Here is a 56,615-nt window from a genome sequence, read left to right as displayed (position 1 = left end):
CGAGATCCGCCCGACGATTTGGGAACCGATCATCAAGCTGATCCCGTTGGAAGCGAACAATACGGAGAACATCGTCGGAGACACTCCGTAAATATTTTGATAAACGAAAGGCGTAGCTGCCACGTAGGCGAACACCCCTCCCGTCAGGATGCCCTGCGCCAACATGTAACCCACGAACTTCCGATCGCGCAGCATCACGCCGTAATTAAGCAGCTGGGATTTGAAATTCGGCGAGACGCGTCGTTCGGGAGGATGGCTTTCCTTGAGACGAAACTGCGTCATCAAATACAGGAAAACGCCCAGAATCGACAAGGACACGAAGACGCCCGGCCATGTCGTAAAGTTCAGCACTCCGCTTCCGGCAATCGGAGCGACCAACGGTCCGAGATTGCCTACAAGCAGCAGCAGAGAGAAAAATTTGGTCAGTTTATGACCGCTGTACAGATCGCGGGCAATCGCGCGCGATATGACGATTCCGGCGGAAGCCGCGAACCCTTGCGCAAACCGGAGCACGATCAACATGCCGATATTCGGGGAATACGCGCAGGCCAACGATATAATGACGTACGCAATGATGCCGATCAACAAAGGCCGGCGTCTGCCGTAAGCATCGCTCAAAGGCCCGACGACCAACTGTCCGATGCCGAGTCCGAGCAAACAAGCGGTCAAGCTGAATTGTACCAAAGAAGCGGTCGTACCAAAGTCTTTTGCGATTTCGGGAAACGCGGGCAAATACATGTCGATCGTAAACGGTCCCAACGTCGAAAATACACCCAGCAATAAAGCGAGCCCGATCACGCTCCATCGACTGCTGCTGTTCTTATTCATCATGTTCCGATTCTCCGTCCTTCTTCTTCCAGTCTGATTCCAGATTATACAGTACGCCAGTTACTAAGTGAACCTTATTTATTTTAAATTTCATGCTTTATTTTTTTCGAAAAAAATCCCCGCCAAGTAGGCCCTTGGCGGGGATTGCAAACCGAAACGTTATCCGTTCCCGTACTTCGTATGCCGGTTAACGCCTATTCCCACTCGATCGTGGAAGGCGGTTTGGACGTCACGTCGTACACGATGCGATTGACGTTGTCCACTTCGTTAACGATGCGGACCGAAATTTTCTCCAGAATGTCCCACGGAATACGCGCCCAGTCGGCGGTCATGCCGTCGATCGAAGTGACCGCGCGGATGCCGACGGTGTACGAATACGTGCGCGCGTCGCCCATGACGCCGACGCTCTTCATGTTCGGCAGCGCCGTGAAATACTGCCAGATCTCGCTTTCGAGACCCGCTTTGGCGATCTCTTCGCGCAGGATCAGGTCCGAATCGCGCACGATCGTCAGCTTCTCTTCCGTCACTTCGCCCAACACGCGGATCGCGAGACCCGGGCCCGGGAAAGGCTGGCGCCAGACGATCGCATGCGGCATGCCGAGCTCTTCGCCGACTTTGCGCACTTCGTCCTTGAACAGCGTGTTCAGCGGTTCGATCAGGCTGAACTTCATGTCCGCCGGCAGGCCGCCGACGTTATGGTGCGACTTGATCGTCTGCGCCGTCGCTGTTCCGCTCTCCACGATGTCCGTGTACAGCGTACCCTGCGCCAGGAAGTCGAAATCGCCGAGCTTGGCCGATTCTTCGTCGAAGCAGTAGATGAATTCGTTGCCGATAATTTTACGCTTCTGCTCCGGGTCTTCGACGCCTGCGAGCTTGCTCAGGAAACGTTCCTGCGCGTCGATCTTGACCACGTGGATATCGAATTTGCCGACGAACGTCTCCATGACGCTTTCCGCTTCGCCTTTGCGCAGCAGGCCGTGGTCGATAAACATGCACGTCAGCTGATCGCCGATCGCGCGGTGGATCAGCATCGCCACGACGGACGAATCGACGCCGCCGCTCAGCGCGCACAGCACTTTGCGGTCGCCGACTTTGTTGCGGATATCCTGAATCGCGTCTTCGATAAACGATTCCATCGTCCATTCGCCGCTGCATTTGCACACTTCGTACAGGAAGTTCTTGATCATCTCGTTGCCGTAGACGGAGTGGCGCACTTCCGGGTGGAACTGCACCGCGTGCAGGTTGCGTTCCTTGTGGCTCATCGCCGCGATCGGCGCGGATTCGGTGCCCGCTTCCAGCACGAAGCCTTCCGGCAGCGTCACGACGTGGTCGCCGTGGCTCATCCAGACGGTCTGCTTGGCATCAAGGCCCTGGGTCAGGACGCTGTTATGCAAAAACTCGACGTCGGCTTTGCCGTATTCGCGTTTGCCCGCGCGTTCGACTTTGCCGCCGAGCTGCTGCGCCATGAGCTGCATGCCGTAGCAGATGCCGAAGATCGGCAGGCCGAGCTCGTAAATGGCCGGATCGACGTGAGGCGCTCCTTCTTCGTATACGCTGAGCGGGCCTCCGGAGAAGACGATCCCCGCCGGATTCAGTTCACGCAGGCGTTCAACCGGGGTATTGTACGGCATTAGCTCGCTAAATACGCCCAAATCACGAATTCTTCTGGCAATCAGTTGGTTATATTGTCCCCCAAAGTCCAATACGACAATGAGTTCGTTCGGTTTATTCATGTCACGCCTCCCTTAATTACTGTCGCTAATTATACCGATGCCCCTGAAATACCGCAAGAAAAAAAGGGCATCGCCCGGGCCGAATGTCCAACTTGGGAAGACAGGCGAAGCGAAGATGGATTTTCCGGGCCCATCTGGCGTAAAATCAAAGGAAACATCCGCCGCATTCATTCTCCAAAGGAGCCCGAAGACATATGGAACTATTCAAACTGGTCCAGCAGCTGTTCGAACATTACGGATACCTGGTCATGTTTCTGGGGTTGTTCCTGGAATTCATCGCCCTCCCGTTTCCCGGCGAAACGACGATGGCCTATGCCGGGTACTTGTCGTATACGGGATCGCTGCGATTCGACCTGCTGCTGCTCGTCGCTTTTCTCGGCACCACGATCGGTATGAGCATCACGTACGTAATCGGCAAAAAAGCGGGATTGCCTGCCCTGCTGCGCTTCGGCGGCTGGTTTTTCAAAGAAAGCAAGCTAATCAAAACGCAGAAGTTTTTCTCGAAATACGGTCCGGCGCTTATCTTTTTCGGCTATTTCATCCCCGGCGTGCGCCATTTTACGGGCTACTTTGCCGGCATCATGAACATTCCGTTCAAAAAGTTCGCCCTGTACGCTTACACCGGCGCGCTATTCTGGACGCTGCTGTTTCTCGGCCTCGGCAAAATCTTCGGGCCGCAGTGGTCGGTCGCGTTCAAGCTGGCCGAACAGTATGTCGTCTGGATCGCGGCCGTTGCCGCCCTGCTGCTCGGCGTCTTCCTGATTTTCAAATACCGGGCGCTGGCCGCTTCGATCGCAGCCGCGCTGCCCCGTTACCTGTCGGGGAAGAAGCGGCCCGCCCGCGCCAAACCTGCGCGGCCGCAGCCGGCTTCCGGCGAGATCGCGCTTCTTCGCCGGCGCCTGAAGCGCGCCCATATCGTCAAGCTTGCGCCGGGACGCTTCCCGTCGAAGATCGTGCTGAAATCGCGCATCAAGCCGTGAAGCCGGAACCCACCAAAAACCCCCCGGGCCCGCAGGCCCGGGGGGTTATGTCGTGCTGTGTCGGCGGCGCATTCAATCCGTATGTTCACCGCAGACAGGCTGAGCTTAGATGCCGGCTCTTGCCGTTCTGGAACCGGATTCCGGCGGTTCGACCGAAGCGGATTCCGGCTCCGGCACTTCGATGCCCCGGATCTCCAAATCTTCGCGCAGATCCATGTAAAGACGCTTGGCTTGTTCGCAGGCTGCCGTGATGTCGTTATCTTTTACGTTTTTGTAGATCCCCCGAAGTTTTGCATTGTATGAATTGTGGTCCACTTTTACCCAAGACGGAATGATTTGCATAATCCACTTTCCTCTCCCCTGAAAATCATCAAGTACCCCCCGCAGACCCGACCGACGGCCGGAACTGCCCAAGACAACCGTATCCGAAAGCGCGAGACCCCTTGCCCCGCGATCCGGCATACGCCGGAAACTTGTTAGGTTCCCTGTTTGCGAACGGCTTTCCGCTTTTTGTGTAAAATCGGTTCCCCCACCGTTCGACGCCTGTATGAATTCCCCCCTGTTCTGCGCCAAATCCCATTAGTCAATGAGACTTCATTTTCATTACCTCACATAAATCTAAACGTTTTCTCGTTTTTTCTCAAACAATTTTTGTCGTTTTTCACCAAATAGCCTTGAAACAAGGCGAATATCGTTAAACGGGTTAAATCTCGTCGATCGACCGCAGCACTTCGTCCACATGTCCTTCGACTTTGACTTTGCGCCATTCCCGAACGAGGCGTCCTTCTTCGTCGATCAGGAACGTCGAACGCACGATGCCTTCGTATTCTTTGCCGAAGTTTTTCTTGAGCTGCCACACGCCGAAGCGCTCGCTGACCACGTGATCCGTATCCGCCAGCAGCGGGAACGGCAGGTCGTATTTGGCGCCGAACTTCTCGTGCGATTGGACGTCGTCGGCGCTGATGCCGATCACGGCCGCATTTTTCGTCGCGAAAAAGCTCTCCGAATCGCGGAAATCGCAAGCCTGCTGCGTGCAGCCGGGCGTCATGTCTTTGGGGTAAAAGTAAATCACGAGTTTCTTGCCCTTGTAATCGCCAAGCTTGATTTCTTCGCCTCCGACGGCGGGCAGGCTGAACTCCGGTACGGGTTGTCCGACTTCTAACATAACTGAATCGCTCCTTTGGCGTTCGGAATTTGGGTTCGCGATCGTGCTCGGTTTCGCTCATCTCCATTTTAACAGCAATCTCCCCGCGCAAGAAAGGAACCGGAGTCCCCCTCCGGCTGCTCCGATCGAGAAAATGCTTGCGGTCCGGACAAGCTAACGAATCCTGAGCACGCTATTCCTTCTATTTTCCCGGTTTCCCGATTCTAACGAATCGTCAGCTCCTTATTGGTCCCGATTGGCCTTTTTGAAGCCTTTTCGACCCTTATAGCGTGACGACGATTCGTTAATGTTCCAAAAAAGCCGAATACGAGCCATTAGCGATACACCGATTCGTTACGCGCCAAAGAACCCCGATCCTCCGTTCGGAGAGCCGGGATTCCCGGAAGCGGCCTCCCGGCCGCTCCCCAATCTGATTTTGACCTGCCCTTCGACGTCCAGGGCGCGTTCTCGCCCGCCGACGTCGCAGCTCTTACGCTTTTATGCTCTTAGGCTCTTAGGCTCTTAGGCTCTTAGGCTCTTAGGCTCTTAGGCTCTTACGCCCTTAGGCTTGTACGCTCTTTTCCCTTCCCCCTCCACCGCCGGGCAGGACGCAGCGGAGGGGGAAGGGGAGCCTGAAGAAGCGGAGCGTTCGCCTTTGAGGTTTGATTTCACCCCTATAAAATACAATCGAAGAAATCAAACCGAAACAGCGATCGTAAGGCCCCCTTCCCCCGAAGCGCCCCCTCCTGCCGAGCGCCTCCCGTCTACGATCCTGCCCCGCGATACTTCTTCACGCCGAGATTCCAGCTCGTCAGCCCGATCGTCAGGAAAATCGCCGCCATGACCGGCGTCAACCACGCCATATGCGTCATCTCCGTCCGGCCGAGAAACAGCGAAGCCGGATAGATCCCGACGAACGCGAACGGCAAAATCCAGGTCAACAGAAACTGGATCGCGCGGTTGTAGATCGTGACCGGATAGCGGCCGTAGTTCTGGATATTGTACAGCAGCGGAATGATACCCGTCGGCGAGTCGGAATAGAACGACAGCGACGTCAGCGTAATATAGATGCCGGTGTAGATAAGCGTCGCGCTGAGCGCGAACAGCAGCAGCACCGGAATATGCCACCAGAGCAGTTCCAGACCAAGCTGGCCGCCGCTGATCACCATGATGACCAGGCCGATCACCGAACCGATCAGGCCCGGCGGATCGATATTTTCCAGGAAAATCTGAAACAGGTTGTAGGCGGGACGGGTCAGGATGCGGTCCATCTCGCCTTTGACGATGTAGCGGTCGCTGAAATTCCACAGGTTGACGAAGCAGCTGAACAGCCCGAACGGCACCATGAAGAATCCGTACACGAACACGACTTCCGCTTCGCTCCAGCCGCCCAGCGTATCGGTATGGCCGAAGACGACGAAGATAAAGATCAGATTGCTCACCTGAAGCAGCAGATCCGAGATCACCTCGACCCAGAAATCCGCGCGGTACGTCAGCCTTGTTTTCATATAATTTTTGAGATATTCGATGACCAATCCGATATAGTACATGCGCTCAACCCCCCTGTACGAACAGCCGCTTGCGCGCCGCCCGCCACATGAAAAAGATCGGGATCAGCAGAGCGAAGAACCAGATCAGCTGGATGCCGAATACTTCGAGAATGCCCGTCCCTTTCGTGCGTCCCGTGAAGACCGAACCCGGCAGGTACGTGATCGCCTGAAAAGGCAGCCATTGCATGGTCGCGCTGAGCCACCCGGGGAACAGGCTGATCGGAATGACGAGGCCGGAGAACAGGTCGACGACGACCCGTTTCATGCGCATGATGCCTTCGTTATTTTCCACAAAAAACGCCATCAGCCCGGTCAGGATGTTCAGCTGCGAGTTGATCAGGAAGCTGAAGAACAGCATGACCAGGAAGCCGATCCACGCCAGCGGGTCCGTCGGCAGTCTCACCGGGAACAGCAGCAGCGCCAGCAGCATGCCGGGAATCATGAACAGCGTGAAGCGGAACAATCCTTCGCCGAAGCCCTGCATCATTTTGACGAACAAATAATTGTAGGGACGAATAAACTGGATGGCGATGGAACCGTCCCGGATATCGGTCGCGATCTCGCGGTCCAGATTGTTGAAGTAGAACGCGCGCGCCATCCACGATACGGCGATATACGTCGTCATCTGCGAAGCGGTAAAACCGCCGATCTCGCCTTTGTCCCCGTAGATAGCCTGCCACGTGAAGTAGTAGACGCCGATGTTCAGCATGTAGATCAGGATGCCGGAATAATAATTGACGCGGTACGCCAGCATCGTCAGAAAACGGATGCGGATAAAATCGGTATAGACGCTAAGCATGGGAGTTGTGCCCGCCTTCCGCGACCGGGGCCGCCGGCGCGGTCGCCGAACCGGTCCGGTAAATCTGGCGCACAATCTCGTCGGTTGTCGTCTCGGTGATCTTGATGTCCGTGATCGCGATGTCCGCATGGCCGACGACGCGGGCCAGCACGTCGGACACGCTCATCTCGCCCGGCACGAGCACTTCGGCGTGCAGATCGTTGTCCGCGGTCCAGCTCACGTCGAGCTCGGACGTCAATCCCCGCAGCCTCGGCAGCGGACACGGCGCTCCGAATTGGAACGTAACGCGCGTCCCTTGTCCCCAGCGCGACTTCAGTGTATCGAGGCCGCCGTCGTAGATGATGCGACCTTCGTCGAGCATGATGACCCGCGAGCAGAGCGCTTCGATATCCTGCAGATCGTGCGTCGTCAGCAGGATGGTCGTGCCGTGCTGGCGGTTCATGTCTTTGAGGAATTCGCGAATCTCCGTCTTGACGATGATGTCGAGACCAATCGTCGGCTCGTCCAGGAAGACGATCGACGGGTTGTGCAGCAGCGCGGCCACCAGCTCGCAGCGCATGCGCTGGCCGAGGCTCAGCTTGCGCACGGGGCGGCTGAGCAGCTCGCCCAGATCGAGGCGCTGGACGAGTTCGTCCAGCCGCTTTTTGTAATCGTTCTCGCCCACGCCGTACACTTTGCGCAGCAGGCCGAACGATTCGATGACGCCGATGTCCCACCAGAGCTGGCTGCGCTGGCCGAACACGACGCCGATATTGCGGACGAACTTCTCGCGCTCCTCGTGCGGCACGTAGCCGCCGACGTTGAGCTTGCCGGAAGTCGGGACGAGAATGCCGGTCAGCATCTTGATCGTCGTCGACTTGCCCGCTCCGTTCTCGCCGATATATCCGCAGATCTCGCCGGCGGGAATAGAGAAGGAGATGTCGTTGACCGCCGCGACTTCGTTGTATTGACGGGAAAATAAATCCTGCAGCGCGCCTTTGAGGCCGCCGCGGTTCTTCTGGACTTTGAACGTTTTGTTCAAGTGCTCGACTTCGATGGCGTTCATAGATGTTCCTCTCTTCGCATCCGGCTCGGGCCGGAGTGCCTGTATGCGTTCTTGATTCGGGTCTTGATTCCGATCGGGATGACAACGGTCATTCGGGTTGCGGCGGGTCGCTGCGGACGGTTACGCCCCCGCCGTTCGCCGGACCGCGCGGTGAATTGCCTGCCGCTCCGAAAAAAATTATAATGGAGGGATGCCGCAATGGCAAACGCCGAATCGATCTCTCCTATTTTGCAACAAGGAAAGGAAGAAAGCGAATGACAAAAAAAAGCAGGCTGACAATCGTCTGGGTGCTCGCCCTGGTCTTGGCTTCCGCCGCGGGTTACTCGATTTATTATTTTTCCAATCTGTACAATCAAGTGTCCAACCTGCAAAAAGTCGGGGAGTCTTCCCCGTTTCGCAATCTGCCCGTGACCGAGAAGACGGCCGCGCAGGAACCGCCCAAATGGGAAGGCCGCGAACCGGTTAACGTTCTGCTCATGGGCGTCGACGGCCGCGACTCGCTCGCCGGCGATATTCCCCGTTCGGACACGATGCTGGTCGCTTCGCTCGATCCCGTCCGCAAAACGATCCACATGTTCTCCATCATGCGCGACACGTACACCGATATTCCCGGATTCGGCAAGCAGCGTATCAATACCGCCATTACGCACGGACCGAATACGGCCATGGAAGCGGTCGGCGGCCTGCTGGGCATTCCGATCCAGTATTACGTCTATACGGACTTTCAGGGCTTTATCGCGCTGGTCGATTCCGTGGGCGGGGTAGACTTCAATGTTGAAAAAGATATGAAGTACCTCAGCGCGGCCGACGGACCGGAATACGATATCGATCTCAAGGCAGGCATGCAGCACCTCGACGGCCGGACCGCTCTCCAGTACGTGCGTTTCCGGCATGACCGCCTGTCCGACTTCAGCCGTACCGGCAGGCAGCGCGAGTTCCTCAAAGCGGTCGCGGACAAGTTGAAGTCGAATACTTCGATCATGAAGCTGCCCGACATTCTGGAGCAGGTCAATCCGTACATCGACACCAACCTGAGCGTCGGCGACATGTGGAAGCTCGCAAGCGTCGCCTACGACAGCCAAATCGGCGGCAGCGAACAGATTCCGCCGAATCCGCTGCTGCGCGAAGAGACGATCAAAGGCGCGGCCGTTCTCACCGTCAGCAGCCAGGAGAAGCTGGAAAGCTTCGTTCAGGATACGCTGAACGCTCCGGCTAAACCGGACGAAGCACAGAATGCGCTTGACGCTCCGGTAAAACCGGACGAAGCGACGCAGAAGCTTGACGCTCCGGTAAAACCGGACGAAGCCGCGCAGAAGCTTGACGCTCCGGTAAAACCGGACGAAGCCGCGCAGAAGCTTGACGCTCCGGTAAAACCGGACGAAGCCCCGCAGACGCCGGCCGTGCCCGCTCCTTCGGGCCGGAAGAACGAAGCGCTCGGCGAAGGCAGCGGGGAACTTCAATAAATCGCTGGGCCAGGCCGGCGAAAGCCGCGCAACGACGCAGCGCTGCCCAAGCTGTAACCAAATCGTCCCTGTACGCGGAATACAAAATTCGTTACGCTTAAAGGGCGCCTTGAACCAAGGCGTCCTTTGACTTGATCCGGCATCGCTTTGCGCATGCCGCAGCCCCTATATCGAAAGGATCGTGTACCATGAATCGTCCAAATTCCGAAAGACTTTACGCCGAAGCGCTCGAACATATCGTCGGAGGCGTCAACAGCCCTTCCCGCTCGTTCAAAGCGGTCGGCGGAGGCGCACCCGTGTTTATGCAGCAGGGCCAGGGTTCCCGTTTCCGGGACGTCGACGGCAACGAATACATCGACTACCTGGCCGCTTACGGGCCGATCATTACGGGCCACGCCCACCCGCACATCACCGAAGCGATCGTGCGCGCCGCGCAGAACGGCATCCTCTACGGCACGCCGACCGAGCTTGAGATCAAGCTTGCCAAGATGCTCAAAGACGCTATCCCGTCCATGGACAAAGTCCGCTTTGTCAACTCCGGCACGGAAGCGGTCATGTCGACGATCCGGGTCGCCCGCGCGTACACGAACCGCTCGAAGATCATCAAATTTGCCGGCTGTTATCACGGCCATTCGGATCTGGTGCTCGTCGCGGCCGGTTCCGGCCCGTCCACGCTGGGCATTCCGGACAGCGCCGGCGTACCGGCCAGCATCGCGCAGGAAGTCATTACCGTGCCGTTCAACGATCTGCCGAGCCTCGAAGAAGCGCTCCACCGTTGGGAAGGACAGATCGCGGCCGTCATGGTCGAGCCGATCGTCGGGAACTTCGGCATGGTCATGCCGGCTCCGGGCTTCCTCGAAGGACTGTGCAAGCTGACGCACGACCACGGCGCGCTCGTCATCTACGACGAAGTCATCACGGCGTTCCGCTTTCATTACGGCTCCGCGCAGACGTTCGCGGAACTGGACAATCACGACGCCATCATGCCGGATCTCACCGCGCTCGGCAAAATTCTCGGCGGCGGGCTGCCGATCGGCGCCTACGGCGGCCGCAAGCACGTTATGGACCAGGTCGCTCCGCTCGGTCCGGCTTACCAGGCCGGCACGATGGCCGGCAACCCGGCGTCCGTCTCGGCCGGCATCGCCTGCCTGGAAGTGCTGCAGGGCGAAGGCGTCTACGAGGAGATGAACCGCCTGGCGATCCGCCTGACGGACGGCATCGCCGAATCGGCGCGGCGCCGCGGCGTGCCGCTGACGATCAACCGCATTCGCGGCTCGTTCTCCACGCATTTCTGCGACCATCCGGTCACCAACTACGACCAGGCGCAGGATACCGACGGCGAAGCATTCGCCGCTTTCTTCCGCGGCATGCTGGACCGCGGCATCTGCCTCGCTCCGTCCAAGTACGAAGCGTGGTTTCTGACGACCGCGCACACGGACGCGGATATTGACGCCACGCTCGCCGCGGCGGACGAGACGTTCAAAAGCATGCGCTGAAGCGGCTTTCCCGCTTTGCACGCCCATTCCTGAGCCAGACCCTTGCAATCACCTTCGGCTCCGCTTAATCCGCGGGCCCGAAGGTGATTTTGGCATAGGCCCATTCCCATAGATGGGTTATGATAGTAACAAACCTGCAAGCGAGAGGAGATCCCATGGACGACGATAAAGAGCAGCGCCGCAAAAATCTCAAAGTGATCCAATTCGACAAAAACGCGGAGGATCTCGTCGAGATCGAGAAACCGCCCGTGACTTTCGCCGACGTCGGCGGATTGGAAGAGGTCAAGAAGAAGATTCGCATGAACTTTATCCTCCCGCTCCAGCAGCCCGAGCTGTTCGCGGCCTACGGCCGGGAAGCGGGCGGTTCCCTGCTGCTGTACGGACCTCCCGGCTGCGGCAAAACGTTTCTGGCCCGCGCGATCGCCGGCGAGATCGATGCGAGCTTTTTGCATCTGGAACTTCAGGCGATCCTGTCCATGTACATCGGGGGCAGCGAACACAATCTGCATGCCATTTTCGAAAAAGCACGCGCCGAAGCGCCCTGCGTCCTGTTCATCGACGAGTTGGACGCGCTCGGCGGCAGCCGCCACGGCATGCGCCAGCATCACGACCGCATGCTCGTGAACCAGCTGCTGGTCGAGTTGGACGGACTCGCGAGCTTCAACGAGAACGTCTTTATCGTCGGCGCGACCAATACGCCGTGGTATCTCGACTCCGCCCTGCGGCGCCCGGGACGCTTCAACAATCTGCTGTTCGTCACGCCGCCGGAAGAAGAAGAACGCGGCACGATTCTCAAGCTCAAGCTGCACGGCAAGCCGGCCGACGGAATCAACGTGCGCAAGCTGGCCGAGAGCACACCCCTGTTCTCCGGCGCGGATCTCGACCAGCTGGTGCGGGACGCGACCGAACTTGCGCTGGAGCGGGCGATGGAGACGGGCGAGATCCAACCGCTCGCGGAGACCGATTTCCGCCGCGTCCTGAAGACCCGGCAGGCGTCCACGCTCGACTGGTTCGCCACCGCGCGCAACTATGCCACGTTCAGCGACACGAACGGCGAATACGCGCAGGTGCTGGAATTTATCAAAAGGCACAAAATCCGCTAAAATCCCGGAGGTGGCGCGATGAGCGAAGAGATCAACGGCCCGGTCCCGCCGGGCGTGCGCGCCGAACGGTTCCAACGGCTGCTCGGCTGGGGCAAGCATAAGGAAGCGCTGGCCGAAGCCGGCGAATGGCTGCGCGAGGAGCCGGAGACGGCGGGGCCGTACAACGCGCTGGCGCTCGCCTATATCAATACGGACGAGTTCGACCGGGCGCTGGAATGCACGAACCAGTCGCTGCGTATCGATCCCGACGACGATGACGGCTGGTTCTTCCGCGCGGTTATCCATTACGCGACCAACGAGTGGAAATTGATGCGTGAAGCGGCCGAAGAAGCGCTGCGCATCAATCCGTATCGGGCGCATCTGTATTATTTGCTGGCCAATATGCACAACAAGCAGGGCAAGTTCGAACAGGCCCGCGTCAGTATCGAACAGGCGCTCGAAATCGACGCGGAGAACGGGTTGTACCATGCGCTGCACAGCTATGTGCTCGCCAACTGTCTGCGCTTCGACGATTCGATCGAATCGGCCGAGACGGCGCTGCGCGAAGACGTCGAACGCGCCCAGACGTTTCTGTATCTGGGCTGGGCGGCGGATCGGCGGGGCGACGCCAAAGGCGCCAAGACCATGATGGAACAGGCAATCCGGCTCGATCCCGACGACGAGCAGATCCGGACCGAATACATGCAGTCGCTGCAAAAAAACTTCTGGTTCTACCGGATCTTCACCCTGCCGGTGTTCTTCCGGCGCTTCAAGCCGTGGAAGCTGGTGCTGATCTGGATCATCGCGTCGATCGTGTTCCGGCCGCTGGTCATCCTACTTGTCATTTTGTACATGCTCAGCTTCATGCTGAGCAAAGCTTTCGTGCACGTCCAGGTGTACGGCTGGCGGCGCGCGCCGAAAAGGCGGGAGAAATAATCTCCCGCCTCAGGCTGTCGAGAAAGTCCTATACGTAGGAGAAGCTTGTCGACTGCGGGAGAAATTCGTTCCGGTCGCGTGTTGAAATCAGGAAAAAGGATCAAATTTGAATGGGATTTTCCTGATTTCAAAGGCGAACGCTGGCGCTCCTACACTGAATTTCTCCCTCCGCCTCCTCACTTTGTTCAGAATCAGACTTTCTCGACACGTTGAGGCGGGAGAAATAATCTCCCGCCTTTTTTTACGTTTGCGGATGCCGCCGCTGCCGCAAAAACTCCCGCCGGCGTCCGTCCCGGTCAAGCAGCACGCGCCGGATCTCCGGTTCCGAGATCGGCTTGAACACGTAGTCCTGCATGCCGCTCGCGAGGCATTCTTCCGCGAAGCCCGGCCGCACGAAAGCGGTCACCGCCACGATATACGGCACCGATTGTTCCGGCAGCATCTGGCGGATCAGCCTTGCCGCCGTCATTCCGTCCATCTGCGGCATCTGCACGTCCATGAACACAAGATCGTAGCGCTTTTTGGCCGCGGCCGCAAAAGCTTCGATGCCGTTCTCGACGATGTCCGCCCGGCAGCCGGACTTGAGCAGCAGCTCGCTGAGCAGCCGGCGGTTGACCGGATGGTCCTCCGCGATCAGGATGCTCAGGTTCTCCGGCTTCTCCGCTTCTTCGGCAAAGCCCGTGCCGCGCTCCGCGCCGCCATGTTCGTTCGAAGCCGCTCCGTCTGCGGCGAAGAGATCGGGCAGCGGTCTCTGGCCCGAGACGCTGCAGGGCAGCGTGAAGCGGAAGACCGATCCGACATGCTCCCGGCTCTCGACCCGGATCGTTCCGCCCATCAATTCGACCAGCCGTTTGGAGATCGACAAGCCGAGGCCGGTGCCTCCGTATTTGCGGTTCAGCCCGGGATGTAGCTGCGAAAACGACTGGAACAGGCGGTTCTGCTTGTTTTGGGCAATGCCCACGCCGGTATCTTCCACCCGGAAATCAAGCACCGGTTCGCGTTCGTCGGCGCCTTCGGCTACCGCTACCGAGACCGTGACCGAGCCGCTGTCCGTGAATTTGACGGCGTTGCCGATCAGGTTGGCCAGCACCTGCCGAAGCCGATCGGGATCGACGACGATTTCTTCCGGAACGTTCGGAGCGGCTTCCCAGCGCAGCGAGATGCCTTTGGCTTCGGCCTGGGCCGCGAACAATTCGGCGGCGCTCGCGATCAGAGGCGTCAGCAGCACGTTCTCGAATTCCAGGTTCAGCCCTCCGGCGTCGATCTTGCTGAAGTCCAGCACGTCGTTCAGAATGCGCATCAGCGAACGGCCGCTGTCTTGAATGATCTCCGCATATTCCCGCTGTCCCGGCATCAGCTCGGTCTCCAGCAGCAGGTCGGTCATGCCGAGCACCCCGTTCATCGGAGTCCGGATCTCGTGGCTCATCATGGCGAGGAATTCCGATTTGGCCGACGCGGTCTGCTCGGCCAATTCTTTCTGCCGCAGCACTTCCCGCTCGTTCGTCAGGTCCCGGAACACGACGACGGCGCCTTGAATGCGGCCTTTGTCCACGATCGGATTGACGTTGTATTCGATCAGGCAGCTCGACCCGTCTTTTTTCCAGATGACGCCTTCCTGAACGAGTCTCGGCAGGCCGTCGTTCAGCGTGCGGCAGATCGGACACTCCTCCACCGTATACGGAACGCCGTCCGTGCCGGAGTGCAGCAGCAGACTGTGGTTATCGTGCCCGATAAACTCTTCCTGCCCGTACCCGAGCAGATTGAGCGCAGCCGGATTGGCAAACATCGTCCGGCCGTCGTTGCCGATCCCGAAAATGCCTTCGGACACGGAATTCAAGATCAGCGTATACTCGTACCCGAGTTTTTCGATCTGCCGGATATACTGTTTGCGCTCGGTAATGTCGCTGGCGATGCCGTAGATGCCCACCACTTCGCCGTCTACGAAAATCGGGATATTGATAATATTCAGGTCGACTTTTTCGCCGCTCGCCCGCACGATGGAAGCTTCATAATTTTGCGGAATACCGCGGCAGGCCGCTTCGAAATACCGGTTCGTCCGGTCGAGGTTCTCGTCTTCGATCGCGGTGCGGTAAGACTGGCCGACCAGATCTTCCGTGCCGCAGCCGAGCAGAATCGCCATGCTCTGGTTGCAGGACGTGTAGACCCCTTCGAGACTGAGCGAATAGACGCCCGAAGGGTTGTACTCGAACAGCGACTTATACCGTTCTTCGCTTTCTTGAAGCTGCCGCTGCGCAAGCTTGCGCTCCGTGACGTCCCGCGATACGGCGATAATCTCGCGCGGCTCGCCCGTATGCTCGTCGTACGTGAAGCTTGCCGCGCTCTCCAGCCAAACGTAGTCCCCGCTGCGGGTCCGCACCCGGAATTCGATCGTGCTCGACGTGCCTTCTTCTCTCACTTTGCCCAAATACGCGGCCACTTTGTCCCGATCTTCGGGATGGAAAATATCGAACGAGCTTCGACCGACCAGTTCCTGCGACTTGTAGCCGAGAATATGGTCGGACGCCGGAGACAGGTACAGAAAAATCGAATCCGCGCTCTGCCGGGTAAACAAGTCCAGCGAATGTTCGGAAATCAATTGGAATTCCAGCTGGTTCTGGCGAATCTGCCATTCCAGCCGGGTCTGCTCCGTAATGTCCTGAATGCTGCCGACCAGGTGCATATCGCCGATACTTTTGCCCTGCGAACGTACCGTTCTGCGCTCCCCGCTGTCCGTCAGCAGGCTGTAGGTAATATCGTACGCCTCGCCGTCCCCGCAGCCGATCACCTGGTTTTTGACCTGCGTCCGGTCTTCGGTCACGATTCGCTTCAGCAGGTCCCGGGCTCCGCTCACCGACCCGCGGTCTTCGATGCCGAAGATGTCGTACATCAGGTCCGAGAACTGCAGGTCGTCGTTTTTCAGATCCCAATCCCAAAAAACGATTCTGGCCAGCTCTTCGGCCTGCTTGTGCCGTTCCGACGCATCCGCCAGTTTGCGTTCGGAGAGCTTGGCGGAAGTGATGTCCCGGCATACGATGTAGACGCCGAGCCGTTCGGACTCGTGCTCCAGCGGGACGAAATCAAGCTGCGCCTCGATCGGTCCGCCTTCTTTGCGCCGCATCGTAAAATCGACGGAAGCCGTTTTGCCTTTGACCGCTTCCGCAAAGAGCGACCGAAGCTCCAGCAAAGAAGCCCCGGAATCGGTCCGGAGTTCGTCCGCGATCTCCTCCAACTCCCGGGCCGTGAATCCGGTCATATTCAAAATAGCCGGATTGGCGTAGACGATCTCCCCGCGGCCGTCCAACATCACAATTCCGTCAGGGTGGTTCATTAACAACGAATGGTACAAGCCGCCTGCCGACACCAGCTCTTTGAGTCTCTCTGTCCGATTCTGCTTCAAAACGCGATATCCCCTTAATCGAAAAATGATGAGTTTTGTCCGTATCCTGCTCGTTTGTTTGGTACTCATTACCCTGACCTGCCGCAAAAAAAACGGACTCTCCGCATTCGCCCCCGATCCGGCAGACGCAGACGCTTCGGCCCCCGACGATCTTTTTCGATAAAAAAATCCGAAAGCGGTTAAGGCCGCTTTCGGATCAGAATGCTTTTTTCCGGCGAATCGCTGTTACCGATTGACGAATACGGTGCGCAGGCGAGGCGTATACTGCACTTCGAACCCGAGACCGTCCGCCAGAACGGCGAGCGGCACATACGTTTTCGACTGTCCGTTCACCTTTTCGGTGAAAGCCGGAATCTGGATCGCGGTCTTCTGGCCGTTGACCGTGATCGTCTTCTGGCCGACCGGGATGCCGACGCTGCGGCCGTCGAAGTCGATGCTGGCGGTGGACGTTTTGTTGTTCCATTTCAGCTCGGCGCCCAATCCGTCCGTAATGTCGCGCAGGACGACGAACGTCGTGCCGTTCTTGAGAATCGGCTTAAAGGCCGTGTTCAGCTCTTTGCCGGCCACGACGACCGCGACGGTCGTCGCGGGAACCGTCTTGCCGAGCGTCCGGTATTCTTGCCAGATCTGTTCGGCAAACGCTTTGGCCAGCGTCTCGTAGCCGACCTGGTTCGGGTGAATATCCTGACGGGCGATATGCGTCAGCTGCATTTCGCGTCCGATGAACAGCGGAGCGACCGAGACGGACTCCACGTGTCCGCCCGCCGCGTTCTGAGCGGCCACGACCGTGTTCAGCGTCGTCGCGTAAGCGGCGGACGCTTGATTCAGCGTCGCGTACAGCTCTTTGGCGGCAACGGCCGGAATCGGTTGATACTGATCGGCGATGACGATCCGGGCGTTCGGATTGATCTCGCGCAGGTCGCTCAGCACCTGATCCAGATTGACGGCATACGCCTGAAGCAGCGCCGCGACCTGCGGCGTCAGTTCGGCCGCGGTCGGCAGCTTGCCGCTCGTCAGCAGGGGCAGCAGATCGTTGCCGCCGATCGTGATCGTGATGACGTCGGCTTCCGCCACGTCCGTGCGGGCGGCCGTCACGCCGGCCGCGAAGACCGCGGCGTTCGGGTCGCGCAGGCCCGGCTGGATATCGTCGGCCGTCGTGTTCGCGTTGGCGCGCAGCGCTTCGACGTAGCGTTCCAGACCGGCGGAATTGAGGCCGGAAATGCCGTAATTATCGACTTCGGTCCGGCCGTGGAAGCGGGATTGCTCTTCCAGGCGCGGCACGAAGCCGTAGTATTCGGCAGCGGTCTTCTGCGGTTCGTACCCCGTCGTCAGCGAATCGCCGAACGATACGATTTTGTACGTGTCTTCCGCCGCAAACGTGTGCGAAGCGCCTGCGAGCCCGAATGCCGGAAGTACGAGCGCCGTGCAGATCAGCGCTTTCCAGCCTTTTTTGCTTAGGATATTCATGATTGTTCCCTTCCGGTCTATGGCGACCGCTCGAATTTGATCTGATAAAGCTCTGGGATGTATGAGGCAAGCCCTGCTTCAGTCCGCGCTGCCGTCCGGGTTCTTCGGAGTACGGGGCTGGGCTTTTTGCATGTAGTCGTCGTAACGGTCGTCGATCTCTTCGGCCATCTCCCGGTACAGGCGGGTCTCTTCCACGATCGGGTCCAGCTGCGTCTGCGTCCGGATCTCGTAGCGCGGCGAGATCAGCTCGCGCTCTTTGCGTTCGCGGTCGTCGTCCTTCATCTCGCCTGCCGTCAGCAGCTCGCTGAGTTCTTCTTCCAGTCGTTCCTGTCCGGGTCTGCGCCCTGCCGCATCGCTCATACTTATTCCTCCTCTAATGAATTCGACCGATAGTGCCAAGCCGGTGTCAAGCCGTTCCCTTTGCCAAAAAACAACCGTTCGGACAGGTCCCGGCCTAGACGCCGGTAGCGTCCGCTTCTTTCAATACGGTCAGCAGCTCGGCATGCAGATCGCCGTTCGTCGCGACGATATTGCGCACGCCGAGATGGTAGGCATGCCCGAGCGTATCGCTCACTTTGCCGCCGGATTCGGCGACGAGCAGCGCGCCCGCCGCGATATCCCACGCGTTGAGGCCGGCTTCCCAGTATCCGCTCAGGCGGCCGGCCGCCACGTGGGCGAGATGCAGCGCGGCGGAACCGCCCGCACGCAGGCTGCGCACGCGCGGCGCCAGCGCCCCGATACCGCGCAGATTGATCGGCAGCTTGACGACCGGATCGGCCGGAAAGCCTACCGCGATCAGCCCTTGGGCGAGGCGTTCTTCCCCGGATACGCCCATGCGCGCGCCGTGTACGTAGGCGCCTTTGCCTTTCTCCGCGACGAACATCTCGTCGCGCGACGGATCGTAGATGACGCCGATGATGACTTCGCCTTTATGCGCCAGAGCGATCGACACGGAGTAGAACGGGAATCCGTGCACGAAGTTGGTCGTTCCGTCGATCGGGTCGATGATCCAGAGATATTCTTCGCCTTCCGTTTCGGCCAGTGCGCGGATCGAAGCTTCTTCGCCCGGCTCCACGCTTTCTTCGCCGAGAATCGCATGATCCGGAAAATGGGTCAGGATGAGGCGGCGAATCATCTGTTCCGCGCCTTTGTCGATCTCCGTGACCAGATCCTGGGCCGACGTCTTCGTGGACAGCTGTCCGTGCGTGCCGACCCTGCTTTTGATCCATTCGCCTGCTTTGGCCGCCGCGTTGATAGCGACGGCGGTATAACTTTTGCCGGTTAGGACATAAGGGACTTTCTCGTTCGATTCCACAGGATTACCGCCTTTCTGGGGGATTTGGAAAAGAAAAAAATTAAGAGATTAATACATTAAAAGATTAAGAGATTAAGAGATTAAGAGATTAAGAGATTGAAAACTTAAAAGATTAAGAGAATCGCTTAGCGCGGGACCGCAAATCGCCTGGCCCGGAGGGGTCGGCGATTTTTGGTCCTAACCCATTACGTGATATCCGTTGTCAACGTAGAGCACTTCTCCCGTAATCCCGCGGGACAAGCCGCTCAACAAAAACATAGCGGCGTCGCCGACTTCGGCGGTCTCGGTCGTGCGCCGAAGAGGCGCTTTTTCTTCGACGATTTTGAGGATCGAGTTGAAATCGCTGATCCCTTTGGCCGCCAGGGTACGGATCGGGCCGGCGGAGATGGCGTTCACGCGAATGCCGGTCGGGCCGAGGTCGGCCGCCAAATAGCGGACGGACGCTTCGAGAGCGGCTTTGGCGACGCCCATCACGTTGTAGTTGCGCATCACGCGCTCGGCGCCCATATAAGTCAGGGTCACGATGCCGCCGCCTTCGGTCATCAGGGGATGCAGCTTCTGCGCGGCGGCGACCAGCGAATAAGAGCTGATGTCATGGGCCAAAGCGAATCCGTCGCGCGACGTGTCAACAAATTGTCCCGACAAGTCTTCCGCTTTGGCAAAAGCGATACAGTGCGCGATGCCGTGCAGCACGCCGAACTCTTCGCTCAGGCGGCCGGCCAGCGCTTCGATCTCCCCGTCGTCCGCCACGTTGCAGGGCAGTACGACGGAATTCGGCAGCGTGTCGGCCAACTTGCGAACCCGGCCTTCGACGCGCTCGCTCTCATACGTAAAAGCCAGTCTCGCCCCTTGGGCGGACAAGCTTTGCGCGATACCCCAAGCGATGCTGCGATCGTTCGCCACACCCATGACCAACATATTTTTACCCGCGAGCAGTTCTCCCATAACCTTTTCCTCCCCGGTTGTCCGTTCGTTATTCCTTGTCGCCGAAAAACATCTCGTGCGCCAGAGCCGTCAATACCCGCGATTCTTCGTCCGTCAGCTTGCGCACCAGATCCAGCTCGACCTGCGTGATTTCCTTGTCCTGAAAATTGATTTCCGCAATGGAAGCCGTGACGAGCACGATCGCGACCGCCCGGTTATCGGGGGTATACGCAATCACTTTTTGCCCTGTCGGAAATACGCGAAAACCGTCTTTGCGCATCTTGCCCCGTCCGTATTCGAGCAGTTCGTAAAGTTCCTGCTCGCTTTTGAATTTGCATACCGAATTGAATTCCGTTTCGAATCCCATGGATAAGCGCTCCTTTCGATTGGGTGATCTGCGGGTGAGTGGGATGAGAGTGAAAGAGATCAGTGAGTGAGATTAGTGAAAGAGATTAGTGAATGAGATTAGTGAATGAGTTGCGTGAACGGATTGAGTGAATGAGTTGTTTGGTGGGACTGGGGAATGCTTTTGGGAAAAGACTTATTAAAGATTATTGAAGATTATTAAAGATTAAAGACTATTAAAGATTAAAGACTTATTAAGGGATCTTTGAAAAGAGTATTTTGAAAAGATTTTAAAGAGTTAAGAGATTCTCTCAAGAACTCTTCCTATATAGAAAGAGTTCTTGAAGAGATTTAGGGAATCGCTTAGCGCGGGAACTGCAATCGCTTGGCCCGGAGGGATTAGCGATTCTCGTTCCTAAATCGCTTAGCGCGGGAACTACGAATCGCTTGGCCCGGAGGGGTTAGCGATTCTTGTTCCTAAATCGCTTAGCGCGGGAACTACGAATCGCTTGGCCCGGAGGGATTAGCGATTCTCGTTCCTAAATCGCTTAGCGCGGGAACTGCGAATCGCTTGGCCCGGAGGGATTAGCGATTCTTGTTCCTATCGGCCGTACTGAAGGTTGGTACGGGCTTCATGGCGTTCCAAAGCCAGCCCGATCAGGCGATCCAGAAGCGCCTGGTAAGACATGCCGGTCTCGCGCCACAGAAGAGGATACATGCTAAAAGGCGTGAAGCCGGGCATGGTGTTCACTTCGTTGATCAGGATCTTGTTGTCGGAGCGGCGGACGAAGAAGTCGGCGCGGCAGAGGCCGCTGCCTTCGACGGCTTTGAACGCGCGCACGGCAAGTTCGCGCAGCGAATCGGCCAGATCGGCATCGACGGGAGCCGGGATCATCATCTCGGATTTGCCGTCGATATATTTGGCGTTGTAATCGTAGTAATCGCCGGAAGATACGATCTCGCCCGGCACGGAAGCTTGCGGTTCGTCGTTGCCAAGCACGCCGACTTCCAGTTCGCGTCCGTCGATGAACGATTCGATCAGCACTTTGCGGTCGTACCGCAGCGCCAGGTCGACCGCGTCGATCAGCGCTTCCTGATCGCCCGCTTTGGAGATGCCGACGCTCGAGCCGAGGTTGGCCGGCTTGACGAAGCACGGATAGCCGAGCTTGGACTCCGCTTCCTGCAGCAGATCGTGCCGGCTAACCTGCCAGTCGCGTTCGCCGAAAGCGATGTAAGCGCCCTGTTCCAGTCCGGCGGCCGCGAACAGCTTCTTCATGACGTCCTTGTCCATGCCCGCCGAAGACGAGAGCACGCCCGCGCCGACGTACGGCAGTCCGGCCATTTCGAACAAGCCCTGTACCGTTCCGTCTTCGCCGAACGTGCCGTGCAGCAGCGGGAACATCACGTCGATGCCGCTTTCCCGGCCGCTCAGCGAAGCGAACATGGCGCCCGCCGCTTCGGCCGTTCCGCCCGCGGCGGATTCCAGTTTCATATCGTCCACGGCCTTCATCGGCGCGTCCAGCTTTCCGCCCATGCGCCATTCGCCGCGCAGGGTAATATAAAAAGGAACGATGTCATATTTCGTATAATCGAATGCATTCATTACCGCAAAACCGGTCTGCAAAGACACCTCGTGCTCGCCCGATTTTCCGCCGTATACCAGTCCTACCGTTACTTTGTTTGCTGTCATGTCTAAGCCCCCGTCAATTCGTTGAAATCTCTCTTCCCAGTATAGAGGATAGGCCGCCCGCCTGCAAAGAAAACCCGCATACCGCGAGCATGCCGAATTCGGAATTCCGCGGTCGTTTGAAGGCAAAAAGGACTTTACGCGCCGGATTGTAAACGTTATAATTAAAACAGAGATTTTTGAAATTTGGTTTCACTGAATGAAACTTTTGCTGAAATAGTCCCGCTTTTTCACGAACGGATGCGCTTGCACGACCGATTTGGGCGCTCCGTCCATCCCTGAATTCACGGACGGCTCCGGAATTTTTCCGAATGCCGCGCCGCTTCACCCCATTTCCCGAGGAGGTACACTCATGGCTTTGTCCGATCAATTCTCCGCCGCACGCACGCTCGAATCCGGCGGCAAGTCTTACCGTTATTACAGCCTGAAGGCACTCGAAGAACAAGGTCACGCGGGCATCTCCAAGCTCCCGTTTTCGATCCGCGTTCTGCTTGAAGCGGCCGTCCGCCAATTCGACGGACGCGCGATTACCGAAGAACACGTCAACCAAATCGCACGCTGGGCCGAAGAACGCGATGCCAACAAGGAAATCCCGTTTATCCCGGCCCGGATCGTCCTGCAGGATTTCACCGGCGTTCCGGTTGTCGTCGATCTCGCAGCGATGCGCGATACGGTCAAACTGAGCGGCGGAGATCCGAAGCAGATCAACCCGCTCGTACCGGTTGACCTCGTTATCGACCACTCCGTTATGGTTGACGCGTTCGGCACGTCCGACGCGCTCGACTTCAATATCAACCTGGAATTCGAACGCAACGAAGAACGTTACCGTTTCCTGCGCTGGGCGCAAACGGCATTCGATAACTTCCGCGCCGTTCCGCCGTCCACGGGCATCGTGCACCAGGTCAACCTGGAGTACCTCGCTTCCGTCGCGGCAACGAAGGTGATCGACGGCGAGACTTACGTCTTCCCGGATTCCCTCGTCGGCACGGACTCCCACACGACGATGATCAACGGTCTGGGCGTTGTGGGCTGGGGCGTCGGCGGTATCGAAGCCGAAGCCGGCATGCTCGGCCAACCGCTGTACTTCGTCACGCCTGACGTCGTCGGCTTCAAACTGACGGGCAGCCTGTCCGAAGGCGCGACGGCGACCGACCTGGCGCTGACCGTTACCGAAATTTTGCGCAAAAAAGGCGTAGTCGGCAAATTCGTCGAGTTCTTCGGTCCCGGTCTGAGCAATATCGGTCTGGCCGACCGCGCGACGGTTGCCAACATGGCACCGGAATACGGCGCGACCGTCGGCTTCTTCCCGGTCGATGCCGAGACGCTGACTTACCTGCGCAACACCGGACGCGAAGACGAGCAGATCGAACTGGTCGAGAACTACTACCGCGCCCAAGGCATGTTCCGTACGGACGACATGGCCGATCCGGAATTCAGCGACATCGTCGAACTGGACCTCGGTTCCGTCGTGCCGAGCCTTGCCGGACCTAAGCGTCCGCAGGACCGCATCGAGCTGACGAACATGAAGGGCAACTTCGAAGACATCGTGCGCACGCCGGTCGACAAAGGCGGCTACGGACTCAGCGACGAGAAGATCGCCGAGAAAGTCACGGTCAACCACAAGAACGGCAAGACGAGTGAAATGGGCGCCGGTGCCGTCGTTATCGCGGCGATCACGAGCTGTACGAACACTTCGAACCCTAGCGTTATGCTGGGTGCGGGCCTTCTGGCCAAAAAAGCCGTCGAACGCGGCCTGACGCGCCCGGAATACGTGAAGACCAGCTTGACGCCGGGCTCCCTGATCGTAACGGACTACCTGTTCAAGGCAGGACTGCTCGATCCGCTCGAGAAACTGGGCTTCTACGTGGCCGGTTACGGCTGCGCGACCTGCATCGGCAACTCCGGCCCGCTGCCGGACGAAGTCGCTCAAGTCGTTGCCGATAACGATCTGACCGTTGCGGGCGTCCTGTCCGGCAACCGGAACTTCGAAGGCCGCGTCCACGCGCAGGTCAAAATGAACTATCTGGCTTCCCCGCCGCTCGTCGTCGCTTACGCGCTGGCCGGCACGGTGAACATCGATATGGCGACCGAGCCGCTCGGCTACGACCAACAAGGCGAACCGGTCTTCCTGCGCGATATCTGGCCGACTTCCCAGGAGATCCGCGATGCGGTCGCCATGGCGATCACGCCGGAAATGTTCCGCCTGAAGTACGCGAACGTCTTTACCGCCAACGAACGCTGGAACGCGATCGAAGTGCCGGAAGGCGAACTGTACGAGTGGGATTCCAACTCGACGTATATCCAGAACCCTCCGTTCTTCCGCTACCTGAACGACGGAATGAAGGATATTGCCGATATCAAGCAATCCCGCGTACTGGCCCTGCTGGGCGATTCGGTCACGACCGACCATATCTCGCCTGCGGGCAACATCGCGCCGAAGAGTCCGGCCGGCCTGTACCTGGCCGAGCACGGCGTCGAACGCAAAGACTTCAACTCCTACGGCTCGCGCCGCGGTAACCACGAAGTCATGATGCGCGGCACGTTCGCCAACATCCGGATTCGCAACATGGTGGCTCCGGGCACCGAAGGCGGCGTAACGAAGTACCTGCCGACCGACGAAGTGATGTCGATCTACGACGCTTCGATGAAATATCAAGACGAAGGCCAGAACCTGATCGTGCTCGCCGGCAAAGAGTACGGCACAGGCAGCTCCCGCGACTGGGCGGCCAAAGGCACGATGCTGCTGGGCGTCAAAGCCGTCATCGCGGAAAGCTTCGAACGGATTCACCGCAGCAACCTCGTCGGCATGGGCGTACTTCCGCTCCAGTTCGAAGAAGGCAGCACGTGGAAATCCCTCGGCCTCGACGGCCGCGAGACGTTCGACATCTCCGGCTTGAGCAACGACGTGAAACCGGGCCAGAAATTGACGGTATCCGTCACGCGCGAAGACGGAACGACATTCGACTTCAACGCGATCGCTCGTCTGGACAGCATGGTCGACGTGGATTACTACTATAACGGAGGCATCCTGCAAACGGTACTTCGCCAAATGATGAAAGTCGCAAATGGCGAAAAGCCTTTGAAAATGCAAGAATAACCCGGACACAGGATTCGATTTCATGAATCCTGTGTCTCGGAGACCCGGAAACAGGATTCGATTTTATGAATCCTGTTTCTCGGAAACCCGGAAACAGGATTTGATTTTATGAATCCTGTTTCTCGGAAACCCGGGCAGCCAAAACGGGAATCCCGTAAGCTTCCCAAGCAAAAAGCTCCACTCGCGAGTTGGCGAGTGGAGCTTTTTTTATGCAATCCGATGGCCCGATGACCTTTGGATACTTTGCTTTTGATTCCGTCACGGCCTGTCAGCTTCCATCCCGATCCCCAGGAGGTTTTCCATGGAAAAACAACCGCTCGTTATCCGCTCGCTCGCCGCAGACGAACTTCCCCCGACAGACCTGCTGCTGCTCGCCGATCCTTCGCTTCCGATCGTGGAAGATTACCTGCGCCGAGGCACCTGCTTCGTCGGCACCGTTCAAGAGAAAACGGTCGGCGCGTTTGTCCTGCTGCCGACCCGGCCGGAAACGGTCGAGATCGCGAACGTGGCGGTCGACGAACGGCTGCACGGTCAGGGCTTCGGCCGGCAGCTCGTACTGCACGCGATCCGAGCCGCCCGGCAAGCGCGCTACAAGACGATCGAGATCGGAACCGGCAACTCCAGCATCGGCCAACTCGCATTGTACCAGAAATGCGGCTTTCGCATCGTCGGCGTCGACCCGGACTTTTTCATCCGCCATTACGAGAAAGAGATTTACGAGAACGGCCTGTTATGCCGTGACATGATCCGCTTATCGCTGAATCTATAAGGCCACGTCATCCAGCCGTGACATGATCCGCTTATCGCTGAATCTATAAGGCCACGTCATCCAGCCGTGACATGATCCGCTTATCGCTGAATCTATAAGGCCACGTCATCCAGCCGTGACATGATCCGCTTATCGCTGGATCTATAAGCAAATCCCGCCTTCTTCATTGCAGAGGCGGGATTTCTTTTTCCATCACATAATCGTCCATAATGAATCCGTTACCGATATCGGCGGCTTGTTCACGCACGGTGCGGAAGCCTTTTTTGGTATAGACCGCGATGCTGGAGGCGTTGTCCCGGTTGACCGTCAGCCAGATCGCGGTCAGCCCCCGTTCGCGGCACAGGCGCTCCAAATACTCGTCGGCCCGGCTGGCATATCCGCGGCCGCGGTAAGGCTTGGCAATGTAGAATTTGCTGAGGAACAGCTTCCCGTCCGCTTCCCGCACCGCCATATAACCGACGTCGGCGTCTTCGCCGCGAATCAGGTAATACACGTAGCCGCCGCGTTCTATCTGCTCCGTGATCGCGGGAACCGACTGAAACTTCTCAAGCATGTAATCGATCTGCTCGCGGGTGATCAGGGACACGTAATGTTCGCGCCAGATCTCCGCCGCCAGCTTGGCTGCTGCCGCAATCTCTTCTTCCTGCTCGATTCGAATAAAAGTAACTTCCTTGTTCATACGGCATGCTCTCCTTATCTCTTGTTCTGACAGACCGCCGAGTGTCAGCGAATCATCAAGCCCATCTGGCGCGCACGTTCCATCAGCAGCGGCGCGTACCCTTCCAGCTTCTCCACCGGCAGGCGCGCAAGCGGCCCGGAGACGGACAGCGCGGCGGCCAGATTGCCTTTGAGATCGAAGATCGGAGCGGCGACCGACGTCGCGCCCTGCTCCCGTTCTTCGACGCTGATCGCGTACCCGGCGGCGCGGATACTTTTGAGTTGGTCGCGGAATGCCGAGCGTGCGACCGAATCCGGCCAGATCGGGTCGCTCAAAATATATTCCTGCTCCCGTTCGCTCGCGAAAGCGACCAGAATCTTGCTCGACGCGCCGACGTACAGCGGCAGCCGGGCTCCGACCGGCGCGACGCGGCGAATCGCCTGGTTGCTCTGCACGGCCTGGATGCGCAGCCGTTCGCGGCCGTCCCGCACGTAGAGACTCACCGTCTCTTCCAGCTCGTCGCGCAGCTTCTCCATCGTCGGCAGCAGCAGCAGCGCCGGATCGTCGGTATTCGACAGATGCGCGGACAGCTCCCAGATCTTGATACCGAGCCGGTACTTCTCGGTGGAAGCGTCGCGGCTGACGAAGCCTTTGTCCTCAAGCGTGGTCATCAGGCGGTGCACGGTGCTTTTGTGCAGGCCCGCTTCTCCGGCGATCTCTGTCAGGCTGAGACTTCCGCTGCGGGTAAAACACATCAATATATCGAGCGCACGCTCTACGGCGCGAACCGTTAATTTGCCGTCTTCCATACAGGTCTACCTTCTCTCTGCGCATTTCGATCGGAAATTTGGGTTTCAATCCGGCACCGGCACGTTTGATACTAAAGATACGGCTGGACCGGCCTTTGTTTATTTATAAATATAGCATATTTTTGTTTCATTGGATGAAACAAAAATAATTTTTATGAAACTGCGTTTCCCCGAAAAGCGCTGGTTGCCCTGCGTGCCGTGCACCTTTTCGACGTCCGCGCGAGACGGACATCCCAAAAAGATTGCACAGAACGCCGCCCCGATCCGATAAAAGGATTAGGTTTGACTTCCGCTTCGCCGACGCATACGATAAATACACAGAACCGCTCCCAATTTTCTACACAATTCGAGTCGGCAGAGTAAGCAGGACCAAAATCTTACACAAGGAGAGACCGCGATGAATCCCGCTTCCGGAAGCGTCGCTCCGCCTGCGCGCCACAACGCCGCGCAGGCGGACGACAACGTCAAGGAAATCTCGCCGGGCCCTCGCCGGTTGCGTAACATAGCAGTGGCTCTATTTTTATCGATTCTTTTCTTTCTGATCTTTTGTTTTGTCGCGCTGCACGCCTATATCGCCTGGGTCTTGTCCAACCCGACCGTCGCTCCGCTTTATTCCAACCCCAAGCAGGCGGCGGGCATGGCCTACGAAGATATTACGTTTCCCGCAGTCGACGGAAGCCGCATCATGCAGGGCTGGTATATCCCGGCCGAAGGTACGGATTCGAAGAAAACGATCGTGCTCAGCCACGGCTATGGAGCCAATCGCGAAGAGACCTGGGTTCCGATGTATGATCTGGCGCATTACGCGCACCGTCTGAATTTTAACGTTATCATGTTCGATTACGGCTTTGCTTCGCAGGGCAGCAAGGAAGTCGCGACCGGCGGCAAAAAAGAAACGCAGCAGCTGCTCGGAGCCGTCCAGTACGCCAAGCAAAAAGGCGCCGAACAAGTCGTCGTCTGGGGCTTCTCGATGGGCGGAGGCACCGCGCTGCAGGCCGCCCTGATCAGCGACGATATCGACGCCATGATTCTGGACAGCGCCTTCCTGCTGCAGCCGGACACGCTCTACCACAATATTCGGCAGAATATCGCGCTTCCGCGCCATCCGTCGCTCGAAATCTTGCAGTTCCTGTTCCCGATCCTCAACGGAACGAGCCTCAACCAGATTCCGTACCAGAAAGTCGAACAGGAAGATTACCCGATTCCGATCTTTTTTATCCACGGCACGGAAGACACGAAAGCGCCGTACGAGATCGCCGAGCAGCTCGCCGCGAACCAGACCAACCCGAATTCGCGCTCTTGGATCGTCAAAGACTCGCATCACGAACTGATCTTCCGCGAACATCCGCGCGAGTATTTGCGCCGCGTGTCCAACTTCCTCGGCGATATCCGCCTTGCGGAGCAGGACGAGATCGAAAAAGGCGAGATCGGCGGCTCTTAGAGTCGTAAGCTTTGTCAGCCGACCCGCAGATGCAGCGCTGCAAGGGGGCGCCGCATACAACCAAAAAGCCGTTCCGCAAACCGCCTGCACGGTTTCGGAACGGCTTTTCTTTGGGTTGACGCTTTTTGGGTTGACGCTTTTTTGCGTCCCCCTTCACCCTTTATCGTAACGCGCCCGCAGCTGCTCCGACAACCGGTCCAGCTCGTCCATCGGCAGCTCCGGCGCTTGTTCGAGAATCGTCGCTCCGGCGCGTTCGATCATCCAGTCTTCGAGCGAAGAAATGTAGGCTTCCGCCGACGGGACGCCCGCAAGCTCGTCCAGACTGCCCATCGAACCTTCCCGCACTTCCGGGTACGCGTCTCCCGGCGCCAGCGTTCCGGACGCCTCGTCGTAAAATTCGCGGGCCAGACGCCGGCGGTCTTCGCCGCTGCCGTCCACGATCACGAACGCGCTCAGAATGTACGCTTTCGTCTGCCTGCGCTGCGCGATGCCGCAGAACTTGCGCCCGTTCACGCTAACGTCGTAATCGCCCGGGCAGAACGCTCCGGCGATCTCGCCGGCTCTGGACTCGTTCGTCCACGGCGAAGCCGCTCCCGAGATCAGCGAGACCATGTGCCCGAAGTCTTCGTGCAGCGCAATCTTGCGATCGGGGTTCGGCAGGATGATCGACACGTTCACGACGCCTTCGTCGAGCGGCACCGCCGCTCCGCCCGATATCCGGACAGCGACCGAACAGCCTTCGCCTCTCAGCTTCTCCATGGCCTGAGGGGCGCGGGGCAGCCGGCGGTCGCGCATGCCGATCGTCAGCGCGTACGGATGCCGCCAGATGTGCATGATCGGCGCTTCGCCTTCGCCGACCCGGCGGCACATCATCTCTTCCCAGGCGATCTGATACATGATGTCTTCCGGCATGTTCTCAAGCGGCGGAGCCCAGATACGTATGCCTTCGGGCCAGATCGAATCGCCTCTGGACGACGTTCCTTCCGCCGCTTCCGTTGTTCCTTGTATCGCCGAATCGCCGCCGTGCGCCGATTCCCGTTCGTTTTCCGGCCGTTCCGTGTGCATCCGCGATCGCTCCCCTGTCCGATTTTTAGAAACCGTTTAACCGCCTTCGACGAACCTCAAGCTTTTGGCCATTTCGGTCAACAGCGGCAGCGCTTTGGCCGGGTCGAGATAGGTGAACGAGACGACATACGTCTGTCCGTCATGCTCCACCTGGAAAAAGTCCGCCACGCGGCCGTCGTTGATCGAGCCTTTGTACTCTTCGTACCCCATCAGCTCTTCCGTGCGATCGCGCATCAGCGAAGCGTCGATCAACGAATTTTGCGTCACGGTCATGAAGATCTGCTGGCTTTGGAAGCCCCAGGCCGTATCGTTTCCCATCTTGAACGCTGTCGCGCCTTCCGGCAGGTAGACGCCGACCGGCAGCTTCGGATGACGCTCGAACGTGCCCGCCGCCGTCTGCCCGTCCCAGTTCAACTGCACCTGCTCGTTCGGATCATACGCCTTGAAGTCGAACAGCTGCTCCGTGCCTTCGAGCGGCTCCGACTCCTGATGCCCGACCCAGGCCGGCTTGCCGCATGCGGTCAGGACGAGCAGCAGCATGAGCGCCAGTCCGATTGCCGTTTTTCTCATTTCTTCCCACTCCTTTCGTCGTTCACCGGAAATCCGCGTTCTCTCTTCCCGGGCTGAAAAAAGAACCCCCCGGCTCAGGGCCGGGCAGGTTCCTCTTGCTTGCGCGCATCCGGGGCGGCTTCGTCAGCCGCTTGCGAACGCGCACCATAGCCTTTAATTCTTGATCAGCGTGAGACATTCGGCACGCTGGGCCGCGTCGTTGCGAAGAACGCCGCGAACGGCGGTCGTGACCGTCTGGCTGCCCGGCTTCTTGACGCCGCGCGCACACATGCACAAATGCTCGCCTTCCACGACGACCATCACGCCTTTGGGTTGAAGCACCTCGACCAAAAGGTCGGCGATCTGCGTCGTGATGCGCTCCTGCACCTGCAGGCGGCGCGTGACCGCTTCGGCCAGACGGGCAAACTTGCTCAGCCCGGCGATCCGGCCGTTCGGGATGTATCCGATATGGATTTTGCCGAAGAACGGAGCCATATGGTGCTCGCATTGGCTGTAATAAACGATGTCTTTGACGATCACCAGCTCTTCGTGGTGCTCGTCAAACGTGACGCCCAGCGCTTCGCGCGGATCGACGTCGTACCCGGCAAAAATCTCTTCGTACATCCGGGTCACGCGCGCCGGAGTATCCAGCAGCCCTTCCCGCTGCGGGTCCTCGCCGATCAGTTCCAGAATTTTGGCGATATGGTGCTCGATCTGTTCCCGGTTGTCGCCAACCTTCTTGTTCGTGTAATCGTTCACGCCGGCCATGCTTCGCTCCTCCTTGCCTGATGCAGGGATCGGGTTCGAATCGACGAACCTGTCAGACGATCCTTGCATGCGCCGGAACCTTCATGAGGGTTCCGGCTCGTGCGTTTATTTTCTCCGCTTGTTGCCCGGAGGAAACGCGTTGCCTTTCGGCGCTTTGCCGCCGGGCATTCCGCCAGGCATTCCGCCCGGCATGCTGCCGCCGTTTTTCTTCATCATCTGCTGCGCCTGCTGCATCTGTTTGCCGTTCAGATTGTATCCCATCTGCTTGGCCATTTTTTGCAGCATTTGCGGGTCATTCTGCATGCTGGTAAGCTGGCGGCGCAAGTAGTACACGCCGATAAAGAATCCGCCGACCAAACCGACGATCAATGTGACGATCGGTATCACGTAATTCCACCACATCGTTGATGTCACCCCACGTTTTTATGCGACTTATGCGCCCTCGGGCGCACGAGTTAAGTTTATCACGAGGCGGCATTTGCCGCAATTTATAATTGCCGCCGGCAGCTCGGCTTTCGCTGCCGGACCGCATGCCGGACCACATATCGGAACGCATACCGGAGCGCGTATGAGGTCCCTTATCGGTCCCGGGTATCCGGGCCGATGCCCGGGATGCCCGGCCCGGCTTCCGCCTCCGCTTCGGGCCGCGGCGCCCGCGCAGGGTCGCCCTTCGCCGGGCGCGGCCTGCGGCCTTCGCGCGCTTCGCTCAGCGCAAGACCGATCCGCCGCAGCACTTCCTCCTCCGGCTCCAGCGCCTGCGCGGCCAGCAGCGCCTCTTCCGCGGCGCTGCCGCCGATCCGGCCGATCGCCCAGGCGGCCGTGCCGCGCAGAACCGGACGCGGATCTTCGCGCAGCACTTCGGCGAGCTTCGGCATCGCCGCCTCGTCCTTGAAGTTCCCGAGCGCGATCACGGCGTTGCGCTGGATCGGTCCCCGGCCGCGCCAGGCCGCCGCCGTCTCGCCGAACTGCTCCTTGAACTGCCGGTTGCTCAGATCGAGCAGAGGCAGCAGCAGCGGCTTCGCCTTCTCGGGGTCCGGCTGCAGCTGCGCGTGATGCGGCCAGTGCTTGCCCTTGTTCTTGGGGCAGACGATCTGGCAGGTGTCGCAGCCGTACAGCCGGTTGCCGATCTTCATCATGAATTCTTCGCTCAGCAGTCCCTTCGTCTGCGTCAGAAACGACACGCAGCGCTGGGCGTTCAGCTCGCCGGGTCCGACAAGCGCCCCGGTCGGGCAGGCGTCGATGCAGCGCGTGCAGTCGCCGCAGTCTTCCTGCACTTCTTCGTCCGCGGAGAACGGAATGTTCGTGATCAGCTCGCCGAGATAGATCCAGGAGCCGTATTTGGGCGAGATGATCATGCAGTTTTTGCCCTGAAAACCGATGCCGGCCCGGTGCGCCACCGCGCGGTCCGACAGCACGCCGGTATCGACCATGCTGACGACGTTGGCCCACGGCACCTTTTCCTTGATAAAAGCGACCAGCCGGTCCATCGCTTCGCGCAGCACGTGATGATAATCGCGGCCCCACGCCGAGCGCGCCATCATGCCCCGGGTGCGGCCCGGTTCCGATTTGGGCGCGTTCTCAAGCTTCGACGGATATGCGACGGCGATCGCGATCAGCGACTGCGGATCTTCGTGGCTGAGCGCCGGATAGGTACGCTTGTCGAGATCGGGCTCTTCGAAGCCGGATTCGTAGCCTTTGGCCCGGTGCACTTCGAGCCGTGTTCGCAGCGACATAAAAGGTTCGGCCGAAGCGAATCCGATGTCGTCGATGCCAAGCGAAGGCGCGGCCGCGATAATCTCGCGCTTCAGCGTCTCCCATGAAGCGCCGTTCGCCGCGGCCGCGCCGAGCGTTGCCCGTTCGTCCATGCCGATGCCTCCTTTTCGTTGGGGATTGTTTTATTCGCAAAAAAAGACGCTTGATCCGGATCGCGTAAGCCTGCCGGAAGCGTTCTTCGGTTGATGTGCCAAAACTGCATGACGAGAAGCGCCTTATCGGCGCTTCTTCCATTTTACCTCTATTCGAAGCGCAAATCTATTCAACCCGCAAATTCTGTTCAACCCGCAAATCGGGCGGCAAAATAAAAAGCATCCCCGCACTCTCCAGCGTCCGCAGCGGCAGGCAAGCCGTGCGGACGCCCGAGGAAACGGGCATGCTTATCAAGTTCAAGCGGTTCCTTTCCGGGGAACCGGCGTGTTTGTCTGGTGTCCGGCTGACGCGACGCCTACCCGATACTCCCCGTATCCGGATGACGCGCGCTTAGGCGCCGAGGTTTACACGGCCAGAATGCTAAGCTTCTGGAACGCGTTCAAGATGCGGTTCGCTCCGTAGCCCATCGCTTCGTACAGCGGGAATGCAGGCGAGTTGTGCTCGTCTCCCGACACGAAGATGCTGCTGACTTTACGCTGCTGGAAACGGCCTTCAAGCTTGGCGACCATCGCTTTGCCGATCCCCTGACGACGGTAATCCGGATGCACGGCGATCCGATAATAACAGCCCATTTCACGTTCGATCGTGCCGATCAGCACGCCGACGAGCTCGTCGCCGTCTTCCGCGACAAGGATCAGTTCCGAATCCCACGACAGCTGCCGGGAAAAAGGACCGATCGTCTTTTCATAACATTCTTCGGATAAAGCCACCTGCAAAAGTTCCGTTACACGGCTAGAATCACTTAACTGAAAAGAGCGAACGTTCATGCTTGAATCTCCTTCTTCTATAGAAAATGGCAGCATATGCGAAAAAGCAGACCTTGCACCTTATTTTCGCAAACGCTTACTTGAATCAGATTTTTACAGAAAAAAAGAAGTCTGTTTACAAAAAAGGCGGAAAAAATGCGTGGTTTCCAGCGGGTTTACTTGGCTCACACGATTATTAAACCATAACTGACACGAAAAAACATTACTTTTCTTTTGGAAGCGCTACATTTCGAGTTTTTCGCTTCTTTCTCGACACTTTCTTTGCGCAGAACCCGAACGACCCCCGATTTATAATAAATCAAGCGCTTTTTACACCGTTATGACGTTTTTAACAATTCATGCTCCGCTTTTTGTATCCCGGTAAAAAGTCACGGAGAAAAAATGACCTATTGATTTAAAGAAAGCGTTCCTGTTTAATAAAGAGGTATTGACGTTCCTATGTACAGCGTGTGAAATCTCATCATTTTAACGCGGGACACGTCTTAAAATCCCACTTAAGCAGGAGGTAATCTTATCATGGCTTTTGAATTGCCAGCATTGCCGTACTCGAACGACGCGCTTGAGCCTCATATCGACGCACAGACGATGGAAATCCACCACGATCGCCATCACAACACATACGTAACAAACCTGAACGCCGCTCTGGAGAGCGCTCCCGAGCTGCAAAGCAAGAGCCTGGAAGAGCTGATCGGCGACCTCGACAGCGTACCGGAAAGCATCCGCACAGCCGTTCGCAACAACGGCGGCGGCCACCACAACCACAGCCTGTTCTGGACCGTTATCGGCCCGAACGGCGGCGGCGCTCCATCCGGCGCACTGGCCGAAGCGATCGACAGCGATCTCGGCGGTTTCGATAAATTCAAGGAAGACTTCGCCAAAGCGGCTACAACCCGTTTCGGCAGCGGTTGGGCCTGGCTGGTCGTAGGCAAAGACGGCAAACTGGCCGTAACGAGCACGCCGAACCAGGACAGCCCGCTGTTCGAAGGTCTGACGCCGATTCTCGGCCTGGACGTTTGGGAGCATGCTTACTACCTGAAATTCCAGAACAAACGTCCGGATTACATCTCCACGTTCTGGAACGTTGTGAACTGGGACGAAGTATCCAAGCGTTTCGAAGCTGCAAAATAATTCGAATCGCCGCGGCGCCGCAGTCTCCGGACTGCCGCAGCCGCAAGCAAAACGCCGATCCTCCGGGATCGGCGTTTTTTGCTGCGTTTTATGAAGCCTCATCTCTGAATGCCTATCGCTCCGGGATCGCGCCAGTGGGATCGGTTTCTCTTCCCCTAGCTCTGCTTGGCTTCGCCGAAATAGCGGTTCAGGATGTTCAGGAACAGGTTCGGGAACGCGATCTCCCGCATGTCTGCCTCCGCGATCCAGCGCCATTCGACTTCGGCACCGGTGCCGGCTTCGTCCGCTTCAAGCGCTTCCGCCGCCGCTTCGGGCACGGCGACTTCGTACGGCACGCCGCTCTCCGCCGCCAGCTGCGCCAGCACTTCCGGCTGTTCGCGGGCCGTGAGCACCCGCATCGTCCAGTGGATATGGCTGAACGTATGCTCCGCCGTCATGTACGGCGACATCGGCGACCACGACAGGCCGAGGTCTTCCAGCAGTTCTTCGAGCTGTCCGACTTCAAGGCCGAGGTCCTGCGCTTCCGGCGCGCTGTCCGCCGCGATATGCGGCAGTTCCCACATGCCGGCAAGCAGCCCCGTGCGCGGCCGGCGGCGCACCAGGACGCGTCCTTCGCGTTCGCCGGCGCCTTCCAGCAGCACGGCGAGCCGCTGCTCCGGCCGCGGCTTCTTGGCCTTCGTCTTGACCGGCAGATCGCGTTCCATGCCTTCGATCCGGCCCCGGCAGTGTTCCATGACGGGGCAGATCAGGCAGTGCGGAGACTTGGGCGTGCAGATCAGCGCGCCCAGCTCCATCAGCGCCTGATTGAAGTCCGACGCGCGGCCTTCCGGAATCAGGCCCGGAATGATCTTCTCCATGCCGATACGCGTCTTCGGCTTGGCGATATCGTCCTCGATCAGGAAATAGCGCGACAGCACGCGCATGACGTTGCCGTCGACCGCCGGCTCCGGCCGGTTGAAGGCGATGCTCAGAATGGCGCCGGCCGTGTACGGGCCGACTCCCTTGAGCGCGAAGACGTGTTCGCGCTCCGAAGGCATCTGCCCGTCGTGCAGCTCCACGATCTGCTGCGCCGCCGCCTGAAGATTGCGGGCGCGGGAGTAATAGCCCAGCCCTTCCCACATCTTCACCACGTCTTCCTGCGGAGCTTCCGCAAGTTCCCGAATCGTCGGGAACCGTTCGATAAACCGGTGGAAATACGGGATCACCGTATCGACCCGGGTCTGCTGGAGCATGATCTCCGACACCCAGATGAAATACGGGTCCCGGTGTCTGCGCCACGGCAGGTCGCGCTTGCTGCGATCGTACCAGATCAGCAGCTCGCGGCTGAAATACGCCTTGCTCTCGTCCGTCTCGATCGCGTCGATCCGTTCCCAGGCCGTCCGCTCCCGTCCGATCGCTTCGTCTGTCTCGTTTGCTTCTTTTCCGTGCGCTTTTATGGGGTCTGTCATCATGTCGTCCTCTCCACTACGGCGAAAGCCGAAGCCATCGCCGGCTGATGCGTAATGCTCAAATGTATGGCGTATCCGTTCCCGCCCGGCAGGCCGAGCCGGCTCCAGGCCGCGTCCGACAGCCGCACGCCGGGCTTGCCCAGCGCGCCGGGAACGATCTCGATGTCTTCGAATCCGACGATCCGGCCGATGCCGCACCCGAGCGCCTTGACGATCGCTTCCTTGGCCGCGAAGCGTCCCGACACGAACTCCGCAAGCTTAGGCCCGCGCGCCCGCGCGATCTCAAGTTCGGCCGGCGTCAGCACCCTGTGCAAAAAGCGTTCGCGCTGCGCCCCGTCCAGCAGGCGGATCACGCGGCCGATCTCCAATATATCGTGACCGATTCCGTGAATCATTCCGGCATTCCTCCACTGTCGCCTGTCTTCGGCTGCGCGCGGCGTCATGCCGCGGCTTCGCCCTATATTGTAGCAGGAGCGGCAGGCGAACTCCAGTTCCGTTCCGGATTTCGCGCCCGCACGCAAAAAGGCCCGCGTTAAGCGGGCCTTCGCTTGGCTGCCGTCCCGAAATCAGATGCCCGGAATCGGATTGCGCTTATGCGCCGTTCTTTTGTAGAAGTTCTCCAGCAGCGACTGGACGTTCGGCGACACTTCCTTGCCTTCCAGGTAATCGCTGTTCTCGTCGTACGTGATGCCGAGTTCCGTCTCGTCGGTCTGTCCGACCCACAGTCCGGCCGTCGGCGCTTTGGTCACGATCTCGGCCGGTACGCCGAGCGCGCTCGCCACCTGGCGGACCTGGCGCTTGTTCAGCGTGGACAGCGGCGTCACGTCGACCGCTCCGTCGCCCCACTTCGTGTAGAAGCCGGTAATCGCTTCGGAAGCGTGGTCCGTGCCGACGACGAGCAGGTTCATCTCGAACGACAGCGCGTACTGCACGACCATGCGCGTTCTCGCTTTGATATTGCCTTTGCCTTTGTCCGTCATTTTGCGCGGATTGTTGATGTCCAGCTTCTCGAAGCTTCGCTCGACGGTCGAAGACACATGGTCGACGGCATCTTCGATGTTCGTCTCGACCGTATGGGTCAGGCCGAACGCTTTGGCCGTCGCGTAGCTGTGCTCGATATCGGACTGCTCGCCGTAAGGCTGGAACACGCCAAGCGTGATGTATTCCTTGCCCGTCTCTTCGCTCAGTTCGTCCGTCGCCCGCTTGCACAGGCCGGTGGCCACCGCGCTGTCCACGCCGCCGCTGATCGCGATCAGCAGGCCGTTCGTGCCGGAACCGAGCACGTACTGCTTGAGAAAGTCTACCCGTTTGCGGATCTCCGCTTCCGGGTCAATAGCGGGCTGCACGCCCAATTCGGCAATGATCTGCTGCTGCAAACTCATGATACACTCGCTCCTTCGAAGGTCCGGAAGCGGCCGCTCCCGGACGAATTGGATGATACCTCTCTTCATCATTATACCCGCAAGAGCCTGACATCGAACTTACGCGGCCTTTTTTTGCCCGATCCGGTCTTGAAGCGCGCTCCTGAGCATGTAAAAAGCCCCGGCCGGACACGGGGTCCGCCGGAGCTTGGAGAGCCAAAATTCGCGCTTATGAATCAGCCGCAGAATTCGTCGAACTTCTGGGTCAGTTCTTCGGCGATCTCGACCGCGGAGCGGTCTTCGATGCCGTGGCGCTCGATAAAGTGCACCAGTTCGCCGTCCTTGAACAGCGCGATCGAAGGCGAGGAAGGCGGGAACGGCGCGAAATATTCGCGGGCCTGAGCCGTCGCTTCCTTGTCCTGACCGGCAAACACGGTAAACAGGTTGGTCGGAACTTTCTCGTGCTGAAGCGCCTGGGCTACGCCCGGGCGGCATTGTCCGGCGGCGCAGCCGCAGACGGAATTGATCACGACAAGGCTCGTACCCGAAGCGTTCGGAAGGTTCGCTTCCACTTCTTCCGGCGTGCGCAGTTCCTGAATGCCGAGGGAAGTCAGTTCATCGCGCATCGGTTGAATCATGTCGCGCATATATTGATCGAAAGACATAGCCATATTCGATTCACTCCTTCAAATTGTTGATGTGCTTCCATTATACCGTTCCTCCTAACGAAAGGAAAGCCGTTTCCCGTAAGGATTCCCGTTCTTCGCCCGAAACCGGTCCGGCCGTTTTCACGCTTTGCCGACAGGCTCGGCCTGCCGCGCCCGCGCGAATTCGACCCGAACCTCCGTGCCCACGCCGACCGTCGATTGAATCGACAGCTGGCCGCCATGCCGCTCCGCGATGCCCGAGCAGAGAGCGAGGCCGAGGCCGGTCCCCGTCTTTTTCGTCGTAAAAAACGGCTGGCGGATCTGCTGGAGCGTCTCTTCCGGGATACCCGGCCCGTTGTCTGTCACCCTCAGCACGATCGATTCTTCCGTCTGCTCGGCGAAGATGACCAGCTCGCCTTTTTCGTCCATCGCTTCCAGCGCGTTGCGGGCCAGATTCAGCACCAGCTGCTTGATCTCGCCGGCGTGCATCGGCATCGCCTCGCCGTCCTTGCCGTCTTCGAAGCGGATCTGCTGGCCGCGCAGGTTCGCGTCCGCCTGCAGCAGCGGCCACAAATCGTCCAGCACCGAACGCAGGCTGCGGTTCTCTTTCTCTCCCGACGACGTGCGGGCAAGCGACAGGAAATCGTCGATGATGCCGCCGGCGCGGTCGAGTTCCTCCAGCACGATTTTGTAATAATGTTCGTATTCTTCCGGCGTTTTGCGCTGCAAAATTTGCAGGTATCCGCGCACGACGGCCATCGGATTACGGACTTCATGCGTCACGCCCGCCGCCATCTGCCCGATCAGGCTGAGCCGGTTCATATTCTCGAGTTCCGTGCGCATGCGTTCGATCTCCGTCACTTCATAGATGCTGCACATCGCGCCGCCCACTTGTCCGCCCTGCGTATGGGTCGGCGACAAATAGAGGCGGAACTTGCGGGCACCGAAGACGAGCGTCCGCTCGACACTCTTATTTTCGCGAAACGTCAGGTCCAGCGCCTCGAGGAACACCGGATCGGCTTGCATACCGAGCGCGCCCATCAGGTCGGAGAAGCTGCGCCCGATCAGCATCTGCCGGTTGAAGGAAGGAGCCCGCTGCACGATTGCGCTGTACGCCTGATCGTTGATTTCGCTAATCAGGCCCGCACGGTCAAGCGCAAGCGCGTAGCCCGGCAGCGTTCCCATGAACGACTGCAGCTTCCGCTCTTCTTCAAGCATGCGTTCGCGCATCGTGATCGCCTGCGCGCTCATCGAGTAGCGATCCTGCACGTCCCGGCGGGAATACAGCAGCAGCAGCGCGGCGGTGAATGCGGCCATAAGTTCGATCGACACCATCGGAAAAGCTCCCCAGAAAGTGCCGCCGCCGAGCGTCTCTTCCCGTACGTGGAACGCGGCATGCGGCACGTAAGCGACAATCAGCCACGCAGCGATCAGCAGGCGGCGGTAAGACCGGCGCATGTCCAGCAGCCGCGTGCGGCCGAGTGCGAGCAGCAGCAGGGCCAGCGCTTCGATCCAGACGTAAGGCATCTCTCCGGCCGCGGAGAAGATATACCCGACCAGCGCATACAGCGCGATAAGCGGGAAGCGGGCTCTCGGCACGCCGTACAAAATGCCCATGCCGGTCGGCAGCAGGGACAGATGCCCGTCGATGCGCGGACTTCCGGCGTCGAGCATCCAGCACAGCAGCAGCGAAGCCGCGCTCGCGAACGTAAAAGCGAGACCGACGGAATCGCCGCCGCTGCGGCGCAGCAGCCGCAGGGCACGTGTGCGAACGAACGTTTCGAATGAAGGAACGAGCAGAACCGGGAGCGAAGCGAACAGGACTTGAATGACGAGTACTTTGAAAAGTTCCACCGAACCGTACCTCCTTTTTGGGATGCGCAGCGCGTTTGAAGAAAATCGGACCGACAGATCCGAAATTTTCCATTTTCAAGAAGAAGACATATGCTTTGATTAAAACATACTCATTCTTCCTGTTCAATGGATCTGGGTCGCCTGAGCAAATTTCGTGTCGATTCGGCACGTTCCGTCGGCCTTTTATGTTATCCTATAGGAAATCAATTCATGGAAAAGGAAGATGCAAGTTGGATTATGAAGTAATCGTCGTCGGCGGAGGATCGGCGGGACTGATGGCCGCAGCCGCGGCCGGAGAACGCGGTGCCCGCGTGCTGCTGCTCGACAAAGGAGACAAACTCGGACGCAAGCTCGGCATCTCGGGCGGAGGACGCTGCAATGTCACGAACAACAAGGAATACGACGAACTGATCAAGTGGATTCCCGGCAACGGCCGGTTTTTGTACAGCGCGCTGGCGCAGTTCGGCAGCCGCGACATTATCGCGTTTTTCGAAGGATTGGGCATTGCCCTGAAGGAAGAAGACAACGGACGCATGTTCCCGGTCAGCGACCGGGCGAAGACGGTGGTGGACGCGCTGGTCGGGCGAATTCGTTCGCTTGGCGTCGAAGTGCGGATCAACACTCCGGTTGCGCGCATTCTGTATGAGAACGGCCAGGCGGCGGGCGTGCGGCTGAAGGACGGAAGCGAACTGTCCGCGCCCTGCGTGATCGCGGCGGTCGGCGGCAAGTCGGTTCCCAAAACCGGGTCGACCGGCGACGGGTATCCGTGGGCGGAAGAAGCGGGGCATACGATTACGAAGCTGTTCCCGACCGAAGTGCCGCTGACGTCCGGAGCCGCTTTTATCCAGAGCAAGGAGCTGCAGGGGCTGTCGCTGCGCGAGATCGAGCTGACGGTCTGGAACGCCAAAGGCAAAAAGCTTGTCACGCACGTCGGCGACATGCTGTTCACGCATTTCGGCCTGTCCGGTCCGGCGGCGCTGCGGTGCAGCCAGTACGTCGTCAAGGAGCTGGACAAGCAGGCCGGCGGCACGGTGCGGGTAACGGTCGATCTGATGCCGGACCGCAGCGCGGACGACGTATACCGGGAGACGCTGAACCTGACAGCCGCCGATCCCAAGAAAGCGATCAAAAACGTGCTGAAAACGGCGGTGCCGGAGAAGCTTATTCCGCTGCTGCTCGTGCGCGCGGAACTCGACGAGATGCTGACGCACGACAACATCCCCAAGCTCAAATGGATCGAATTGTCCAAGCTGATCAAAGCGTTTCCGGTTCCCGTGAACGGCACGCTGTCGATCGAAGACGCGTTCGTCACGGGCGGCGGCGTCCAGCTCAAGGAAGTCGACCCGTCGACGCTTGAGTCCAAGCTGACCGCCGGCCTGTATTTCTGCGGCGAGCTGCTGGACATCCACGGCTACACGGGCGGCTATAACATTACGGCGGCGTTCTCGACCGGCCATGCGGCCGGCACGAGCGCAGCCGAACGGGCCGCGGCTTTGCACGGTTGATCCTCTGCCGGGCGAAGCGGAGACGGCCGTAACCGGCTGCTCCGCCGAATATCCGCCCTCCGGGCCGGTCTGCGCTTTTTGAGCGCGGACCGGCTTTTTGCGTGCGTTTCCCCGATTTCTTTTTCATACATGTGACCGAGATCACTTTAAATTTGAAGATTTCACAAAAGTACAAAAAATTTTAATAGTTAAAAAGAAAAACTGTGACAAATGACATGTTCTCAAATGTTGAGACTGAACTAAGATAAATATAAACCATCTACCAAAATTTGAAAGGGCGGAGACGCAATGATCCATGCTTCAGCACGAGATACCGAATTGTCCCTGCATCTGTACCGGGTATTCGCCAAGTCGTTCAAAAGCGTCAGCGAACATGCCGTCAGCGGCAGCAAGATTCAAGGCTTCAATCCTACGGCGTTTGCCGTTCTGGAAGTTCTCTATTTCAAAGGCCAACAGCCGATTCAACAGATCGGGGCGAAGCTGCTGCTCCAGAGCGGCAACGTCACGTACGTGATCGACAAGCTGGAACGCCACGGCCTGCTCGTTCGCCAACCGTGCCCGACCGACCGCCGCGTCATCTATGCCGAACTGACCGACAAAGGCCGGGCGCTGATGGACGACGCTTATCCCCACTACGCCGAACGTCTCACGAACGCGCTCAGCGGCCTCGAAGAGGAAGAAATGCTCCAACTGATTACGCTGCTCAAAAAAATGGGCATGGAAGCGGAACGACTGTCCCCGTCGGCGCGCAAATAAAGCGGCGCTCCGGCGTCGGGAGCGTCCGCGTTCGGCGACGACCGACGCGGTAGCAGGCCCGGCGATGCGTAAAACGATAAGTTCCGCGATCCGTCCGGCGGCAGCTGCGGATCGGTCAGGCAGAATCTTTTGCGGATGATTAAGTGAAATATTTCTCAATGTTTGCGCCCGACCGGCAGCGGTCTCGGCAGCGATTGCCGCGCTTTCTCCCTGCTGCTGTCCTCCTCTTCGCTGCCCGCACGCAAAAAGACGATTTCCCGTTTCGAGGCACGGGAAATCGTCTTTTTCGTAGGCAAAGCTGCTGTCACTCGCTCGGCGCCGGAGGGCGCTTGCTCAGCGGCAGCACCGCCAGCAGGCCGATCGCCGTCAGCACGAGCATGACGATAAACAGGCTGTGCAGTCCGCTCTCCAGCACGCCCGACAGGCTGCCGAGCCGGTCCGCGGACATCTCGGCGCGCGTATGTTCCGACAGCAGCGCGTTGATCTCCGCTTCGCTGACGCCGGAAGAATCGCCGCCGGCCGTGTTCGACAGCAGCGAAGCGTTAAGCAGCGTACCGAAGAAGGCGACGCCAAGCGTCTGGCCGAGCGTGCGCAGAAACGTGTTCAGCGCCGTCGAGGCGCCGCGCATCGAATAGCCGACCGACGACTGCGCCACGATCGCGAACACCGTGAGCGACATGCCGAAGCCGAGACCGAGTACCAGCATGAGCAGCGGCAGCACGTAGACCGGCGAATGGCCGCCCATCAGCGCCACGCCGGCGCTGCCTGCGACAAGCGCCGCCAAGCCGATCACGGCAGCGCCGCGTGCGCCGCTTTTGGCGATCATGCGTCCGCCCACGAACGAGCCGATGATCCAGGTGAGCGACATTGGCGCGAGCAGCATGCCCGACAGCACGGCGCTGCCCTGCTGCACGCCCTGTACCCAGAGCGGAATATACGTCGTCAAGCCGATCAGCAGCGTACTGACGAAGATCGCGCCCAGGCTTGAGAAGGCAATGTCGCGTATACGGAACAGCTTCAGCGGCACCATCGGCTCGGCTGCCCGGCTCTCGATCCAGACGAACGCGGCCAGCATGGCGATCGATCCCGCCAGCAGGCCGATCATGAGCGGCGAATCCCAGGCCGCGCTCTGCCCGCCGGACGTCAGCGCCAGCAGCAGCGTCGTCATGCCGATCGTGAAGGTCGCGGCGCCGGCCCAGTCGATGTTCGCTTTTTTGCGCGTCCGTTCTTCCTTGAGGAACAGCGCGATAAACAGGACGGCCAGCAGGCCGAACGGCACGTTGATACCGAAAATCCAGCGCCACGAAAAGGTATCGACCAGATAACCGCCCAGCAGCGGCCCGACCAGGGACGCGATGCCCCAGACCGAACTGATCATGCCCTGCACTTTGCCGCGTTCCTCCATTTTGTAGAGGTCGCCCACGATCGTGTAGGTGACCGGAATAACGGCGCCCGCGCCGATGCCCTGCAGGGCGCGGAACGCAATTAGCTGCTCCATGCCGCCCGCGAAGCCGCACAGCGCCGAACCGGCGATAAAGATCAGGCATCCCGTCAGAAAAATAGGCTTGCGGCCGAACAGGTCGCTCAGTTTGCCGAAGATCGGCGTCGTGACGGCCATCGTCAGCAGATAAGCCGCGAACACCCAGCTCATGAGCGACGCCGCTTCGAACTCGCCCACGATCGACGGCGTCGCCGGGCTGATGACCGTGCCTTCCACCGCCGCCAGGAACGTCGACAGCATCAGGCCGGCCAATACGTATTTGCGTTTGCTTTGCAGTTGTTCCACCGTTTCAAAATCCTCCCGTAACAAAGGCGTCTCCGGACGTCCCGTTCAAAATCTCGTACACCGCCCGAACCCGGTTCGATCTGCACCCGGGCCGAAACGGCACTTTTTTTATCTTACCACGGAAAAGAAAGAACGGTCCCGGTAAAACCTTTTTGCGCGGCGAATGTTCGCGGCCACAAAAAAGCACGTCCGCATCCCAAGATGCAAACGTGCGGACCTGCCGCCGATATCGACGTCGGCGTGAAAAAGCTATCCGCTGGGACACGGCCGGCTTGCCCGTCTCCCGCGGCGATCAGGCTCTGACGGCTTTGCCCGCGGGTTCCGCGGTCAGCACTTCCGAGCACAGGCTGCCCAGCGAACCGCGGATCTTGCGCAGTTCGGTAATGCCCGCTCCCGTCAGCGTGTATTCCTCGCCGTGAGCGGTCAGCAGATTCTCTGCGGCCAGATTCTCCAGCTCCTGCTTGACTTCGCGGTCGGCGACCCGGTAACCGGCGCGCTCCAGCTTGGGCAGCGCTTCGCGGATCGAGATGTCTTGCTCTTCTGCGTAATGCAGCAAATGGATGCGTACGAACAAATTCTGCGTTGCGGCCTGCATATCGCTTCTCCTCGCTTTCTGTGAATGGCTGTCGCATTTCCGGCACGCGGAGCTTCATTGTGCTTCGGACAGATGCGCAGTCTATGAGTTAACCTGTATTTACCCGCGTGTTTCCCGCCGGAAACATCGCGATCTTGCGGCCGCGCTCATTGACATTGGGGGCGAAAAAGGCCTAAATTAAGAGACCGATTCTTCCCTGTTGGGTCGAAGATCGGCCTGATTTCCACCGAATACGTCCGCGAATAGGAGGCTTATGCCCATGTTTGAAACGAAACCCCAAGCCGGTACGCGCGAAGAACGTTACGCGACCGCGCTGTCCCAGTTGAAGTCCCTGATCGACGGCGAACCCGACCGGATCGCCAATCTCGCCAACGCTTCGGCGCTGCTGTCGCAGTGCCTGCCCGATACGAACTGGTCCGGCTTCTACCTCTACGACGGCAAAGAGCTGGTGCTCGGCCCGTTCCAGGGCCTGCCGGCCTGCATCCGCATTCCGATGGGCAGAGGCGTCTGCGGCACCGCCGCGCAGACCCGCGAGACGCAGCGCATCGACGACGTGCACGCTTTCCCGGGCCATATCGCCTGCGATGCCGCGTCGAACAGCGAGCTCGTCGTTCCGCTCGTCAAGAACGACGAGCTGATCGGCGTGCTCGATATCGACAGCCCGGAACATGCCCGCTTCGACGGGACCGACCAGGAATTCGTCGAAGAATTCGCGCGGATTCTGACCGCCCAGCTGTAAAGGCCGGCGTGCAGGCAGTTCACGCGAACAATTCGCTGCGGCGTCCGCTGCCCGCTTACGATTAGGGCAGCGCCCTGATACGGCTGCGCCCGAACCAAAAAGCTCCCGCGTCGCCTCTGGGCGATACGGAAGCTTTTTTGCCGTTTGCTTCGGCGCTGATTTGGGCGGTCGCTTCTATAATGCGGTTGCGCCGGCCGGCCTGTTCGCTCGGGCCTACGCTGACACATGTCCGGCGACACTTTCGCCCCACGCCTCAGATCGGCGCGCGATCCGCTTCCGCGTTCTGGACGTCCGCTTCCGAACGGCCGCCGAGGCGGCGCTGCTTGCGGTGGCGCCAATATTCGAACGCTCCGATCGTGAGCGCAAGCCAGGCTCCGCTCGCGGCATAGCCGCCGATCACGTCGCTCGGGTAATGCACGCCGAGATAGATTCGGCTCAGCCCGATCGTCAGCGTGAGCAGGATGCACAGCACCAGCGCTGCAATACGCAGCGGCAGAGGCCGGATCATGCGCCACAGCAAATACGCGAGAATGCCGTAAAGCGCAAACGCGCCCATCGAATGCCCGCTCGGGAAACTGAACGAATACTCTTCCGCCAATCGGTTGATATCCGGGCGTTCGCGGCGGAACAGATTTTTGAGCAGGATATTCAGCAGCGCGCTGCCGCCGGTGGCGACGAGCAGCAGCAGCGGTTCCCAGCGAAGCCGGGGCACGAGCAGCAGGAACGCGAGCAGCGCCACCTCGATCACGATGACGATCTGCGTGGAGCCGATCCAGGACAGCGTCTCCGCTACCTGCGTCCAGGTCGGCGTCTCCTGCGCCTGAATGCGCCCGATCCATTTATGGTCGAAATCGATGACTCTCTGATTGCCCGATCCGACAAGCATGGCGATGACAACGAAGACGACCGCCAACAGGCCGAACCCGATAAAGCACAGCGCCGTGTGCCTCATCGAAGTGGTAACTTTGCTTTGCGACATTGTTTTTCCTCCGGGTTCTTCTTGAAATAGGGTTTGGCCACCAAGATGGCTTTACATTCAATTTACGTTCCCCGGCCCTTAAGTAAACACTTTGCACAGAATAAAAATTAAAATTGTAGGGAATCGTTCTTTTTTTCGACAAAAAAGCCTTCTCCGCATACACGGAAAAGGCTTGAATGAGAGGCTTCATGCTGTACTCAGAAACTCTCGACGACCAAAAAGATGTTCAGCGCGATGACGAGAGCCGCGATCGCCCAGCCCAGCACCTGCGTGATCGGATGGTTTACGAGTCCGCCCATCAGCTTGCGGTTGCCCGTGAACAGCATGAGCGGCACGAGCGCGAACGCGATGCCAAACGACAGGATGACCTGGCTCGCGACGAGCGCTTCGGTCGCGTTGATGCCCGAGATGATCAGCGCAAGCGGCGGAATCATCGTGATGGCGCGGCGCAGATACAGATTGATCCGTTTGTTGATGAAGCCCTGCATGACGACGTCGCCCGACATCGTGCCGACCGACGAACTCGACAAGCCGGCGATCAGCAGGCCGAGGCCGAACGAGATCGCGGTCGCCGGACCGGCCAGTTCGCGGAAATGGATAAATGCCTGATCCAGTTGTTCGACCAACAGTCCGTTTTTGAAAAAGAGCGCCGCGGCGATGATCAGCATCGCCATGTTGACCGCTCCGGCCACGATCATCGCGAAGATGATATCGAAAAATTCGAGCCGGAAAATCTTCTTCTTCTCTTCCTCGTTGCGGCCGACGATCCGGTTCTGCGTCAGCGACGAGTGCAGATAGATCGCGTGCGGCATCACCGTCGCGCCGAGAATGCCGGCAGCCAGCATGATGCTCTGCGTGCCTTCGAACTGCGGCGTGAAAATGCCCGCGGCCACGGCGCCCATATCGGGCTTCGCCATGAACACCTGGAACGCGAACGCCAGCACGACGGCGACGACCATGCCGGCGATCCCCGTCTCCAGCGCCCGGAACCCGCGGCGCTGCAATTCGAGAATCGCGAACGAGGCGACGGCCGTAATCAGCGCGGCCGGCAGCATCGGGATCCCGAAGATCAGGTACAGCCCGAGCGCCGCCCCGATAAATTCGGCCAGGTCCGTCGCGATGATAACCAATTCGCTCTGTATCCACAGGAAGATCGAGACGCCTTTGGGGAAGCGGTCGCGCGCGATCTCCGGCAGGTTGCGTCCGGTCGCGATGCCGAGCTTCGCCGACAGCGACTGGATCAGCACCGCCATCAGATTCGATGCGAAGATGACCCACAGCAGCATATACCCGTACTGCGAGCCTGCCGTAATATTGGTCGCGAAGTTGCCGGGGTCGATATAGGCGACCGCCGCGATAAACGCAGGTCCCAGAAACGGCAGCAGCCGCTTGAGACCTTTGGTGTCTCCGTCCAGCACAGCCTGGGCCGCGATCTCGGTCCGGGTTCTGCTGTCCGTTTGATTGCGCACGAGTTCGTTCGGCGCCGGATCGGCGCCCTCCCGTGTTCGAGATTCGATCTCTTTCTCCATCCTTCGTTCACCCCTCCGTCTCCTGTTCGTACCTGATCTATTTGGGTTTCGACTCTATTTTGGTTCCGACTCTATTTGTTCCCCTTGCACATGAATGTTTCCCCGGTGCAACTTTTGAACTGATTATAATCCTTTTCTTTTTATATGTAAACACTTCAATACGAAAACTTGCGCAAAAAACAAATTATTTTTCACGGCGTTTCATGACGGTTCGGAAAAGTCTGCGCCTTGTCCGATCCACGAAAAAACGGCGAAGCTAGAAGTTCAGCTTCGCCGTCCCGGCTTGAATACGTCCGATCTCTTCGTCCAGACTTCCGTCGAACGGGAATTCCCCGCGCTGTGCACGTTCCTGCAAACTGCGCAGCGAACGCTGCGCGTACCGCGTCAGCTCGTCCGGATACCCGAGCCGCTGCCGGTTGTCTTCGAATTCGTCTTCGTCGACCACGTGCCAGCCTTCCGCTTCGTTCCACAGCAGGTCCAGATCCAGGTCGACGAACGACACATGCTCCCCGTCCCGCACGCACGGCTGCGATACGTTGCAGTAGATCGAGATCACTTGGCCGTCCGCAATATCGAAACTGACGGTGAATCCTTCTTCCAGCGCATACACTTCGAGCGAAGCGTGCGGCACGGTAAACGTCCGCTTTTTCGTATGATGCTTCAATTGGCGTCCCGGCGCCCCTTCGGCGATCAGGCAGCCTTCGCGTTCGCCTAGCAGCTTCATGTCCCAGTCGTAATGGGGCGTATCGCCGTATTTGAGCGCATGCAGCTTCAAGTCCATATTCGGCTCCTTCCCGCGGCCAACCCGAATGTGCGGCCGGCTTGCGCGTTCTTTCTTCTATAACCCGGACGGCGGCCAATTTACACGAACGAGGCCGACCTTTATAATTCAACCTAGTATCTTGTCAACTCTTGATCCGAACCTTTGGCGTTGACAAGGGACTAGCGTTTGCACGCATCCCAATCCAGCCCGAGAGGAAGAACAAGACCTATGCAATGGCATTTAAAATCGTTTGAACAACTGAGCGCAGACGAACTGTACCGGATTTTGGAGCAGCGGGTGAACGTCTTCATGCTGGAGCAGAACTGCCTCTATCCCGAGATCGACGGCAAAGACCTTCGCAGCTTCCATCTGTTCGCCGAGGAGAACGGACAAATCGCCGCTTACTGCCGCCTGCTTCCGCCGGGCGTCGCCTACGATCAGGCTTCGATCGGACGGGTGCTCGTCGGCGGCGATTTCCGCGGCCGCGGATTGGCCCAGGAGCTGATGACGCGCGCGATCGCTTTTCTGACCGAAGAACGCGGCGAGCGCGAGATCAAGATCCAGGCGCAGCATTATCTGGAGAAATTCTACGGCTCGCTCGGCTTCCGGCCGATCTCCGACGTGTATCCGGAAGACGGCATTCCGCATGTGGACATGCTGCTCGGCGGAACGGACGCGAACGATTGGAGCACCGGAAAACTCGAACGCTAGAGACGGATCAGGACCATGTACAGAATCGTGCCCGCCGCGATCGACAGGAACATGTTCTTTTTCCACACATGCAGCCAGACGACGACCGCGACGGACACCAATTCGGGAAGACCCCGGCTGCCGGCGAGCACGTTCACGTCTTTGAGGCTGTAGACGACCAACAGACCGATCGCCGCGGCGGGCAGCACCCGGCCGAGATATTGGATGTACGGCGGAGTCGGACGACCCGGCGGGAACAGCAGGAACGGGAGAAACCGCGTTGCCATCGTACCGAGCACGATCACGGCGATGACGACGATTTGCTGGCTTAACGTCATGCTCATGCCCGTCCTCCTTCTTCGGCTTCCGCCGCTTTGCGTTCCGAAGCTTTGCGCGTCAGCGTCAGCACGGCCAGAATCGCGATCATCGCCGGCACGATAAAGCGTTCGCCGCCGAACAGGATCAGGCTCGCCGCCGAGACGCCGATCCCGATGATCGCGCTGTGATGCACTTTTTGCTTCATCCACTGTTCCACGAAGATCACGACGAACAGCGCGGTCATGACGAATTCGAGGCCCGCCAGGTCGAAGCGCACGAACGAACCCAGCAGCCCTCCGACCGTCGCTCCGGCGACCCAGTACAGATGATTGAGCAGCGTCACGAAAAACAGGTACCAACCGCGGTCGATGTTCTGCGGAATGTTCGCCGAATAGTTGATCGAAAACGATTCGTCGCACATGCCGAAGATCAGGTACGGCTTTTTCCAGCCGGTCCCTTTATACTTTTCCAGCATCGACAAGCCGTAGAACAGATGCCTCGCATTGACCATCAGCGTCAGAAGCAGCGCCCCGAGCGGATTGAACGGTCCGAGCAGCAGGCCGACGGCCACGAACTCCATCGAACCGGCGAAAATAAGCAGGCTCATCAGAAACGTGTACCCGACGCCGAAGCCCGACACGTTCATGAACACGCCGTAGGCGATGCCCAGAAACGCGAATCCGGCCAGAATCGGCACCGTTACGGGAAAAGCCGCGCGGAACGCTTGAGACACTTTTGCTGAATCGTTCATTTCTTCCAATCCCTCTCTTCGCCTGTAAGCTTGTCCGTTTATTTTAGGGCCCACAATCCATACAATCAACGTTATAATTGTATGGATTACAATTTTGCGAGGTGCGAGGTGTGCCATGCCGATTAACTCTTTCGTCGACTACCCGATGTCGTGGCGGCCGGACCGTCACGAACTGACCCGCCCCATCTATCTGTCGCTGGCCCGGATGCTCGAACGCGATATCGCGGAAGGGTTTTTGCCGCCGGGCACCAAGCTGCCGCCGCAGCGGGAACTGGCCGATTTTCTCGACATCAACTTCACGACCGTCACCCGGGCCTACAAGACGTGCGAACTCAAGGGACTGCTGCACGCCGTCACGGGCAGCGGCACGTTCGTCTCGGCCAACGCGGCCCGCTCCGTCACGATCTCCCGGGACCGGGTACCCGTGGAATGTATCGATTTCGGCCTCGTCGCTTCGTTCGAGCAGAGCAATTTCATGGTCGCGGAAGCGGCCCGCTCCGTCGCGGCGCGCGCCGGGCTTGAGCGCTTCCTGAACTACGACGATCCCGCCGGCCTGCCCGGGCAAAAAGAAGCCGCGCTGCGCTGGATGCGTCCGCTCGGCATAAGCGCGAGTGCCGATCGGGTCGCGATCGTCTCCGGCGCCCAGAATGCGCTCGTCGTCACGCTGCTCGCCCTGTTCGAGCCGGGCAGCCGGATCGCCGTGGACACGTACACGTATTCCAACTTCATCGAACTGGCGAAGTCGCTTCGCATCAAGCTCGTGCCGGTGGCCGGCGACCGCAGCGGCATGCTGCCGGGCGAGCTTGAAGCGTGCTGCCGCGCGTTCGAGATCCAGGGCATCTTCCTCATGCCTTCCTGCTGCAATCCGACGTCCATTTTCGTGCCGAACGAACGCCGGCAGGCCTTGGCCGCGGTGATCGAAGCGCACGGGCTGCTCGTGATCGAAGACGATATCCACGCCGCGCTGCTGCTCGGCAGCACGGAAGAAGCCGGCCTCCCGATGTACAGCCTGCTGCCGGAGCAGACCGTATACATTTGCAGTACCAGCAAATCGATCTGCTCGGGCCTGCGCGTCGCCTATGCCGTGTTCGGCGAAGCGCTGCGCGAGAAGATGCTGCGCGCGGTCTATCACGTCAACGTCAAGACGTCTTCGCTCGACGTCGAAATCGTGACCGAACTGATCGATTCCGGCCGGGCACGCGATATCGTCGCATACAAAAAGTCGCTGGCGCGCGGCGCCAACGACTTGTTCGACCGATTTTTCCCGCAGTCGGATAAGCCGGGCCATCCGCTCGGCTTTTTCCGCTGGCTGCGCCTGCCGCGCCCCATGCACGCCGCGCGGCTCGAAAGCGACCTGCTCGCAGCCGGCGTCCGCGTATTCCATTCGGACCGGTTCCTCGCGGGAGCGGGCGCTTCCGGCGATTACCTGCGCATCGCGCTGTCGTCCACCGACTCGTTAGACGAGCTGGAACGCGGCCTGCGCATTCTGCGCGGCAATCTGCAAGGCGGCGCCTGATCAGGCCGTCGGTCGTTCACCTTAATTCGAGCTGCCGGCGTTCGGGGCCGGCTCCGGCGACTCGACAGCCGACCCCGGCGGGTATCTGCCGTTCTGAAGCTGGCGCAGCGTGTAGCCGAACGTGAGCTGAAGATGCGGATAGTCGCGGAAGTTGCTCCAATCCCCGCCCCATTCGAAGCCCATTTCTTTGGCGAGTTCGACCACTTCCATCCAGTCGGAACGGCCGTTGCCGCTGCGGTCCAGCTCCATGTCCCACACGATCCGGCCCGAACCGTCGCGCAGCGCGAAGTCGATCGCCAGTCCGAAATTGTGGTACGACTGGCCGCCGCGCGCGTTCGTGACGATATTCCCCGGCTTGTCCCTTCCCTGCCGGAACAGCTCGTCCTGCTCGTCGATGCCGCGAAAATCGGACGTGATCACGACGTCGATACCGCGGTCCGCCGCCAGGCGGATCAGCCGCTCGGACTTCTCGCGAATCTCGGGATGCAGCGCGATGATCCGGCCGCCGCTCTCGCTGCGCTCGACGCCCGGCACTTCCGGCACGTAGCCGAAATAAGATAGCGCTTTCCAGCCGGCGGCCAGCAGACAGAGCAGCAGAGCGAGCGTCAGCCAGCCTCGCCAGCCGGACTTTCGGCGGCGCTTGGCCGGGCGCGGGCGGACAGGGGAGGGCGGCTTGGGAGGCGGTGTCGGTGGGTTCGCGGGCGGCATGGATCGTCTCCTTCGTCGGCTGATAGGATCGCTTGGCGTCGTGTTACTCTGTCTCCATTCTACCCGGAACCTTCCGCGCATTGCCAGCCGGGGCGTTTCGAAGCGGCGGCCGCGCAGCGAATCCGGCCGGATCAGGCACCCTTACGCCAAGCCGTAAGCGACCGCCAAATAGCCGTTGTCTCCCGGCAGGGAGATCACGGCTATTTGGCGTCTTGAAGGTTTTCCTTCTTTTTTCTTATACATCCGATGATTTGCTGCCTTTTGGGCTGTCTTTTTACTGACTATTTGCGCGTAATCTTGTAGCCTTTGTCTTCCAGCAGCTTGAGTACTCCGTCTTTGCCCAGATAATGCGCGGCGCCGACGACGATAAAGTATTCTTCGGCTTTGCCGCTCTTGAGGTAACCTTCGATCTTGTCCGCCATGCCGACGTTGCGGTCGGTCAGCAGCGCTTTGTAATACTCTGGATCTTGAGCGACTCTGTTCGTAAGTTCGAGCAGCGCTTTTTCGTTGCCGCTTTTCCACATTTCGGCCATTTCGTTCGTGCTGTCTTCGATCGAATCGAAGTTGTCGATTACGCTCTTGAGGTTCTTCTCCTGAACTTTATCGGACAGGCCGTTGAACATGCCCAGCTGCGATTCGTACGATTCCAGTTCAATCACCGGAATTTTCTTCTTGACCGCCTGCTGGATAAAGTACAGATCGACGCCCGCTCCGGCTTCGTAACCGGCTTCACTGGACTTGAGGCTGCCAAGCGTCGTCTCCACGACCCACGGCTTGAACTTGTCGAGCGCGTTCGCCTGAAGTCCGTTCGCTTTCAGCAGCTTGCCGAGTTCCTTGTACGTAGCGGCCGAGATATGATCTTTGAGCGTCGTGCCGTCTTTGTACGTGCCCATATCGAGAATCATCTTCTGCTGGTCTTCGCCCGCTGCCTGGCTGAGGTCGATCTCGACGCCCAGATAGTCCGCTTCGGCAAACGCCTGCTCGAACTCTTTGCGCAGCGGATAGAAGCTGTCGTCGGCGATATGCATCGAACCGACAAGGTAGACGGTCGTCGGACCGTTCTGTACTTCCCACAGGAAGCCGCGTGCCGCCTGGCCGGTCGCCTGCGAGACGAGCAGCACCGTGTTCGTCTTGCGGTCCCAGCGGACGTCGTATCCGGCCACTTCGGCCAGGGCGCGCAGCGAGACGAACGGAATGCCGTCGATCAGCTTCGACTTCGCTTCGAGCGTGACGACTTTGCCGTTGACGGTCACGCGCACGGTGCCGTTCTTGTTGTCTTTGAGCTTGATCCCGAGTGCCTGCGTCGTGAGATCGACCGGAACGAGCGTCGTGCCTTTTTGGACCAGTGCTTCGCCGGCCGCATAATCGATCTTTTTGCCGTTCAGGTTGACGGACGTCTGCGCGAATCCTTCGGGCGGAGCCGCGGCAAAAGCCGGCACGGCCGAGGCCATCAGGCCGACGGAGACGGTCAGGGAGAGGAGCATGTTTTTCCACGGTTTCATTGGCGTTGGGTTCTCCTTAGAATGGAAGATTTGGGGTAGGCTGTTGTTCTGGATGTGTGCTTACTATCCGTTACCCATATAAACACCAAGCAGAAGCTTTACGTTACGAAAATACGTAATTTTCGCCAATTGCGCGGCAAAAAGCCTTTCTCCGAAAAAATTCGGAGAAAGGCTTTTCCCATGCGACGGTGAATCGGTCTGCGCACGGCTCTGCGGAATGCTGCGCCATGAAGTAAACAGGTCGGAACCTGTCGGCTTGGCGAATGTCTTTTTTAGCGAATCTCTGTTTAGTGAATGTCTTTTTTCTTGAAATTGCCGCCCCGGACTTCCGCCACGTCGTACACGACGACAAAAGCGTTGGGATCGATCTCGTGAATGATCTCTTTGATCTTGCTCTCTTCCATCCGGTTGATGACGCACGTGATCTCCTTGAACTGCTCGTTGGAGTAGCCGCCGTACGCGTCCGAATACGTGGCGCCGCGTCCGAGGCGATCCCGGATGGTCTCGACCATGACTTCCGGCTGGTTCGTGATGATCTTGAACGTCTTCGAGCCGCTCAGACCTTCTTCGACGATATGGATCACTTTGGAAGCGATAAAGTAAGCAAGCGCCGACAGAATCGCCCCTTGCAGGCCGAACACGAACGAGACGACGACGAACACGAATGTGTTCAGGAACAGGATCAGGTCGCTCGTACCAAAAGGCAGTTTGCGGGACAGCAGCACGGCCAGCATGTCGATGCCGTCGAGCGCCCCGCCGTTGCGCAGCGCAAGGCCCATGCCCGTACCGATAATGATGCCGCCCACTACGGTGACGAGCAGCGTGTCGCCCTGAATGATCGTCGGCACGTGGTGCATCAGGCTTGCGCTGATCGCGAGCGCCGCGATGCCGACGATCGAATACAGCGCGAAGCTTTTGCCGATCTGCTTGTAGCCGAGCCAGACGAACGGAATATTGATGATCGCGATCAGCAGGCCCAGCGGGATACCGAACAGCTGCGAACCGACGATGCTCAGACCCGTCACGCCGCCGTCCGACACCTGGTTCGGAATCAGGACCGCTTCCAGACCGTAGGCGGTCAGCACTGCGCCAATCACGATCAGCAGCACCCTGGAGAAAATTTTGAGCGACTTGGCCGATTTCTTCGTTCTCTCTTTTTCCATACCTTGCCCCCTCCATGAAAATAAAAAAACACTAAAATACAGTCTATACCAGTTGCGGCGTTCGGGGCAAATGACAACGGGGCGGCTTCGCCTCTCCGGCGAACCGCCCCGCTCCCGTTCTTTTCAGCAAAACCGCTCCATCACCACGTACTCCTGACCGCCTTTGCGGTACACGACGTTCGTTCGGACGAGGCCGAATTTTTCGTAAAACGGAATTTTGTTCGTTCTTGCGTTGCAGCAAATATGCTTGGCGCCTTTGCGCTTCGCTTCCCCCAGCACCGCGTTCAGCAGCCGGCTGCCGTAGCCCTGGTTCTGCCGCTCGCTGAGCGTGGCGAACTTGCGAAACTGCGCGTCTTTTCCCTGTATGAACAACGACACCGCCGAGACCAATTCCCTGCCTTCGAACAATCCGTAATGAATGCCTTCGTCGTCGTCCGGCAGCTTGATATAATCGAATTCTTCCTCCGGCCACATCACCGCATGCCGCAGCTCCCACGCTTGTTCTTTGGTAATTACTTTGACTCCCACTTCAAATCAAACCTCTCATTCGCAAAAATACATAAATTCAAACCAAAAACGGGCCTCATCGCCTTACCCTGCTCTTACGGATCGGAAGGCGGCCGGTTTCATCCTGCATTGTACCACTTGTTAGGAAAATGTGAGAGGGGTGGAATGTAAAATTTTCGAGCCGGACGTTCTCCGTAAATAGGAATTCCCCTATGAAAAGACGGTCGGGATCAGCGAATCTCAAGTCGATCGTCCATAAGGTCAACAGCAAGATCGCCGAACGCTTCGAAAAACTCTTCCGGCTCCCCTTTTCGCCAAGTATCCGCATAG

General features: G+C 58.9%; 52 protein-coding genes (1 of these 52 only partly in view). 14 read left to right on the top strand and 38 right to left on the bottom strand.

Going from position 1 to position 56,615, the window contains the following annotated elements; translation table 11 throughout:
• Positions 1-828, bottom strand: partial view of a multidrug effflux MFS transporter gene (locus FFV09_RS14105; protein ID WP_141450468.1) — the 5' portion only. The gene continues 381 nt to the left of window position 1, outside the view; 828 of the gene's 1,209 nt are visible here — the first part of the coding sequence; it begins with the start codon at positions 826-828; its stop codon lies beyond the left edge, outside the window.
• A 194-nt stretch (positions 829-1,022) separates the two neighbouring features.
• Entirely contained in the window at positions 1,023-2,561 is a 1,539-nt protein-coding gene (guaA, locus tag FFV09_RS14100) for a glutamine-hydrolyzing GMP synthase (protein ID WP_141448421.1), read from the bottom strand.
• Between the two features lie 194 nt (positions 2,562-2,755).
• On the opposite strand from guaA, the gene FFV09_RS14095 reads away from it, so the two are divergent.
• Positions 2,756-3,541, top strand: coding sequence for a DedA family protein (locus FFV09_RS14095; RefSeq protein ID WP_141448420.1), 786 nt, complete (start codon positions 2,756-2,758; stop codon positions 3,539-3,541).
• A 105-nt stretch (positions 3,542-3,646) separates the two neighbouring features.
• On the opposite strand, the gene FFV09_RS14090 is transcribed toward FFV09_RS14095, so the two are convergent.
• The 5 genes from FFV09_RS14090 to FFV09_RS14070 all read right to left on the bottom strand — a co-directional run bounded on the left by FFV09_RS14090 (position 3,647) and on the right by FFV09_RS14070 (position 8,079).
• Positions 3,647-3,883 (bottom strand): hypothetical protein, encoded by a 237-nt coding sequence (locus FFV09_RS14090; protein ID WP_141448419.1) that lies wholly within the window; start codon positions 3,881-3,883, stop codon positions 3,647-3,649.
• A gap of 361 nt (positions 3,884-4,244) precedes the next feature.
• Entirely contained in the window at positions 4,245-4,706 is a 462-nt protein-coding gene (bcp, locus tag FFV09_RS14085; RefSeq protein WP_141448418.1) for a thioredoxin-dependent thiol peroxidase, read from the bottom strand.
• A 743-nt stretch (positions 4,707-5,449) separates the two neighbouring features.
• Positions 5,450-6,235, bottom strand: coding sequence for an ABC transporter permease (locus FFV09_RS14080; protein ID WP_141448417.1), 786 nt, complete (start codon positions 6,233-6,235; stop codon positions 5,450-5,452).
• Between the two features lie 4 nt (positions 6,236-6,239).
• A complete protein-coding gene (locus tag FFV09_RS14075; protein ID WP_141448416.1) occupies positions 6,240-7,034 on the bottom strand; it encodes an ABC transporter permease in 795 nt (264 codons plus the stop codon).
• Positions 7,027-8,079, bottom strand: a complete 1,053-nt coding sequence (locus FFV09_RS14070; protein ID WP_141448415.1) for an ABC transporter ATP-binding protein — start codon at positions 8,077-8,079, stop codon at positions 7,027-7,029. Before FFV09_RS14070 ends, FFV09_RS14075 begins: the two co-directional genes overlap by 8 nt.
• A 254-nt stretch (positions 8,080-8,333) precedes the next feature.
• Here FFV09_RS14070 and FFV09_RS14065 point away from each other — a divergent pair, with 254 nt between their 5' ends.
• The 4 genes from FFV09_RS14065 to FFV09_RS14050 all read left to right on the top strand — a co-directional run bounded on the left by FFV09_RS14065 (position 8,334) and on the right by FFV09_RS14050 (position 13,056).
• A complete protein-coding gene (locus tag FFV09_RS14065; RefSeq protein ID WP_141448414.1) occupies positions 8,334-9,542 on the top strand; it encodes an LCP family protein in 1,209 nt (402 codons plus the stop codon).
• Between the two features lie 188 nt (positions 9,543-9,730).
• On the top strand, positions 9,731-11,038 hold the full coding sequence (locus tag FFV09_RS14060) for a glutamate-1-semialdehyde 2,1-aminomutase (RefSeq protein ID WP_141448413.1): 1,308 nt from the start codon (positions 9,731-9,733) through the stop codon (positions 11,036-11,038).
• Between the two features lie 155 nt (positions 11,039-11,193).
• Positions 11,194-12,141 carry an ATP-binding protein gene (locus tag FFV09_RS14055; RefSeq protein WP_141448412.1) on the top strand — a complete coding sequence of 316 codons (948 nt, stop codon included), beginning with the start codon at positions 11,194-11,196 and terminating at the stop codon, positions 12,139-12,141.
• Positions 12,142-12,159: 18 nt separating this feature from the next.
• On the top strand, positions 12,160-13,056 hold the full coding sequence (locus FFV09_RS14050; RefSeq protein WP_141448411.1) for a tetratricopeptide repeat protein: 897 nt from the start codon (positions 12,160-12,162) through the stop codon (positions 13,054-13,056).
• A 241-nt stretch (positions 13,057-13,297) separates the two neighbouring features.
• Here the strand turns inward: FFV09_RS14050 and FFV09_RS14045 are convergent, their stop codons facing one another.
• From FFV09_RS14045 to FFV09_RS14015, 7 genes are all read right to left on the bottom strand, one after another.
• Entirely contained in the window at positions 13,298-16,453 is a 3,156-nt protein-coding gene (locus FFV09_RS14045) for a PAS domain S-box protein (protein WP_141448410.1), read from the bottom strand.
• A 225-nt stretch (positions 16,454-16,678) separates the two neighbouring features.
• Entirely contained in the window at positions 16,679-17,920 is a 1,242-nt protein-coding gene (locus FFV09_RS14040) for a stalk domain-containing protein (RefSeq protein WP_141448409.1), read from the bottom strand.
• A gap of 78 nt (positions 17,921-17,998) precedes the next feature.
• Positions 17,999-18,280 carry a hypothetical protein gene (locus FFV09_RS14035; RefSeq protein WP_141448408.1) on the bottom strand — a complete coding sequence of 94 codons (282 nt, stop codon included), beginning with the start codon at positions 18,278-18,280 and terminating at the stop codon, positions 17,999-18,001.
• A gap of 94 nt (positions 18,281-18,374) precedes the next feature.
• Positions 18,375-19,235, bottom strand: a complete 861-nt coding sequence (locus tag FFV09_RS14030; RefSeq protein ID WP_141448407.1) for an inositol monophosphatase family protein — start codon at positions 19,233-19,235, stop codon at positions 18,375-18,377.
• 177 nt (positions 19,236-19,412) lie between these two features.
• Entirely contained in the window at positions 19,413-20,180 is a 768-nt protein-coding gene (gene fabI / locus FFV09_RS14025) for an enoyl-ACP reductase FabI (RefSeq protein ID WP_141448406.1), read from the bottom strand.
• A 28-nt stretch (positions 20,181-20,208) separates the two neighbouring features.
• Complete coding sequence (locus tag FFV09_RS14020) at positions 20,209-20,526, bottom strand: hypothetical protein (protein ID WP_141448405.1); 318 nt, start codon at positions 20,524-20,526, stop codon at positions 20,209-20,211.
• A 579-nt stretch (positions 20,527-21,105) separates the two neighbouring features.
• Positions 21,106-22,194, bottom strand: a complete 1,089-nt coding sequence (locus FFV09_RS14015; RefSeq protein ID WP_141448404.1) for a D-alanine--D-alanine ligase — start codon at positions 22,192-22,194, stop codon at positions 21,106-21,108.
• Between the two features lie 349 nt (positions 22,195-22,543).
• On the opposite strand from FFV09_RS14015, the gene acnA reads away from it, so the two are divergent.
• A complete protein-coding gene (gene acnA / locus FFV09_RS14010) occupies positions 22,544-25,288 on the top strand; it encodes an aconitate hydratase AcnA (protein ID WP_141448403.1) in 2,745 nt (914 codons plus the stop codon).
• A gap of 301 nt (positions 25,289-25,589) precedes the next feature.
• Complete coding sequence (locus FFV09_RS14005) at positions 25,590-26,057, top strand: GNAT family N-acetyltransferase (protein WP_141448402.1); 468 nt, start codon at positions 25,590-25,592, stop codon at positions 26,055-26,057.
• 163 nt (positions 26,058-26,220) lie between these two features.
• Here the strand turns inward: FFV09_RS14005 and FFV09_RS14000 are convergent, their stop codons facing one another.
• Together FFV09_RS14000 and FFV09_RS13995 are read right to left on the bottom strand one after the other, a co-directional pair.
• Positions 26,221-26,736: a GNAT family N-acetyltransferase gene (locus FFV09_RS14000; RefSeq protein ID WP_141448401.1), complete on the bottom strand. Its 516-nt coding sequence runs from the start codon at positions 26,734-26,736 to the stop codon at positions 26,221-26,223.
• 44 nt (positions 26,737-26,780) lie between these two features.
• Positions 26,781-27,524, bottom strand: coding sequence for an IclR family transcriptional regulator (locus tag FFV09_RS13995; RefSeq protein WP_141448400.1), 744 nt, complete (start codon positions 27,522-27,524; stop codon positions 26,781-26,783).
• Positions 27,525-27,921: 397 nt separating this feature from the next.
• Between FFV09_RS13995 and FFV09_RS13990 the strand changes: the two genes are divergently transcribed.
• Positions 27,922-28,965, top strand: coding sequence for an alpha/beta hydrolase (locus FFV09_RS13990; RefSeq protein ID WP_141448399.1), 1,044 nt, complete (start codon positions 27,922-27,924; stop codon positions 28,963-28,965).
• Positions 28,966-29,118: 153 nt separating this feature from the next.
• On the opposite strand, the gene FFV09_RS13985 is transcribed toward FFV09_RS13990, so the two are convergent.
• The 6 genes from FFV09_RS13985 to FFV09_RS13960 form a co-directional block, all read right to left on the bottom strand.
• Positions 29,119-30,030 (bottom strand): lipoate--protein ligase family protein, encoded by a 912-nt coding sequence (locus tag FFV09_RS13985; RefSeq protein WP_246098343.1) that lies wholly within the window; start codon positions 30,028-30,030, stop codon positions 29,119-29,121.
• 36 nt (positions 30,031-30,066) lie between these two features.
• Complete coding sequence (locus FFV09_RS13980; RefSeq protein ID WP_141448398.1) at positions 30,067-30,600, bottom strand: hypothetical protein; 534 nt, start codon at positions 30,598-30,600, stop codon at positions 30,067-30,069.
• 153 nt (positions 30,601-30,753) lie between these two features.
• Positions 30,754-31,347, bottom strand: coding sequence for a GTP cyclohydrolase I FolE (folE, locus tag FFV09_RS13975; RefSeq protein WP_141448397.1), 594 nt, complete (start codon positions 31,345-31,347; stop codon positions 30,754-30,756).
• 105 nt (positions 31,348-31,452) lie between these two features.
• Complete coding sequence (locus FFV09_RS13970; protein WP_141448396.1) at positions 31,453-31,749, bottom strand: YneF family protein; 297 nt, start codon at positions 31,747-31,749, stop codon at positions 31,453-31,455.
• Positions 31,750-31,925: 176 nt separating this feature from the next.
• Entirely contained in the window at positions 31,926-33,212 is a 1,287-nt protein-coding gene (gene queG, locus FFV09_RS13965; RefSeq protein WP_342782054.1) for a tRNA epoxyqueuosine(34) reductase QueG, read from the bottom strand.
• Between the two features lie 405 nt (positions 33,213-33,617).
• Positions 33,618-34,040 carry a GNAT family N-acetyltransferase gene (locus tag FFV09_RS13960; RefSeq protein WP_141448395.1) on the bottom strand — a complete coding sequence of 141 codons (423 nt, stop codon included), beginning with the start codon at positions 34,038-34,040 and terminating at the stop codon, positions 33,618-33,620.
• Between the two features lie 516 nt (positions 34,041-34,556).
• Between FFV09_RS13960 and FFV09_RS13955 the strand changes: the two genes are divergently transcribed.
• Positions 34,557-35,168 carry a superoxide dismutase gene (locus FFV09_RS13955; RefSeq protein WP_141448394.1) on the top strand — a complete coding sequence of 204 codons (612 nt, stop codon included), beginning with the start codon at positions 34,557-34,559 and terminating at the stop codon, positions 35,166-35,168.
• 155 nt (positions 35,169-35,323) lie between these two features.
• Here FFV09_RS13955 and mutY read toward each other — a convergent pair whose 3' ends face one another.
• From mutY to FFV09_RS13930, 5 genes are all read right to left on the bottom strand, one after another.
• Complete coding sequence (gene mutY, locus FFV09_RS13950; RefSeq protein WP_425472319.1) at positions 35,324-36,523, bottom strand: A/G-specific adenine glycosylase; 1,200 nt, start codon at positions 36,521-36,523, stop codon at positions 35,324-35,326.
• A gap of 92 nt (positions 36,524-36,615) precedes the next feature.
• Positions 36,616-37,011 carry a holo-ACP synthase gene (gene acpS, locus FFV09_RS13945; protein WP_141448392.1) on the bottom strand — a complete coding sequence of 132 codons (396 nt, stop codon included), beginning with the start codon at positions 37,009-37,011 and terminating at the stop codon, positions 36,616-36,618.
• A gap of 171 nt (positions 37,012-37,182) precedes the next feature.
• On the bottom strand, positions 37,183-37,998 hold the full coding sequence (nadE, locus tag FFV09_RS13940; protein ID WP_141448391.1) for an NAD(+) synthase: 816 nt from the start codon (positions 37,996-37,998) through the stop codon (positions 37,183-37,185).
• Positions 37,999-38,213: 215 nt separating this feature from the next.
• A complete protein-coding gene (locus tag FFV09_RS13935; RefSeq protein WP_141448390.1) occupies positions 38,214-38,648 on the bottom strand; it encodes a BrxA/BrxB family bacilliredoxin in 435 nt (144 codons plus the stop codon).
• Between the two features lie 117 nt (positions 38,649-38,765).
• Entirely contained in the window at positions 38,766-40,478 is a 1,713-nt protein-coding gene (locus FFV09_RS13930) for a two-component system sensor histidine kinase NtrB (protein WP_141448389.1), read from the bottom strand.
• A 230-nt stretch (positions 40,479-40,708) separates the two neighbouring features.
• Here FFV09_RS13930 and FFV09_RS13925 point away from each other — a divergent pair, with 230 nt between their 5' ends.
• Entirely contained in the window at positions 40,709-41,983 is a 1,275-nt protein-coding gene (locus FFV09_RS13925) for a BaiN/RdsA family NAD(P)/FAD-dependent oxidoreductase (RefSeq protein WP_141448388.1), read from the top strand.
• A gap of 288 nt (positions 41,984-42,271) precedes the next feature.
• On the top strand, positions 42,272-42,739 hold the full coding sequence (locus tag FFV09_RS13920; RefSeq protein ID WP_141448387.1) for a MarR family winged helix-turn-helix transcriptional regulator: 468 nt from the start codon (positions 42,272-42,274) through the stop codon (positions 42,737-42,739).
• A 304-nt stretch (positions 42,740-43,043) separates the two neighbouring features.
• Here FFV09_RS13920 and FFV09_RS13915 read toward each other — a convergent pair whose 3' ends face one another.
• Positions 43,044-44,480, bottom strand: coding sequence for an MDR family MFS transporter (locus FFV09_RS13915; RefSeq protein ID WP_141450466.1), 1,437 nt, complete (start codon positions 44,478-44,480; stop codon positions 43,044-43,046).
• A 337-nt stretch (positions 44,481-44,817) separates the two neighbouring features.
• A complete protein-coding gene (locus tag FFV09_RS13910) occupies positions 44,818-45,120 on the bottom strand; it encodes a hypothetical protein (RefSeq protein WP_141448386.1) in 303 nt (100 codons plus the stop codon).
• Between the two features lie 259 nt (positions 45,121-45,379).
• Between FFV09_RS13910 and FFV09_RS13905 the strand changes: the two genes are divergently transcribed.
• Positions 45,380-45,859, top strand: coding sequence for a GAF domain-containing protein (locus tag FFV09_RS13905; RefSeq protein WP_141448385.1), 480 nt, complete (start codon positions 45,380-45,382; stop codon positions 45,857-45,859).
• A gap of 253 nt (positions 45,860-46,112) precedes the next feature.
• Here the strand turns inward: FFV09_RS13905 and FFV09_RS13900 are convergent, their stop codons facing one another.
• From FFV09_RS13900 to FFV09_RS13890, 3 genes are all read right to left on the bottom strand, one after another.
• A complete protein-coding gene (locus tag FFV09_RS13900) occupies positions 46,113-46,838 on the bottom strand; it encodes a phosphatase PAP2 family protein (protein WP_246098341.1) in 726 nt (241 codons plus the stop codon).
• 197 nt (positions 46,839-47,035) lie between these two features.
• Positions 47,036-48,367 carry an Nramp family divalent metal transporter gene (locus FFV09_RS13895; RefSeq protein ID WP_202111692.1) on the bottom strand — a complete coding sequence of 444 codons (1,332 nt, stop codon included), beginning with the start codon at positions 48,365-48,367 and terminating at the stop codon, positions 47,036-47,038.
• Positions 48,368-48,623: 256 nt separating this feature from the next.
• Positions 48,624-49,148 (bottom strand): DUF402 domain-containing protein, encoded by a 525-nt coding sequence (locus FFV09_RS13890; RefSeq protein ID WP_141448384.1) that lies wholly within the window; start codon positions 49,146-49,148, stop codon positions 48,624-48,626.
• A 210-nt stretch (positions 49,149-49,358) separates the two neighbouring features.
• Between FFV09_RS13890 and FFV09_RS13885 the strand changes: the two genes are divergently transcribed.
• Positions 49,359-49,841, top strand: a complete 483-nt coding sequence (locus tag FFV09_RS13885; protein ID WP_141448383.1) for a GNAT family N-acetyltransferase — start codon at positions 49,359-49,361, stop codon at positions 49,839-49,841.
• Here the strand turns inward: FFV09_RS13885 and FFV09_RS13880 are convergent.
• Positions 49,838-50,164: a branched-chain amino acid transporter permease gene (locus FFV09_RS13880; RefSeq protein WP_141448382.1), complete on the bottom strand. Its 327-nt coding sequence runs from the start codon at positions 50,162-50,164 to the stop codon at positions 49,838-49,840. The genes FFV09_RS13885 and FFV09_RS13880 overlap by 4 nt on opposite strands.
• On the bottom strand, positions 50,161-50,889 hold the full coding sequence (gene azlC / locus FFV09_RS13875) for an azaleucine resistance protein AzlC (RefSeq protein ID WP_141448381.1): 729 nt from the start codon (positions 50,887-50,889) through the stop codon (positions 50,161-50,163). The genes FFV09_RS13880 and azlC overlap by 4 nt, the downstream gene beginning before the upstream one ends.
• Positions 50,890-51,004: 115 nt before the next feature.
• On the opposite strand from azlC, the gene FFV09_RS13870 reads away from it, so the two are divergent.
• A complete protein-coding gene (locus FFV09_RS13870) occupies positions 51,005-52,405 on the top strand; it encodes an aminotransferase-like domain-containing protein (protein ID WP_141448380.1) in 1,401 nt (466 codons plus the stop codon).
• A 21-nt stretch (positions 52,406-52,426) separates the two neighbouring features.
• Here FFV09_RS13870 and FFV09_RS13865 read toward each other — a convergent pair whose 3' ends face one another.
• The 4 genes from FFV09_RS13865 to FFV09_RS13850 form a co-directional block, all read right to left on the bottom strand.
• On the bottom strand, positions 52,427-53,113 hold the full coding sequence (locus FFV09_RS13865) for a M15 family metallopeptidase (protein ID WP_141448379.1): 687 nt from the start codon (positions 53,111-53,113) through the stop codon (positions 52,427-52,429).
• A gap of 281 nt (positions 53,114-53,394) precedes the next feature.
• The gene (locus FFV09_RS13860) at positions 53,395-54,615 is read right to left on the bottom strand and encodes a TraB/GumN family protein (protein ID WP_141448378.1); all 1,221 of its coding nucleotides are present in this window, start codon (positions 54,613-54,615) and stop codon (positions 53,395-53,397) included.
• Positions 54,616-54,902: 287 nt separating this feature from the next.
• Complete coding sequence (locus FFV09_RS13855; protein WP_141448377.1) at positions 54,903-55,778, bottom strand: YitT family protein; 876 nt, start codon at positions 55,776-55,778, stop codon at positions 54,903-54,905.
• Positions 55,779-55,901: 123 nt separating this feature from the next.
• Entirely contained in the window at positions 55,902-56,306 is a 405-nt protein-coding gene (locus tag FFV09_RS13850; RefSeq protein ID WP_170315031.1) for a GNAT family N-acetyltransferase, read from the bottom strand.
• Positions 56,307-56,615: the final 309 nt, after the last annotated feature.

Origin of the sequence: Saccharibacillus brassicae (assembly GCF_006542275.1) — a bacterium.
GTDB lineage: Bacteria > Bacillota > Bacilli > Paenibacillales > Paenibacillaceae > Saccharibacillus > Saccharibacillus brassicae.
The sequence above is the reverse complement of the archived record's forward strand: the minus strand, read 5'-3'. Positions and strand labels throughout refer to the sequence as shown.

What these genes read in the sequence shown, in the direction of transcription:
- guaA (WP_141448421.1), bottom strand. Translation starts at nt 2,561, where the DNA reads ATGAATAAACCGAACGAACTCATTGTCGTATTGGACTTTGGGGGACAA.
- FFV09_RS14095 (WP_141448420.1), top strand. Translation starts at nt 2,756, where the DNA reads ATGGAACTATTCAAACTGGTCCAGCAGCTGTTCGAACATTACGGATAC.
- FFV09_RS14090 (WP_141448419.1), bottom strand. Translation starts at nt 3,883, where the DNA reads ATGCAAATCATTCCGTCTTGGGTAAAAGTGGACCACAATTCATACAAT.
- bcp (WP_141448418.1), bottom strand. Translation starts at nt 4,706, where the DNA reads ATGTTAGAAGTCGGACAACCCGTACCGGAGTTCAGCCTGCCCGCCGTC.
- FFV09_RS14080 (WP_141448417.1), bottom strand. Translation starts at nt 6,235, where the DNA reads ATGTACTATATCGGATTGGTCATCGAATATCTCAAAAATTATATGAAA.
- FFV09_RS14075 (WP_141448416.1), bottom strand. Translation starts at nt 7,034, where the DNA reads ATGCTTAGCGTCTATACCGATTTTATCCGCATCCGTTTTCTGACGATG.
- FFV09_RS14070 (WP_141448415.1), bottom strand. Translation starts at nt 8,079, where the DNA reads ATGAACGCCATCGAAGTCGAGCACTTGAACAAAACGTTCAAAGTCCAG.
- FFV09_RS14065 (WP_141448414.1), top strand. Translation starts at nt 8,334, where the DNA reads ATGACAAAAAAAAGCAGGCTGACAATCGTCTGGGTGCTCGCCCTGGTC.
- FFV09_RS14060 (WP_141448413.1), top strand. Translation starts at nt 9,731, where the DNA reads ATGAATCGTCCAAATTCCGAAAGACTTTACGCCGAAGCGCTCGAACAT.
- FFV09_RS14055 (WP_141448412.1), top strand. Translation starts at nt 11,194, where the DNA reads ATGGACGACGATAAAGAGCAGCGCCGCAAAAATCTCAAAGTGATCCAA.
- FFV09_RS14050 (WP_141448411.1), top strand. Translation starts at nt 12,160, where the DNA reads ATGAGCGAAGAGATCAACGGCCCGGTCCCGCCGGGCGTGCGCGCCGAA.
- FFV09_RS14040 (WP_141448409.1), bottom strand. Translation starts at nt 17,920, where the DNA reads ATGAATATCCTAAGCAAAAAAGGCTGGAAAGCGCTGATCTGCACGGCG.
- FFV09_RS14035 (WP_141448408.1), bottom strand. Translation starts at nt 18,280, where the DNA reads ATGAGCGATGCGGCAGGGCGCAGACCCGGACAGGAACGACTGGAAGAA.
- fabI (WP_141448406.1), bottom strand. Translation starts at nt 20,180, where the DNA reads ATGGGAGAACTGCTCGCGGGTAAAAATATGTTGGTCATGGGTGTGGCG.
- FFV09_RS14020 (WP_141448405.1), bottom strand. Translation starts at nt 20,526, where the DNA reads ATGGGATTCGAAACGGAATTCAATTCGGTATGCAAATTCAAAAGCGAG.
- FFV09_RS14015 (WP_141448404.1), bottom strand. Translation starts at nt 22,194, where the DNA reads ATGACAGCAAACAAAGTAACGGTAGGACTGGTATACGGCGGAAAATCG.
- acnA (WP_141448403.1), top strand. Translation starts at nt 22,544, where the DNA reads ATGGCTTTGTCCGATCAATTCTCCGCCGCACGCACGCTCGAATCCGGC.
- FFV09_RS14005 (WP_141448402.1), top strand. Translation starts at nt 25,590, where the DNA reads ATGGAAAAACAACCGCTCGTTATCCGCTCGCTCGCCGCAGACGAACTT.
- FFV09_RS14000 (WP_141448401.1), bottom strand. Translation starts at nt 26,736, where the DNA reads ATGAACAAGGAAGTTACTTTTATTCGAATCGAGCAGGAAGAAGAGATT.
- FFV09_RS13995 (WP_141448400.1), bottom strand. Translation starts at nt 27,524, where the DNA reads ATGGAAGACGGCAAATTAACGGTTCGCGCCGTAGAGCGTGCGCTCGAT.
- FFV09_RS13990 (WP_141448399.1), top strand. Translation starts at nt 27,922, where the DNA reads ATGAATCCCGCTTCCGGAAGCGTCGCTCCGCCTGCGCGCCACAACGCC.
- FFV09_RS13985 (WP_246098343.1), bottom strand. Translation starts at nt 30,030, where the DNA reads ATGCACACGGAACGGCCGGAAAACGAACGGGAATCGGCGCACGGCGGC.
- FFV09_RS13980 (WP_141448398.1), bottom strand. Translation starts at nt 30,600, where the DNA reads ATGAGAAAAACGGCAATCGGACTGGCGCTCATGCTGCTGCTCGTCCTG.
- folE (WP_141448397.1), bottom strand. Translation starts at nt 31,347, where the DNA reads ATGGCCGGCGTGAACGATTACACGAACAAGAAGGTTGGCGACAACCGG.
- FFV09_RS13970 (WP_141448396.1), bottom strand. Translation starts at nt 31,749, where the DNA reads ATGTGGTGGAATTACGTGATACCGATCGTCACATTGATCGTCGGTTTG.
- queG (WP_342782054.1), bottom strand. Translation starts at nt 33,212, where the DNA reads ATGGACGAACGGGCAACGCTCGGCGCGGCCGCGGCGAACGGCGCTTCA.
- FFV09_RS13960 (WP_141448395.1), bottom strand. Translation starts at nt 34,040, where the DNA reads ATGAACGTTCGCTCTTTTCAGTTAAGTGATTCTAGCCGTGTAACGGAA.
- FFV09_RS13955 (WP_141448394.1), top strand. Translation starts at nt 34,557, where the DNA reads ATGGCTTTTGAATTGCCAGCATTGCCGTACTCGAACGACGCGCTTGAG.
- acpS (WP_141448392.1), bottom strand. Translation starts at nt 37,011, where the DNA reads ATGATTCACGGAATCGGTCACGATATATTGGAGATCGGCCGCGTGATC.
- nadE (WP_141448391.1), bottom strand. Translation starts at nt 37,998, where the DNA reads ATGAGTTTGCAGCAGCAGATCATTGCCGAATTGGGCGTGCAGCCCGCT.
- FFV09_RS13935 (WP_141448390.1), bottom strand. Translation starts at nt 38,648, where the DNA reads ATGGCTATGTCTTTCGATCAATATATGCGCGACATGATTCAACCGATG.
- FFV09_RS13920 (WP_141448387.1), top strand. Translation starts at nt 42,272, where the DNA reads ATGATCCATGCTTCAGCACGAGATACCGAATTGTCCCTGCATCTGTAC.
- FFV09_RS13915 (WP_141450466.1), bottom strand. Translation starts at nt 44,480, where the DNA reads ATGCTGTCGACGTTCCTGGCGGCGGTGGAAGGCACGGTCATCAGCCCG.
- FFV09_RS13910 (WP_141448386.1), bottom strand. Translation starts at nt 45,120, where the DNA reads ATGCAGGCCGCAACGCAGAATTTGTTCGTACGCATCCATTTGCTGCAT.
- FFV09_RS13905 (WP_141448385.1), top strand. Translation starts at nt 45,380, where the DNA reads ATGTTTGAAACGAAACCCCAAGCCGGTACGCGCGAAGAACGTTACGCG.
- FFV09_RS13900 (WP_246098341.1), bottom strand. Translation starts at nt 46,838, where the DNA reads ATGTCGCAAAGCAAAGTTACCACTTCGATGAGGCACACGGCGCTGTGC.
- FFV09_RS13895 (WP_202111692.1), bottom strand. Translation starts at nt 48,367, where the DNA reads ATGGAGAAAGAGATCGAATCTCGAACACGGGAGGGCGCCGATCCGGCG.
- FFV09_RS13890 (WP_141448384.1), bottom strand. Translation starts at nt 49,148, where the DNA reads ATGGACTTGAAGCTGCATGCGCTCAAATACGGCGATACGCCCCATTAC.
- FFV09_RS13885 (WP_141448383.1), top strand. Translation starts at nt 49,359, where the DNA reads ATGCAATGGCATTTAAAATCGTTTGAACAACTGAGCGCAGACGAACTG.
- FFV09_RS13880 (WP_141448382.1), bottom strand. Translation starts at nt 50,164, where the DNA reads ATGAGCATGACGTTAAGCCAGCAAATCGTCGTCATCGCCGTGATCGTG.
- azlC (WP_141448381.1), bottom strand. Translation starts at nt 50,889, where the DNA reads ATGAACGATTCAGCAAAAGTGTCTCAAGCGTTCCGCGCGGCTTTTCCC.
- FFV09_RS13870 (WP_141448380.1), top strand. Translation starts at nt 51,005, where the DNA reads ATGCCGATTAACTCTTTCGTCGACTACCCGATGTCGTGGCGGCCGGAC.
- FFV09_RS13865 (WP_141448379.1), bottom strand. Translation starts at nt 53,113, where the DNA reads ATGCCGCCCGCGAACCCACCGACACCGCCTCCCAAGCCGCCCTCCCCT.
- FFV09_RS13860 (WP_141448378.1), bottom strand. Translation starts at nt 54,615, where the DNA reads ATGAAACCGTGGAAAAACATGCTCCTCTCCCTGACCGTCTCCGTCGGC.
- FFV09_RS13855 (WP_141448377.1), bottom strand. Translation starts at nt 55,778, where the DNA reads ATGGAAAAAGAGAGAACGAAGAAATCGGCCAAGTCGCTCAAAATTTTC.